Source organism: Microbacterium maritypicum MF109 (assembly GCF_000455825.1).
In the GTDB taxonomy this organism is placed as follows: Bacteria; Actinomycetota; Actinomycetes; order Actinomycetales; family Microbacteriaceae; genus Microbacterium; species Microbacterium maritypicum_A.
Window position 1 is genome coordinate 1 of record NZ_ATAO01000182.1, and the last position, 51,321, is coordinate 51,321.

A 51,321-nucleotide genomic window follows, 5' to 3' on the forward strand; every position below is an offset into this window, starting at 1 on the left:
GGCAACTTCTCTATCTTACCCACTCTCTCTTGCTTGTCAAATCGGCGCGCCGCGCGGATCGAAGATCCGCAGCGCAGCTGATGACAGCCGCAGAAGAGGTGGAGTCCCTATCCTAGACGCAAGCGCCTGATCTCTCAAGTGAGAGTGGATCGGGAGTGGTTCTCCGCTTGAGGGGGGTGGAGCTCTTGGCTCCTCCGCGTCCCTGTGGGGCGAACAAGTAATAAGTTACGTGGATCTCGGGGTTCTGGCAAATCGGGCCACACCACCCGGGCGTGTCGCTGGTGCTCTCTCCCATGTTTCCGCCGGATCAGGAGTAGTTTCCGCCCTCTGTGGGGGTCGGGAGTACGATCGCGCCATGCCTGCATCTGCGGATTTCCGCCCGGTCGTTCCCCCGCACGATGAAGCCTCGGGGAATGGTGACGCGGGCGCCGCGCTGCTCGATGGCGTGCGGCGTGAACTCGGGATCGACCGTGGCTCGACGGTGCTCCCGCCTCCCCCGACTGTCCCGCTTCCCTCCCGACTGGCCACCGGCGCGCTGGCGTGGGCGAGCGTCAGCGCGGCGGTGCTCGCGGCTGGCTGTTCCCCCGTCTCGCTGGATCCGGCCCGCGTCGCCATCGCCTACCGGAGCGACCGCGTGCTCACGATCGATGGCGACGCTCCCCCGGTCTGGTCCCCGTACTCCGGGTTCTGGGAGACCACCGACGGATGGGTCCGTACGCACGGGAACTACCCGCATCACGCTGCCGCGCTGCGTGCGGGACTCCACCTGCGAGAAGACGCCGATCCGGCTGCCGTTCGTGTTGCACTCGCGGAGCGGAGGACAGCGAGTGCCGTCTCCGACATCACATCCGCCGGCGGTCTGGCTGTTCCTGTCGCCGTCGAGAGGCCCGCCGTCGATCGGGCACTGCGCGAACGACCACTCCTCGAGGTCAGCCGGGTGGATGAGGAATCCGCCTCGCACCCCCGTCGATCGGAGCTCACGGCGACGTCACCCGGTTCCCTCCCCCTGAGCGGCATGCGCGTGCTCGATCTGACGCGCGTCATTGCGGGGCCGGTCTGCACGCGGACCCTCGCTCTTCTCGGCGCCGACGTCTTGCGCATCGATCCCCCGCATCTGCCAGAACCGGCGTGGCAGCATCTCGATACCGGCCACGGCAAACGATCCGCCATACTCGACGCACGCAGTGCCCGACTCCAGGTGTTGCTGGCCGAAGCCGATGCCGTGGTCCTCGGCTACCGACCGGCCGCTCTCGACAGACTCGGGCTGCATCCTGAGCTGCTCGCGCGCCGACACCCTGGGCTCATCGTCGCGCAACTCAGCGCCTGGGGTACGGAGAGTCCGGACCTCGCCGGCTTCGACAGCCTCGTGCAGGCCGAATCCGGCATCTCGCGCATCGAGTCCGCGGAAGGCGGGCGTCCAGGAGCACTCCCGGCGCAGGCCCTCGATCACAGCGCCGGGTATCTTCTCGCCGCCGCGGTGACCACGCTGCTCAGGCGGCGGTCACGGGAGGGAGGGTCACGGATCGTGCGCACGTCACTGCGTCGCGTCGCCGCGGAGCTGCTCGGGATGCCGCGCCGAGGAGACCCCGCAGCCGAGGTCGATTTCGACGTTCGGCCGCACCTCGCGCGATTCGATGTCGACGGGAGCGCCCTCGTGACGGCGCGACCCGCCCTGCCGGGTTTCGAGTTCCGGGCCCCGCATCCCTGGGGATCGGATCAGCCCGTCTGGTGACGGCCGCGCACCGACAGCGCGACGCAGAGAACGAACGTGATCGCGCCCCACAGCGCACATGCCGGAGGAAGAACCCGGTACGCGAGGTGCTGGACGGTGAACTCCGCGTCGAGCGGACCGAAGACGACGAGTCCACCGACCCAGGCGGCGGGCAGGATCACGGGAAGCGACACCCACCATGACACACGCAGCCAGGTGGGTACCGACTGCGTGACTGTGCGACGCGGAGCCTGCCGACGCAGCCACAGGAGCACCCAGACACCGATGATCGCGAGGCCGACCAGGCTCGACCCGTGCTGAAGCCACTTGAAACCGGGGAGCGGACCCCACATCTCATCGAGCCCGGGAATCAGACCGACGCCCCATCGTCCATCGTGCGTGAAGAGGTCCCACACGATGTGCGAGAGCACCCCGATCACGAGCGACGCGGCGAGCAGGAACGGATACGCGCGCTTCTGACCGATGCCGACCGCCGCTCCTGCTGCCGTGGCCCCGCGATCGGTCCAGTCCTCGGGCAGCCGCCGCGCCACCCACAGCGGACCGAGTTCGGGAACCGCCGGACGCAAGACGACCCGCCAGATCAGGAACAGTGCGAACGCGAGCAGCGCGGTCCACACGACGTTGCCGAACGTATGCGTGAACGAGTAGTTCAGTCCGACACCCCGCACGAACAGTGGCAGGTCAGGCGCCATCGCGCCGATCGCGATCGCCGCCGGCACCAGCGGCGTGCGGACGAACGGCAGCGCGACCAAAGCGTGACTGGCGGTGAACGGCATCCGACCCTGCTACCCGAAGACCTCTGCTGCCGACAGCCGGGGACTCAGTCGAGGAAGACGCCGGCGAGGGTCTTCTTGCCGCGGCGGAGCACGGAGACTCCTCCGGGAAGGGTGCCCTGGACCGCGGCTGTCTCGTCTTCGACCCGTTCGCCGTCGAGAGTGACGCCACCCTGCGTGATCGCACGCCTGGCCTCGGACAGGCTCGCCACCAGACCGGTCGACACCAAGACCTCGACCACCGGTGCACCGAGAGCGACCGTCGCGTTCGGAAGCTCCTCCAGAGCGGTGCGCAGCGTGCCGGCATCGAGCGCGGTCAGATCACCCTGCCCGAACAGTGCCTCGGACGCGGCGATCACGGCCGCAGTCGCCTCGACACCATGCACCGTCGCGACGACCTCGAGGGCGAGCCGCTTCTGCGCAGCCCGACGGAACGGCTCGGTCGCCACGAGTTCGGCATACTCCTCGATCTCGGCTCTGCCGAGGAAGGTGAACACCTTCAGGCGATCGATCACGTCGGCGTCGGTCGTGCTCAGCCAGAACTGGTACATCCGGTACGGGCTGCACATGTCGGCATCGAGCCAGATGGCATTGCCCTCGCTCTTGCCGAACTTGGTGCCGTCGCTGTTCGTGATGAGCGGCGTGCCGATGGCATGCACCGACGCTCCCTCGGCACGACGGATGAGGTCGGTACCACTGGTGAGATTGCCCCACTGATCCGAGCCGCCGGTCTGCAGCACGCAGTCGTACTGCCGGTACAGCTCGAGGAAGTCCATGCCCTGCAGGATCTGGTAGCTGAACTCGGTGTAGCTGATGCCCTCGTCGGAGTTCAGGCGCGCGGCGACCGCATCCTTCTTGAGCATCGTGCCGACACGGAAGTACTTGCCGATCTCGCGCAGGAAGTCGATCGCGCTCAGCGGGGCCGTCCAGTCGAGGTTGTTCACGATGCGGGCGGCGTTGTCGCCCTCGAAGCTGAGGTAGCGCTCGACCTGCGTGCGCAGGCGACCGACCCAGTCCTCGACCGTCTCCCGAGTGTTCAGCGTGCGCTCGGCCGTGGGGCGCGGATCTCCGATGAGTCCGGTCGAGCCGCCGACGAGGCCGAGGGGCTTGTGGCCGGCGAGCTGGATGCGGCGCAGCGTCAACAGCTGCACGAGGTTGCCCAGGTGCAGGCTGGGAGCCGTCGGATCGAACCCGCAGTAATACGTGATGGGGTCTCCCGCGAGCAGGGCGCGCAGCGCCTCCTGGTCGGTGGACACATGGACCAGACCACGCCACACGAGTTCGTCCCACACGTTCTCGAACGTGGGGTCGATCGCCTGGGGTGCGGTCGTCAGAGCGGGAGTTGACACGCGCTCCAGGCTATCAGCGCAGCGCACCGGCGAAACGACTCACACCGGCCCGTCGAGAAGAGTGATCTCGTCCGCAGACAGAGAGATCGACGCGGCATCCATCGCGACGTCGAGCTGATCGACCCTGCTGCCGCCGAGGATCGGGCGGATGCCGCGGGCCAGCTGCCAGGCCAGCACGATCTGCCCCCGTCCGAGCCCTCGCGCCGCCGCGACCTCACCCAGCACCGCGAGCCGACCTGCGGTTCCGGGATGGTCGTACACCGGGGGCACGGGCTTCGCGGGATTGTCATAGGCACCCGAGAGCAGGGGCGTGTACGCCCAGATCTCGAGCCCGTTCGCCAGGGCGAAGTCGCGCTGCTCATCGCTCAACACACCGAAAGGATGGGCGACCCCGGGGGGAAGCGTTCCCGGTCGCGTGCGCAGGTACGTGCTGTTCAACTGGAACGCGTCGATGGGAACGCTGCCGATGGACCTGGCGTGCGCACGGGCGCGCTCGATGCGCCAGGCCGGGTGGTTCGAGGCACCGACGCGGCTCACGGTGCCATCTGCGGTGAGCGCCGCGAGAGCGTCCACGGTCTCCTCGATCGCGACGGCCCGATCCTCCTGGTGCAGCCACAGCAGGTCGATCCTGTCGACGCCCAGACGCGCGAGGCTCCCGTCGACAGCAGCGCGGATGGCTCGCGGGGAGAGCCCTGTCCGATGTTGGGGCCAGGACCCGGGCCACAGGGGTTCGGCACCGACCTTCGTCGAGATGCGGACCTGTGCTCGCGCCTGCGGCCGCGCCGCGAGCCAGCGTCCGAGAACCTCCTCGGAGGCTCCCCCCTGCCCCGTGTCGCTCACCCAGAAGCTGTAGCAGTCGGCGGTGTCGATCCAGATGCCGCCGCGCTCGACGAAGCGGTCGAGCAGCGCGAATGAGGTCTCCTCGTCGACGAGCGTGCCGAAGGACATCGCTCCGAGGACGAGCGGGGATGCAGAGGCGTTCCGGTTGGTCATGACCTCACTGTGCAACCTGGAGTGCGCTCCAGGTCAAGTCCTATGCTCGGGTCATGACCACGTACACCCCGGCGGAGGCTGCGGCACGCTCCGGATTCAGCATCGACACGCTCCGGTACTACGAGCGCGAGGGCATCCTGCCCGCCGTGTCCCGCACTGCGGGCGGACATCGGGCGTACACCGACACCGAGCTCGGACTTCTGGAGTTCCTCAAGTGCCTTCGCGAGACGGGCATGCCCGTGGAACGCCTGCGTCGCTACGGCCGGCTCTGCCAACGCGAGGACACCGTCCCCGAGCGGATAGCGCTCCTCGAGGAGCACGCCGCGACGGTCGAGAAGCAACTCGCCGACGTTCTCGCGCAGCAGCGGCGTCTGGCGGAGAAGCTGGACTGGTACCGGTCGAGAGGCTGAACTGCCTGCCGTCAGCTGTGCGCGGCCCACCACACGAGGAACGCGGCGCCGAGGGCGATCACCCAGCTCACCAGGCTGCCGACGAGGAAGTACTCCGCGCGGGCCCCGGTCTCGCCGTCGCGCGAGATCTCCGGGAATCGGACGATGCCCTTCGCCGCGAGCATCGCGCCCAGGATCGGATAGGCCGCAGCGAGAGTGAGGATCAGGACGAGGATGCGCTCCAGCGGTCCGATCAGTCGTCCGCCCTTGAATCCGCTGCGCGGATCTCGGGGCGCTGCCACCGGGAGCGTCGCCGACATCGCGACAGCATCCTCCGTGGCGTCGTCGGAGACACCATCGACCGTCTCGGAGGCCACCGGGGTCTCGGCGGCCGCGACAGTCTCCCTCGACGCGCTCGCTGCCGGGTCTGCCGGGTCCGCCGGGAGCCAGGTGTGCTCCCCGTCGAGCGCCGCACGCACCACGAGATTCGAAGACTCGAGGAGGAAGACCCCGGCTCCCAGCGCCAGCAGCGCGAGGTCGAAGGGCACCTCACCGAACGGCGATCGGAGGTGCCAGATCGCGCCGATCAGACCGGCGTCAGCACGGGCACCGAGCCCGACGACGGCGCCGACGCTCACGACCGCGAGCAGCACGGCGGGCCAGAACCCCAGCGGGGCGGGGCGCCCGGTGGGCATGCACCACACCCAGAGGGCACCGACGACGATCGCGAGCACCATGGGAAGGAGCGCGTCGCTGACGCTGCCGAGCAGGAGCAGGATGACAGCGACGGAGAGATACCCGATCCAACGGCGCGGTGCGAACTGACGCACCAGGTCGGCGGCGCCGACCGCCAGCAGGATGAATCCGGCGACGATCATGCGCGCTCGCCTCGGAGCGCGGCGACGCCCTCGATGAGTGCGGCCGTACCCGCTGTGCGCAGCGACTTCGAGACGCTGGGCTGTGTGATCCCCTCGTCGGTCGCGAGCTCCTGCTGCGATCGACCGAGCAGACGACCGTAGGTGAGCCGTCGTTCCCGCTCGCTCATCGCGCCGACCACCTCGTCGCGGACGAGGAGATAGGCGTTCGATGCGGCGATCGTGCTCTCCATGACCTCATCCTGCCCCGGGGCTCCGACAATCCAGGATCTCGTGCTCGGCACGGCGCGACCCTCACGGGCGTGCACGGTCTCGATCGCCGCGCGGGCCGCATACCACCCCGGTCCGTCAGCGAGCTCGCGATGGACCGACTCGACAGGACGCACCTCCCCCACACCGATGCCGAAGCGGAAGGCGATGCCGTCGGGCAATCGCAGCTGGATCATCAGCAGCGACACCATCGCGTCGCTCAGATCGCGGTAGACACCCTGCTGCTCGTCTCCTACGGTGGGCGTGAGCGGCTGCGTCGCCAGCGGGAGGTCGACCTCCACCGCGGCTATGGTGTCGTCGAGGACGCGTTGCGCGGCGGTGCGATCGTCGAGTCGGCGAGACCCCACGATGTCAGCGAGTACCGCGATGACCATGACATAACCATAACACGAATAATGCTCGACTTATGCGCTTATCGGCTATATCTTGAGAACATGCCTGAATCGCACATGATCCCCTGGTCTCAGGGAACCTGGACCAACGCCCCCGCCTCCCCGTCCACCCTCCCCGACGGTTCGGCTCCGCTCGACATCACCGCCGTGGAAGGCAGCGATGCCTGGCGGCACACCGCCTATGGCTTCGTGCACGATAACGAGCACGCTCTCCTCGCCCCGCTCGCGGTGGGCGAGGCCATGGAGGTCGCTTTCCGGGCCCCGTGGGACGGGCAGTTCGACCAGGCGGGCGTGTTCGTGCGCATCGACGACGAGCACTGGGTCAAGACCGGCCTGGAATACGCCGATGATCACCTCGGGCTCGGCGCCGTGGTCACCGCGGGAGGCTCCGACTGGTCGGTCGGCCACGTCGACGAATGGTTCGAGAGCGAGATCACGGTGCGTGTCAGCCGCTGGGCGGACTCCGTGATCGTGCGTGCCCGCGCCGACGACGGACCGTGGCGACTGGTGCGGGTCGCGCCGTTCGACGGGCAGTCCGCAGCCGCAGCCGGCCCCTTCCTCGCTGCACCCACCCGTGCCGGACTCACCGTCCGCTTCACCCGCTGGGAGCGGTCGGCGGCCGACGCCGAGCTGCACTGAACCGCCGCGGACCGGCCGCCGATGCCTTCGGCTAGAGGCCGAGGGCGTGGGCGGCGGCCTGCGCGCGCGAGACCAGCTCGGCACGCTGCTCCGCGACCCGCACAGGGGCGGTCCCCCCGGCGCCGGTGCGCGATGCGACCGAACCCTCGATCGTCAGGACTTCGCGCACCTCGGGCACGAGATGCGGCGACACCGACAGCAGCAGCTCGTCGGAGGCATCCTCCAGCCCGATCCCCTGCTCCTCGCACGCACGCACGAGCGCACCCGAGATCTCATGGGCATCACGGAAGGGCACCCGGCGCTTCACGAGCCATTCCGCGACATCCGTCGCGAGAGAGAAGCCCTGCGGAGCCAGAGCTGCCATCCGTTCGGTGTCGAAACGCAGCGTCGCGATCATGCCCGCGAAGGCGGGGAGCACCACCTCGAGGGTCTGAACCGAGTCGAACACCGGCTCCTTGTCCTCCTGCAGATCGCGGTTGTACGCGAGCGGAAGGCCCTTGAGCGTGGCCAGCAGACCGGAGAGGTTGCCGATGAGGCGACCCGACTTGCCGCGAGCGAGCTCGGCGATGTCGGGATTCTTCTTCTGCGGCATGATGCTCGAACCCGTGGAGTAGCCATCGTCGAGCGTGACGAAACCGAACTCGCGGGTGTTCCAGAGGATGATCTCCTCGGAGAGGCGCGAGATGTCGACCCCGGTCATCGCCGTGATGAACGCGAACTCCGCCACGACGTCGCGGGCCGCGGTGCCGTCGAGGGAGTTCTCGGCCGGGCGGTCCAGACCCAGCTCCGTCGCCACGAGCGTCGGATCGAGACCGAGCGTGGAACCGGCCAGCGCTCCCCCGCCGTACGGTGAGACGCCGGCACGACGCCGCCAGTCCACGAGGCGTTCGAGTTCGCGCACCAGCGGCCAACCGTGGGCCTGCAGGTGATGGGCGAGCAGCACCGGCTGCGCATGCTGCAGGTGCGTGCGTCCGGGCAGGATCGCGGCGGGATGCGCTTCGGCCTGGGCCACCAGCGCGTCGATCACCCGCAGGATGTCACGGGCGATCACCCGCGCATGATCGATCAGGTACATGCGCACGAGGGTGGCGATCTGGTCGTTGCGGCTGCGACCGGCGCGCAGGCGCCCGCCCAGTTCCGGCCCGAGCTCGGCGATCAACGCCTGCTCGAGCGCGCCGTGCACGTCCTCGTCGGTCGGCACCGGTCGCAGCGTGCCGTCGGCGACCTTGCGCGCCACGGCATCCAGCCCCTCGTGCATCCGTCGTGCCTCGTCGGGTTCGAGGTATCCGGCAGCTTCGAGCGCCGTGGCATGTGCATGCGAGCCGGCGATGTCGTACGGCGCGAGGATCCAGTCGAAGTGCGTGGAACGGCTCAGCTCGACCAGTTCCGGCGACGGGCCCGTGGCGAAGCGGGCGCCCCAGAGCGCGCCCTCGTTGGTGCCTTCGCGTGTCGGTTCGCTCATCACGCGTCCTTCTTGCCGAGGAGCCAGACCAGGAGGGCCTTCTGCGCGTGCAGACGGTTCTCCGCCTCATCCCAGACCACGCTCTGCGGCCCGTCGATCACGCTGGAGTCGACCTCATAGCCGCGATCGGCAGGGAGGCAGTGGATGAAGATCGCCTCGGGGTCGGCGAGCGTCATCGTCTCGGGGGTGACCTTGTAGCCGCCGAGATCGCGGATGCGTGCGAGCTTCTCCTCCTCCTTGCCCATCGAGACCCATGTATCGGTCACCACGACGTCGGCACCGGCGGCAGCCTCGACCGGGTCGGTGTAGAGCGTGATCGAGCCACCGGTCTCGGCAGCGCGGCGATCGGCGGCCTCGATGACATCCGCGCGGGGCGCATAGTCCTCCGGCGACGCGATGCGCACGTGCATGCCCGCCGTCACACCGGCGAGCGCGTACGAGTGCGCCATGTTGCTCTGTCCGTCGCCGAGGAACGTGAGCGTGAGCCCCTTCAGATCTCCCTTGTGCTCGCGGATCGTCAGCAGATCGGCGAGCAGCTGGCACGGGTGGAAGTCGTCGGAGAGCGCGTTGATGACGGGCACCCTCGTGCCTTCGGCCATCTCTTCGAGCCCGGACTGCGCATAGGTGCGCCACACGATGGCCGCGACCTGGCGCTCGAGGACGCGCGCGGTGTCGGACGGCGTCTCTTTGCCGCCGAGCTGGCTGCTCGCGGTCGAGATGATCAGCGGCGAGCCGCCGAGGTCGGCGATGCCCACCGCGAACGAGACACGGGTGCGCGTGGAGGACTTGTCGAAGATGACCGCGACCGTCTGAGGACCGGCCAGGCTCTTGTCGGCCCAGCGGTCCTTCTTCAGCTCGATGGCGAGGTCGAGGATCTCCGCCTGCTCGGCGGGGGTCAGGTCATCGTCACGCAGCAGGTGGCGGGTCATGCGGATACCTTTCCGGCTACAGAGGCCTGGACGTCGGCGAGAGCGGCCGTGAACAGCTCACGGAACTCGGCGAGTTCGGCGTCGCCGATGGTGAGAGCGGGCGCGATGCGCACCGTCTCGGGGTTGGCGGCGTTGACGATGAGCCCGCGCTCCTGTGCGGCCGCGACGACGGCACCGGCCACCGGAGCGGTGAGCGCGACGCCCACGAGCAGACCACGTCCGCGCACGCCCTCGACCAGTGGGGAGTCGATCCCGAGGAGGATCTCGCGCAGCTCCGCGCCGCGACGGGCCGCGTTCTCCACCAGGCCGGCGCTCTCGATCTCGGCGAGCACGGCGTCGGCGACAGCAGTCGCCAGGGGGTTGCCCCCGAACGTCGAGCCGTGCGACCCCGGGGTGAACAGTGCGCTCGCGCTGCCGTAGGTGACCAGCGCGCCGATCGGGAAACCGCCGCCGATCCCCTTCGCGAGCGTGATCGCATCGGGAATGATGCCCTCGTGGCTGAACCCGAACCACTCACCGGTGCGGCCGGCTCCGGTCTGGATCTCGTCGACGATCAGGAGCGCGCCGTGCGCGAGGGTCAGCGAGCGGGCGGCGGCGAGGTAGCCCTCCGGCAGCTCGACCACTCCGGCCTCGCCCTGGATCGGCTCGACGATGATCGCGGCGACGCGGTCGTCCATCGCCGCTTCCAACGCCTCGATCGTGGCGGGGATGTGCTCGACGCCCGCGGGCATCGGCTCGAACGGCGCGCGCATCGATGCCTTCGCGGTGAGAGCGAGCGAGCCCATGGTGCGTCCGTGGAAGCCGTTCTCGAGCGCGAGGATGCGCGGCCGCTCGGTGCCCCCGTGCAGCCGGGCGAGCTTGAAAGCGGCCTCGTTGGCCTCGGCGCCCGAGTTCGAGAAGAACACCCGCCCGTCGATACCGGCACCCGCGAGACGCTTGATGCGTGCGGCGAGTGCGAGCTGGGGCGGGGTGGCGAAGTAGTTCGACACGTGCGCGAGTGTGGCCGCCTGCGTCGAGACGGCCTCGACGAAGGCCGGGTGCGCGTGCCCGAGGGAGGTCACCGCGATGCCGGCGAGGAAGTCGAGGTGGCGTCGACCGTCGGCATCCCACAGGTACGAGCCCTCACCGCGGACCAGCAGCGCGAGCCGCTCCCCCGCATTGAGCACGAGATCGCGTGCCGCGTCGTCCTGCCAGACGGTCATCCCGTCACCTCCGACTTTCCCAGGACCACTTCGGTCCCGATTCCCTTGCTGGTGAACAGTTCGACGAGCACCGAATGCGGCACCCGTCCGTCGATGATCGCGGCCGCGTCCACGCCGCCTTCGACCGCGTCGAGGCAGGCGCGCATCTTGGGGATCATCCCCGACTCGAGCTTCGGCAGCATCTCGATGAGGGCCTCCGAGGTCAGGTGCGAGACGAGGGAGTCGCGGTTCGGCCAGTCGGCGTAGAGCCCCGGCACATCCGTGAGGATCACGAGTTTGCGCGCATGCAAGGACACGGCGAGAGCCGCGGCGGCGGCATCGGCGTTGACGTTGAGCGACTGGCCGGGATGATCGAGATCAGGCGCGATGCTCGACACCACCGGGATGCGCCCGGCGGCGAGATGGTCGAGCACGGGAGTCGGATCGACTTCGACGACATCGCCGACGCGACCGAGGTCGACCTCTTCGCCGTCGATCACGACACCGCGACGGCGCCCGCCGAAGAGTCCGGCGTCCTCCCCGCTGAGGCCGGTCGCGATCGGCCCGTGCGAGTTGATCTTGGACACCAGCTGCGGATTGACCTGACCGGTGAGCACCATGCGCACGACGCTGATCGCCTCGGTGTTGGTGACCCGGTAGCCGCCCTTGAACTCGCTGGGGATCTCGAGCCGCTGCAGCATGTTCGAGATCTGCGGGCCGCCGCCGTGCACGACGACCGGCAGTACGCCGACGTAACGGAGGTAGGCGATGTCCTGCGCGAAGGCGTCCTGCAGCTCCTCCGACACCATCGCGTTCCCGCCGTACTTGATGACGACGATCTGGTCGCGGAACTTCTTCAGCCACGGCAGCGACTCGATGAGGGTCGTGGCCTTCTGTGCGGCGACTTCGGCCGGGGTGTCCTGGATGTCGGTCATGAGGCGTAGGCGCTGTTCTCGTGCACGTAGTCGTGGGTGAGGTCGTTCGTGAGCACGGTCGCCGTCGACTCGCCGACCTTGAGGTCGATCACGAGGTGCGTGGCGCGCGGCATGAGGTCGACCTCTTCACGGGGACGGTCGGGGCCGCCCGCCGTGCAGACGCGGACGCCGTTCATCCAGACGTCGACGTCGTAGGGATCGAACTGCGCGTTCGTGGTGCCGATCGCGGCGAGCACACGGCCCCAGTTCGGGTCGTTGCCGAAGATGGCGGCCTTGAAGAGGTTGTTGCGGGCGACCGACCGGCCGACCTCGACGGCGTCCTGCTCGGAGACCGCGTGCTGCACCTCGATCGTGATGTCGTGACTCGCGCCCTCGGCATCGCCCTGCAGCTTGACCGCGAGCTCTCGGCACAGCTCGATCAGCGCGGCGGCGAAGTCGTCGAGATCGGGCACGACCTCGGAGGCGCCGTTGGCGAGGAGGGTGACCTGATCGTTCGTCGACATGCAGCCGTCGGAGTCGAGCCGGTCGAAGGTCCGCCCGGTCGCACGGCGCAGCACGTCATCGGCCTGGAGCGGCTCGAGGACGGCGTCGGTCGTGATCACGACCAGCATCGTGGCGAGGCCCGGCGCGAGCATTCCTGCTCCCTTCGCCATCCCACCGATCGTCCAGCCGTCGCGGCTGACCACGGCGGTCTTCGCGACGGTGTCGGTGGTCATGATGGCGTGCGCCGCGCTCTCTCCGCCATCAGCGCTGAGCTCGGCGATCGCCTGCTCCGTGCCGGCGAGCACACGCGCACGGAACGTCTCGTCTCCTGTGCCGATGAGACCGGTGGAGCAGATCAGCACGTCGCCGGCGCTGACACCGAGGAGCTCGGCCGCCTTCTCAGCCGTCTGATGCGTCGTCTGGAATCCGAAAGCGCCGGTGAAGCAGTTCGCCCCGCCGGAGTTGAGCACGACGGCCTCGACCACCCGGTCGGCGACGGCCTGCTGCGACCAGATGATCGGGTTGGCCTTGGCGCGGTTGCTCGTGAAGACGGCGGCGCCGACCTTGCGCGGTCCGCGGTTGACGACGACGGCGACATCGGGCTTGCCGGTGGACTTGAGTCCTGCGGCCACACCGGCCGCCTCGAAACCTGCGGGGGCGGTGACGCTCACGGCGCGACTCCGTTCACTGAGAGGGCGCGGGCCTCGGGAAGCCCCAGCGCGATGTTCATGGATTGGATGGCAGCGCCGGCGGTGCCCTTGACGAGGTTGTCGACCGCGGTGACCACGGTCACCCGGTTCGCGGCGCGATCGATCGCGAGCCCGATCAGCGCGGTGTTGGCGCCGAGCACGTCGGCCGTGCGCGGGAAGCGTCCCTCCGGCAGCAGCTGCACGAAGGTCTCGTCGCCGTAGGCGCTCTGCCAGGCGTCGCGGATCTGCGCATCGGTCACGCCGTCGGCGATCCGTGCGGTCGACGTGGCGAGGATTCCGCGCGACATGGGCACCAGCACCGGAGTGAAGGAGATACGGATGCCGTCGGCGTCGATACCCGATGCCGCGGCGAGCGCCTGACGGATCTCCGGTATGTGCCGGTGGGATCCCCCGACCGCATACGGGTTCGCGGTGCCGAGGATCTCGCTGCCGAGAAGGTTCGTCTTGAGGCTCTTCCCGGCACCGGACGGACCGACCGCCAGCACCGAGACGATGTCCGCGGGGTCGATCACGCCGGCGGCGACGCCCGGCGCGAGGCTGAGACTCACGGTCGAGGCGTTGCAGCCGGGAGCCGCGATGCGCGTCGCGCCGCGGAGGTGCTCTCTTTGCTTGACCCCGTCGATCAGGAGCTCGGGGACGCCGTATGTCCAGGGCTCGTGGAACGCCCCGCCGTAGAACGCCTCCCACGCGGACGCCGACGTGAGCCGATGGTCGGCTCCGGCATCGATCACGAGCGGAGCCGCACCGAGCGCATCGGTGTACTGCCCCGACTGCCCGTGCGGGAGTGCGAGGAACACGATGTCGTGGCCGGAGAGGATCTCGGGCGTCGTGTCCTGCAGGGTGAGGTGTGCCAGAGAACGCAGATGCGGCTGGTGGTCGACGAGAGGCTGCCCGGCGTTCGAGTGCGCCGTGACGGTGCGGATCTCCATGTCGGGATGATCGGCCAGGAGACGGAGGATCTCGCCGCCTGCGTAGCCGGATGCGCCGGAGACGGCGACGGAATACGTCATGCTTCTACCTTAACGGTCGGGTCCTTCCTCGAAGGGAGGACCGGGGACGGGGCCGGAGGCGGCGACACCGGCTCTCGACCGCTGCGCGTGCGCAGGCAGGAGGGCGGGGTCGCCTACAGTCGGCGGCCGCGGCGTCGGCGCACAGCGATGACGCTCGGAGCGAGCGTCGGAGAAGCGGTGGCGGCCGAAGGCATGTCGCGACAGTAGCGCGGCCCCGGCGGCCACCGCAAATCCACCCCGTCATCTGAGCGGCTGCAGCCCCATCGGCGCGGCGAAGAAGGCGAGCTCGTGTGCGCTCGATACCGCGAACACCCGGCGCATGCGCGCACGGGTCGGGGCATCGGCCTGCGCCGCAGCCCCGGAAGCGTAGGCGATCGCCTTCTCCGTCGCCGCCTCGAATGCCGGATCCGCGTACGTCGTGAGCCAGGACGCGTAGGGATGCTGCGGATCCCGCGCGTACTCCCCGAACTCTCCGGCATGCAGGCGTCGGCCGAGGTCGGTGTAGAGCCAGAAGCAGGGAAGGACGGCCGCGACGATCTCGCCGTAGTCGCCGCCGAACGCGACGGAGCGCAGGTGGTCGAGGTACGCGGTGGTCGCCGGCCCCGGCTCGGCGGCGAACGTCGCCGCGCTCACTCCCTGAGCCGGGGTCAGGTACGACGCGTGCAGCTCGAGTTCACCCACGATCGAGCCGTGCGCGGAATCGGCCCAGAAGGCCTGTTCCTCCGACGTCGGCGCGAGCCGGGCGGCTTCGGCGAGGACACGGGCGTACTCGCGCAGATACAGCGCGTCCTGCGCGAGATAGATCAGGAAGGGGCCGCGCTCCAGCGTCCCGTCGGCGAGCGCTCGGATGAACGGGAGTTCGTCGATCCCCGCGCGGATCTCCGCGATGTCCTGCCACCAGTCCGCGGCGATGTCGTCAGCCGCCGGTCGGGTCTGCGCCGCCGCACGCTCCCGGAGTCCGGCGAAATGGTCGATCGGCCCGTGACCCCGCCCCACGCTCAGCGCGTCCCCCGCGCGCAGGGATTCGCGGAGCCAGGCGCGCGCGGCGCTGACCGCATCGACCGGCCGCTCCCCGCGCGCGAGGAGCGTCGCGAGCGCGGACGACAGCGAACAGCCGGTGCCGTGCGTGTTCCTGGTCGGGATCCGGGTGCCGGCGAACTCCTGGCGCGTCCCGCGATGCGTATCGACCAGCGCATCCGGAGCCGAATCGCCGTCGAGGTGTCCCCCCTTGACCAGGACAGCCGCCCCGACCGCGGCCGACAGCTGCTCCGCCGCGGAGAGCGCGTCCTCCCAGTCGAGGACGTCGCGGCCGGACAGCACTGCGAGCTCGGCGAGGTTCGGTGTCACCAGAGTCGCCCGCGCGAGGAGATCGTGCAGCGCTCGCTCGGCATCCGGATCCAGCAGCCGATCGCCGGAGGTCGCCACCATCACGGGGTCGAGCACGACGACCGGCGGACGAACGCGGTCGAGCCACGCACCCACCACGCGGATGACGTCGGCGTCGGCGAGCATCCCGATCTTCACGGCGTCGATCACGATGTCGTCCGACACCGCATCCAGCTGCGCGCGGAGGAAGTGCGCGGGGGGCACGTGCACGGCACGCACTCCCTGCGTGTTCTGCGCCGTCAGCGCAGTGAGGACCGCCATCCCGTATCCGCCGTTCGCGGCGATGGACTTGAGGTCGGCCTGGATGCCCGCGCCCCCGGACGGATCGCTGCCGGCGATGCTGAGCACCCTCGGCACGGCGCCGGCGAGCCAGCGCCGGCGGAACTCCGCTGCCGTGGCCTCGGGATCGTCGGCGGCGCACAGCACCGAGACGACGGCGAGGCCGGCCGCACCGGCGTCGCGGAGGGGTTCCGTGTCATCGATGCCGACGCCGCCGATCGCCACGCACGGCAGAGAGCTGGCAGCCACGAGATCACGGAAGCCGTCGACGCCGAGAGGAGCGGGGTGATCGGGTTTGGTGGCGGTCGGACGGATCACACCGACACCCAGATAGTCGACGGTGCCGGCGGGCAGAGCATCGACCGCGTCGAGATGCGCACGGGTGTTCGCGGTGAGGCCGACCAGCGCGTCGGGTCCGAGCGCCTCACGCGCACGCAGCACGGAGGCATCGCCCTGTCCCAGATGCACGCCGTCGACCCGAGCGCCCCGTTCCCGGGCAGCGACCACGGCGTCCAGCCGGTCGTTCACGACGAGCAGCGCCCGCCCGTCGATCACCCGCGACAACGCGATCAGCTGATCGACCGTCTCGGCGTCGGTCGCGTCCTTGTCGCGCAATTGGACGATCCGCACCCCACCGTCGACCGCTCGGCGCACCGTCTCGACGACGCCTCTGTCCCCGCAGAGCGCCGCGTCCGTGACGAGGTAGAGCGAGAGATCGGCGTTCACCGGACGCCGCCTTCGACGCGTGCATCGGCTCTGATGTCGTCGGGGCCCACCGCGGCGAGCGCATCCAGCAGGGCGACGGCGAAGCTGCCCGGCCCCGCGGATGTCGCCGCTGCCCGCTCGGCGGCGATCGTGTAGACGAGGCTCGCGGAAGCCACAGCGGTCAGCGCATCGTGATCCGTCGCCTCGGCCGCACCGAGGAAGGCCGCCATCACCGCACCGAGCGCGCATCCTCCTCCGGTCACACGGGTCAGCAGCTCGTGGCCGTTGGCGAGGCGGAGCATCCGCACCCCGTCGGTGATGAGATCGATCGGCCCCGACACTGCGACCACCGCGCCCGTGGTCCGCGCGAGCGTTGCGGCGGCATCGGCTGCGGAGTCCGTGGTGTCGGTGGCATCCACCCCACGTCCGCCCGTGCTGAGCCCGGCGAGGGCGAGGATCTCGGAGGCGTTGCCGCGGATAGCGGTCGGTCGGTGCTGCGCGAGCTGGTGGGCGAGGGCGGTGCGCACCGGAAGCGCACCGATAGCTACCGGGTCGAGAACCCAAGGCGTACCGTTCGCCGCGGCTCCGGCGACCGCCTCCAGACTCGCCGCCCGCTGCTCGGGCGTGGGAGTCCCCAGGTTGATCAGCACCCCGGAGGCGACCCCGGCGAACATCCCCGCCTCGTCGACGATGTCGACCATCGCGGGTGCGGCCCCCAGTGCCAGCAGCACGTTGGCGGTGAATCCCGTCACGACCGCATTGGTGATGCAGTGCGTCAACGGCGGAGCCTCGCGCAGCACCTCCAGGAGGGTCGCGGCGGAACCGGCGAGGTCGTGGGTGGATTCAGGACGCAGAAGATCGCTCATCGCGACATCCCTTCGCTAGTACGAACTAGATCAGGTTCGACGGGTCTGTTCTCAGCCGCGGATCGCGGCACCCCGTGTCACTGCTCGCAGTCTAGCGATCGCTCAGCAGAGCCCTCTCCTCTGCCCGTGTGAGGCCGGCATGGCGCTCCCGGTCGACGCCTCGTGACCGTTCGTCGGCGACGACGCGCTCGATCGTGTCCGTGAGCGGACGAAGCCGGCCGCCGCTCGCGTGGAATGCGCGATTCGAGCGGGTCATGAAGCCACTCATTTCGGTCGGCAGCCACAGCGGCAGGGACCGCGGCCCCGCCCAGTACTCGACGTCGTGCGCACGGAGCCATCCCTCGTCCGCGACGAACACGGAGCCGGTGTGACCGGCCGCGAGGCGCACCGCACCCAGCACATCGGCGAGGGGGTGCTCATCGCCCACGCCGTTGACCACGCCGCTGCGTGTGGCCGTGACGATGTACGCCGCGAGATCGTCGACATCGATGACCTGCGCGCTGCTTCCCTCGAGCGGCGGCAGCAGCACGGGTTCCGAGCTCGCGCGCGCGAACGCCGCGGCCCAGTACCCGAACCGGTCGCTGGGGTCGCCGTCGCCCACGATGAGCCCGGGGCGCACGATGAAGCCGCGCTCCCCCAGGCGCATGACAGCATCTTCGGCTGCTGCCTTCTGCGCACCGTAGTCGTACGCATCAGCCGGGCTCGCAGCCGGATGTCGCGGCGTCGACTCATCTGCTCCGACCGTCTCGTCATCGGAGTACACCGACACGGACGATACGTAGGTCCAGCGCCCCGCCCGATCGCCGAGCGCATCGACCGCCCTCTCGACCCGCACCGCGTGGGACGAGACGTCCACGACGTGATCCCAGTCCCGCCGCGAGAGATCGGCATAGACGTCGGCATCCTCACGATCGCCGCGCACGAGCACGGCACCCTCGGGGGCCGGACGAGAACCGCGGCCGAGACACGTGACCGCGGCGCCTTCGTCGACCCACCTCCGGGCGATGCGCCCGGAGAGCCAGCCCGTACCGCCGAGGATCAGAACATCCGTCATGATTCCATGTCATCAGGTGGCGGATCTCTGCGGAACCTCTTCCGCCCACAGCAGATCCGTTCAGAGCAGATCGGTGGGCGTGCTCAGACGATCCAGGCCCGCGAGCACCGGGATGCTCCACGCGGGATCGGGCTGCCAACGTGTCCACGCGGCGTCGAACGGCCAGCCACCGGATTCGAACGAGGCGATGGCCGCGTCCGCGTGCCGCTCGATCTGCGCCGCCTGCTCGGGGCTGAGACGCCCCTGCTGGATCGCGGCGACGAGCTCGTCCTCGTCTTTGAGGTGGATGCCGCCCTCCGGATCGATCTCGACGTCGAGGATGTGGTCGGACGAGTAGGTGTCGTGATCGGTCCGCAGATGTGCGTTCTCGAGGTTCACGTACCAGCCGGCGAAGGACCAGTCCGGGCCTGTGGTGTCGCTCCAGAACAACCAGACCGACCATGGCAGCCCGGCGGGGGCGATGCACAGCACGCCGTTCCCGCGCCAGGGCTCGACGATGCGCGTCCGCGGCTCGAGCCAGCGACGCGAGAGCGGTACTTCACGCACTCGCTGTCCGCCGAGAGCTCCCGGAGCCTCCTGCAGCGTTCCGGGCGCGAGCCATGCGACGAGCCCCCGTTCGTCGTCGCGCACCACCCGCATCGGAGCGATCCTGGAGGGCTCCCCCGGCTGCCATCCCGGCTTCCGATAGTGCCAGTCGATCTGCATGCCCGACTCGAGGAACGGTCCTTCTCCGAGCGGCCGCGCGTCATCCGGGACGGCGGCCGGAGTGCCCTGGGGGAGGATTCTCATCCCGCCACGGTACTCCGGCGCCGACCGGAATCGTCTGACCGACGACACGGTACGTCCCACGGCGCGGTGCGTCGCGCTCCCGTGCTCAGTCGCGCAGTGCGGCTCCGAAGCGCTGTGCGGCGACCTCGACACCGGCGAGCTTGGCCTCGGTGGCCTCGGCCGCCGTGAGCGTGCGATCGTCGGCACGGAAGCGCAGGGCGAACGTCAGGCTCTTCGAGCCGTCCGGCACGCCCTCCCCGCGATAGTCGTCGACGAGACGCACCGATTCCAGCAGCGTACCGGCACCCTCGGCGAGAGCCGCCTGCACATCCGCGGCCGGAACGTCTGCCGGCAGCGTGAGCGAGACGTCCTGCGTGGCAGCGGGGAACGTCGATAGCGAGGCCGCGACGACCCGACCACCGGCGAGCGACAGGATGCGGTCGAGGTCGACCTCGAACACGGTCGCGCGCCCCGGAAGGTCGGCGCCCTCCGCCACAGCGGGATGCAGCTCACCGACGTAGCCGACCTCTTCCCCGGCGACCCGGAGCGATCCGGTGCGTCCGGGGTGCAGGGCCGCACGCTCGGCCTGGACCACGTCGATGTCGACGCCGGCCGCCGCCGCGATGACGCGGACCGCGTCCAGTGCCTCGACGAGACCTGCGGCTTCGGCGGGACGACCGGGCTGACGCGGGGAGACAAGGCCGGTGAGCAGCGCGGAGATGAACCGGTGCTGCGGCGGGATCGACGCGTTCAGGGCGGCGAGCGTCTCATCGGACGGGCGCTCGCCCAGCGGCGGCACCTCGTCCGTGCCGTACTCCACGCCCGGCTCGGGCAGGAAGACCACGCCGGTCTCGAAGATCGCCAGGTCGGTGAGTCCGCGCGAGATGTTGCGGTGCGCGGTCTGCAGCAGACCGGGAATGAGCGAACGACGCAGATACGGCGCCTGCCCGTCGAGTGGATTCGCCAGGCGGATGCTCGGGAGGTGTTCACCCGATGCGGAGCCGTGGAGGTCGTTCTGCGCCTCGGTGGTGAACGGGAACGACGGCGTCTCGACGAGACCGGCAGCAGCCAGGGCATCGGCTACGCGTCGACGACCCTGCTGGTCGGCGGTGAGGCCGCGACCGGACGGAGGCGTCGGCAGCACCGAGGGGATGCGGTCGAGCCCGTGGATGCGGGCGACCTCCTCCGCGAGCGTCCACTTGTCGGTGAGGTCGGGCCGCCAGGTCGGCGGGATCACGGTCCAGCCGGAACCCGCATCCGACGCCGTGACATCGGCACCGATGGTGGTCAGCGCACCGGTGATCTCGTCGTCGGAGTAGTCGACGCCGATGAGCCCCTGCACGAATCCGGCGGGGAGCTCGATCTCGCCGACGAAGACCTCGGCGAACAGCGCGCCACCCTCCTCCGTGAGCGTGCCGCCGGCGAGCTCGACCATGAGGTCGGCAGCGCGGCGGGCGGCCACGAACGGGATCAGCGGGTCGACACCGCGTTCGAAGCGCTTGGACGCCTCACTGGGCAGCTTGTGTCGACGTGCCGAGCGGGCGATGGTCGTGGGGTCGAAGTTCGCCGCCTCGATCAGCACGTTCCGCGTGGTGTCGCTCATCTCGGTCGTGCCACCGCCCATGACGCCGGCAAGGCCGATCGGGCCGGACTCGTCGGTGATGAGGAGGTCTTCCGCGTGCAGAGCGCGCTCGACGCCGTCGAGCGTGGTCATCTTCTCGCCGGGAGTGGCGCGGCGCACCGTGATGCCGCCCGTGAGCTTGTCGAGGTCGTAGCCGTGCAGCGGCTGGCCGAGCTCGAGCATCACGTAGTTGGTGATGTCGATCAGCACGCCGAGCGAGCGCATGCCCGCAAGACTCAGCCGGGCGACCATCCACGGCGGCGTCGGACGTGAGGGGTCGACACCGCGGACGACGCGGGTCACGAACTCGCTCGCACCCACGTTCCCGCGCACGGGTGCGACGTCATCGACCACGGTCGTGTGCCCGGACCCGGGCTGGAGCTCGGCGAAGTCGCGCTCGGCCGGGTCGCGGAAGGTCGCACCGGTGGCATGCGCGTACTCACGGGCCACGCCGCGGAGCGAGAAGGCATATCCACGGTCGGGAGTGACGTTGATCTCCACCGCGACGTCATCGAGGCCGAGCAGAGCGATCGCGTCGGTGCCGACGGGCGCGTCGATGCTGAGATCGGACAGCACCACGATGCCGTTGTGCTCATCGCCCAGGCCGAGCTCGCGCGCCGACGCGATCATGCCGTCCGACACGTGACCGTAGGTCTTGCGGGCGGCGATCGGGAACGGACCGGGAAGCACGGCACCGGGCAGCGTCACGACGACCTTGTCACCGGCGACGAAGTTGTGCGCACCGCAGACGATCCCACGGATGCCGCCGTTCGCCTCGCCGACGTCGACCTGGCACCAGTTGATGGTCTTGCCGTTCGACTGCGGCTCGGCCTCGAGCGAAACGACCTGTCCGACGACCACGGGACCGGTGATGTCGAAGCGGTGCACATCCTCTTCTTCGAATCCGACGGTCACCAGTGCCGCGAGGACGTCCTCGGGCGTGGCATCCGCTGCCAGATCGACGTACTCACGCAACCACGAAAGCGGGACGCGCATCACACCACCATCCCGTACTGCTCGCTGAATCGGACATCGCCCTCGGCCATGTCGCGCATGTCCTGGACGTCGCTGCGGAACATCAGTCCCCGCTCGATGCCCATGCCGAACGCGAAGCCGCTGTACACCTCGGGGTCGATCCCGGCGGCGCGCAGCACGTTCGGGTTGACCATGCCGCAGCCGCCCCATTCGATCCAGCGCGCGCCGCCCTTGAAGGTCGGGTGCCACAGGTCGAGTTCGGCGGAGGGCTCGGTGAAGGGGAAGTAGTTGGTGCGGAAGCGCGTCTTGGCCTCGGGCCCGAAGAGCTGCTTCGCGAAGTGATCGAGTGTGCCCTTGAGGTGCGCCATCGTGATGCCCTTGTCGATCACGAGTCCCTCGAACTGGGTGAACACCGGCAGGTGCGTGGCGTCGAACTCGTCGGTGCGGTACACGCGGCCGGGGCACAGCACGTAGATCGGCACCTCGCGGTCGAGCATCGAGCGCACCTGCACCGGGCTCGTGTGCGTGCGCATCACGAGGTGGCGGGAGGTGGGGTCGACGTAGAACGTATCCTGCTCCTGACGGGCGGGGTGGTCGACATCGAAGTTCAGGGCGTCGAAGTTGAACCACTCGTGCTCGAGCTCCGGCCCCTCCGCGATCTCCCATCCCATGCCGACGAAGATGTCGCAGACCTGGTCCTGGAGCAGGGTGAGCGGGTGCCGGGCACCGACGCGGGTGCGCGACGGCACGGCGGTGATGTCGACCCGCTCGGCCTCGAGCCGCGCAGCGACCTCGGCCTCCGCCAGTTCGGCTTCCTTCGCCGCCAGCGCCTGCGTCACCCGCCCGCGTCCCTGACCCACGAGCTTGCCGAAAGCGGCCTTGTTCTCGGGGGCGACCTGTCGCATCGAGGCATTCAGGACCGCGAGCGGCGATCCGTCGGCGACGTGTGCGGCACGAGCCGCTTTCAGCTCGGCGGTGTCGGTGGCTGCGGCGATCGCCGCGAGGGCGTCGGCGACAGCGGCTTCGACCGCTTCCGGGGTGATTTCAGGAGACTCTGACACGAGAATCGAGTCTACCGGGGGCGCGTGGGTCGCTTTCGCGGATCAGCGCGACGCCTCGGACCCGTCGCCCTGAAGGACGATGAGCGAGGTGTTCGTCTCGCCCCCGTGCTGACGGGGATCCGGTACCGCTGGCCCGGCCTTCGGCGAGCGCTTGGCACGGCGCTGCAGGCGGTAGGCGATGTAGGAGAGCAGGAGGCACACGGCCACGTACATCGATCCGCCGACGATCGCCGCGGGGATCAGCGGGGACCCGTAAGGCGCCTGGTTGCCGATCTGGTTGATGACGTAGAGGAGCTCCTGGTACGTGATGATGAACCCGAGCGCGGTGTCCTTGAGCGCCACGACGAGCTGCGCGATGATCACCGGCATCATGGCCCGCACGGCTTGCGGGATCAGGATGAAGTACATCACCCCGGTCTTCCGGAGTCCGATCGCGTAGCCGGCTTCTTTCTGCCCGCGCGGCAGCGATTCGATGCCGGCACGCAGCACCTCGGCGAGCACGGAGCCGTTGTACACGATCAGAGCGATCACGACGGCCCAATACGGCGGCATCTTCACGCCGATCACGGGAAGGCCGTAGTACAGCAGCATCATCAGGATGAGCACGGGCACCGCTCGCAGCACCTCGATGATCCACCGGACGGGCTCACGCACCCAGGCGTGCTCCGACAGGCGGCCGATGCCGAGCAGGAAGCCGAGGGCGATGGACCCGACGCCGGCGACCGCGAAGGCGGCCAGCGTGGCCAGCAGCCCTTCGCCGAAGCGGACCCAGACGGCGGAGAACGTGAAGATGTTCCACTTCTCGGCGGAGAACTGTCCGGTGGCGAACAGCCTCCACACGACCCAGCCGAGCACGGCGAGGACGACGAGGACCGTGGCGGCTCCGATGAGCCGGTTGCGGGCGATGGCACGGGGGCCGGGGACGTCGAAAAGAACGGAACTCATCGCGCGATCCTCCACTTGTTCTCGAGAACGCGCTGCACCCAGGCGAGCAGCAGCACCAGGACCACGAAGACGACCATGACCCAGAGCAGCACGGCCAGAGCGTTCTCCCCCTGTTCGCTCAATGCCGCACGGATGGTCCCCAGGTTGGCGACGGAGAAGCCCGCAGCCACCGTGGTGTTCTTCATGAGGGCGATGAGGACGCTCATCATGGGCGGGACGACGGAGCGCGTCGCCTGCGGCAGCACGACATAGCGCATGACCTGTCCGAAGTTCAGGCCGATCGCTCGCGCCGCCTCGGCCTGACCGACCGGCACGGTGTTGATGCCGGCTCGCAGCGCCTCGGCGACGTACGTCGCGGTGTAGATGCCGAGAGCGGCCACTGCCAGAGGCAGGGGGTTCACCCGCTCCCCCAGCAGGATCGGGAGGCAGAACGCGAAGAAGAACATGACGAGCGTCAGCGGGGTGTTGCGGATCCAGTTGACGTACACGCCGCCGACGGCGCGGGCGATCGGAACCGGAGACACACGCGCGGCTCCGACGATCAGCCCGAGGACCAGCGCGATGATGCCGCCACCCAGGAACAGCACGATGGTTCCCCACAGTGCCTCTCCCCAGAGGTCGAGGTGGTCGGTGATGACTCCCACTGCTGCTCCTGTCGATTCGGGTTCTCGGGTGGTTCGTGCCGATGAGCGGGGCGGTCGACCGGGTCGACCGCCCCGCCGGGATCAACCGATCGGGTCGACCTCGGGCTGGGTCGCCTTGACGCCGGACGCGCCGAGGTTGTTGTCGAAGATCTGCTGCCAGATCTTGCCGCCGTCGGTCAGCTGCGTGTTGAAGTACTCGGCCAGAGCGTCGTCGCCCTTGGCGAGTCCGATGCCGTAGCGCTCCTCGCTGAAGGGCTCTCCGACGACCTTCAGCTTGTCCGGGTCCTGGGCCGCGTAGCCGATGAGGATCGCCTCGTCGGTCGTGACGGCGTCGACCTGACCGTTCTTGAGGTCCTCGACGCACTTCGAGTACGTGTCGTACTCCTTGGTGGGCACGTCGGGGTAGTTCGTCTTGATGTTCTGGATCGGCGTCGAGCCGGTCGCCGAGCAGACGGTCGTCTCCGCGCTCAGGTCATCGACGCTCTTGATGTCGCTGTCGGCACCGACGAGGAGGCCCTGACCCGTGACGAAGTAGGGACCGGCGAAGGAGATCTGCTCCTTGCGCTTGTCGGTGATCGAGTACGTGCCGACGTAGTAGTCGATGTCGCCGTTCACGATGGCCTGCTCGCGGTTCGCGGAGGCGATCGCCTGGAACTCGATCTTCTCCGGGTCGACGCCGAGCGATGCCGCCATCCAGCGGGCGATGTCGACGTCGAATCCGGTGCGGTCGCCGGTCACCGGGTCGAGGTACCCCAGACCCGGCTGGTCCTCCTTGACGCCGACCTTGACCGTGCCTGCCGACTCGATCCGGTCGAACGTCGGGCTTCCCTCGATGCTGACGTCGGTCAGCACGGTCCACGGCGTGCTGCTGGACGTGTCGCCCTCGTCGCCGCCCTCCGGGGCTCCTGTGCTGGACGGCGTGCCGCTGTTGCAGGCCGTGAGCGCCAGCAGCGCGGCCGCTGCGATTCCGATACCTGCCAGTGTCCGTGTGCGTCGCATGTGCGTCTCCTTCGTGTGCTGTGTGTGCAGGGTCTGTGTGGTCGGTGCGGGGGCGTCAGTGCGTGAGGAGCTTCGAGAGGAAGTCCTTGGCGCGGTCGCTCTTCGGGTGCGTGAAGAACTCCTCGGGAGTCGCCTCCTCCACGATCCGTCCGTCGGCCATGAAGACGACGCGGTCGGCGGCCTTGCGGGCGAAGCCCATCTCATGGGTGACGACGATCATCGTCATGCCGTCCTGGGCCAACTCGACCATGACGTCGAGGACCTCGTTGATCATCTCGGGGTCGAGGGCGCTGGTCGGCTCGTCGAACAGCATCACCTTGGGCTGCATCGCGAGGGCGCGGGCGATCGCCACGCGCTGCTGCTGCCCGCCGGACAGCTGGGCCGGGAGCTTCGATGCCTGCTGCGCCACGCCCACGCGTTCGAGCAGCACCATCGCCTCCTTCTCGGCATCCGCCTTCTTGAGGCCGCGGACCTTGATCGGGCCGAGGGTCACGTTCTCGAGGATCGTGAGGTGGGCGAAGAGGTTGAAGGACTGGAAGACCATGCCGACGTCCGCACGCAGGTGGGCGAGTCCCTTCCCCTCCGCCGGCAGCTCCTTGCCGTCGATGCGGATGGTGCCGCTCGTGATCGTCTCGAGGCGGTTGATCGTGCGGCACAGGGTCGACTTGCCGGAGCCGGACGGGCCGATCACGACGACGACCTCTCCCGAGTTGACGGTCAGGTCGATGTCGGTGAGCGCCTGGAAGTCGCCGTAGTGCTTCTGGACGTTCTCGACCACGACAAGCGGGGTATCAGAGGTCATCATTTCTCCAAACTAGCCACGTCGGACGCGGGTCTCCAGGCACCTCGGTGAGATTTACACGTTCGTAATCACCTGATCGCGGCACCAATGCTGCTGTGCATGGGTACCCCGCGGCCCGCCCCCACGGGCCGCGGAATCGTCCTGCTGCAGCTCCCCAACGACAGTTGAGCAACAGGCGACGATCGTGCGCGATCGACCTCACAATGGCAGAGCGCCACCCACGGTGTCAGACTTCTTGAGGATTTCTTGAGCAGTCAGCCGCGCTGATCCCGGTAGTAGTCGGCTGCCCCGGGGTGCAGCGGGACGGGGCCGGTGAAGATCGCCGAACGCCGGTCCAGCAGGGCGGCGGTCGGCACCTCCCCCGCGATGCGAAGACGTGCATCGAACAATCCGGCGAGCACGTCACGAGCGACGGCGTCCGGGGTGGAGGCTGCGGTGACGAGATAGTTGGGAACGGCCATCGTGGGCGCGGAATCCTGCAGGCCGTAGGTGCCGGCCGGGACGTCGGCCGGTCGGTACGCGTGCGAGTACCGTTCGTTCACCTCGTTGACCCACTCCTGCTCGATCGGGAGCAGGCGGACCGATGACCTCTCCGAGAGCTCGGCCACCCCCGGGGTGGGCAGCCCGCCGACCCAGAAGAAGCCGTCGATGTCGCCACGCTCCATCGCCTCGATCGACTCGCTGAGGTCGAGCTGGGGATTGCGCACGGAGCCGAGATCGACACCTGCCGCATCCAGCACCCGAGCGGCGATCACGTTCACCCCGGAGTTCTCCGCACCGAGGGAGATGGTGCGGCCGGCCAGATCCCCGATACCCGAGATCTCCGACTCTCCGCGTACGACGACCTGCACGTACTCGTCGTACAGGCGGGCGAGGGCCTGCACCTCCAGCGGATGGTCGAAGGCGCCGGAGCCCGCCACCGCGTCTGCCGCGGCGTCTCCCTGCGCGAACCCGATCAGCGCCTCCCCCGAACTCACCCGGAGCAGGTTGTCGACGGAACCCGCCGTCTCCTGCGCGACCATCCTGATATCCAACGAGTCCGACAGGTCTTCGGCCAGGTGGCTGCCGTAGTCGTAGTAGACGCCGGTGGACCCGCCGCTGGCGATGGCGTACTCCTCGTCCGTCCACTCGCTCGCACGCGGACTGCACGCGGTCACGCCGACCGCCAGCAGGAGAGCGCTCGCGCCGGCGAGCAACCGTCGCACGCCGGCCGTCACGGGGTCGTCCCATCGTGGAGCACGAGTGTGACAGCGAGACCGCCGCCCTCCGCCGCAGCGACGGCCAATTCGCCGCCGACCGTGGCGAGCAGGTCACTCGCGATGGCGAGGCCGAGTCCGGACCCCGGGGTATCCCCGCTGTCGGCACTGCGCCAGAACCGGTCGGTCGCCGCCGCGGCCTGCTCCTCCGTCAGCCCCGGACCGTGATCGCGGACGGTGATCCGGCAGACCTGGCCCTCGCGTTCCGCACCGATCTCGATCGGCGCGCCCTCGGGAGAGAACTTCACGGCATTGTCGATCACCGCATCCAGCGCGCTCTCCACGATCGTCCGGTCGGTCACGCTCATCACCGGCGAAACCCCCGTGGCACGCAAGACGACCCCGCGCTGGGCGGCGACGTCGCGCCACGCGTCCCGTCGGCGAGCGGCGAGCGTCGCGAGGTCGACCGCCGAGATGGTCGAGTCGCCTCGTCCCCCACGAGCCAGCCCGAGGAGCGTTTCGAGGATGCGGGTCATCCGTCGCCCCTCTTCCCGCGTCTCCTCGACATCACCCTGCCACTCCTTCCCCAGTCCCGTCGCCAGATGCTCGACGCGCAGGAGCAGGGCGTTGAGGGGGTTGCGCAGCTCGTGGGAGGCATTCAGCGCGAACTCCTGCTGCCGCGTCATCACACGCTCGATCTCGTCGGCCATGCCGTTGAAGACCTGCGCCATGCGGCGCAGCTCCGGCGGACCGTCGTCGGCGGCGACACGCGCGTCCATCTCGCCCCGCTCGATCGCCACCATCGCCTCGTCGAGCCGTCGCACCGGCGACAGCACCCACCGGGCGAGCCGGAACACGAGCAGCACCCCGAGGGCGACCAGCACCAGCGCGATCGCCGAGATGAGCAGGATCTGCTGAAGGATCGCCGCGCGCGGCGCCTCCACATCTCCGGCCACCAGCACGGCACCGATCACGTCCCCGTCGTCGAACACCGGCTCGGCCAGGGCGGCGTCCGCGACGGTCCACGGGAACAGGACCGTCGGCTGCTCGGCACGCCGCCCGGAAAGCGCGAGTCTGACCCGCTCGGCGTCCTCGTCCGGGAGCGCGGCCGGGTCCTGCTCCCCCGCCGCCCAGACATTGCCGCCGAGATCGAAGACCGTGACCTCGATTCCGTACACCTCGCGGAAGCGCGCCACCTCGGCGTCGATCACGGCGGCGCTGCCGGACCGCAGGGCCTGACGCGCACTCGTGACGAAATACCCGAGGTCGCCGAGCTGCTGCGTGTAGAACGCCTGCTGGACGCTGTGCGCCGCACTCCATCCGGCTGCGCCGCCGAGCGCGGCCAGGATCGCGACGAGCGGCACGAGGAAGACGATGATCAGACGGCGCCGCATGGCTCAGGACCCCGCAAGACGATAGCCGACTCCGCGCACGGTCTCGATGACCCCACGGACTCCGGTCTTCTTCCTGATCGCTCCGACGTGCACCTCGAGCGAGTGCCCGAACCCGCGCCAGTCGGTGTTCCATACCTCACGGATCAGGCGCTCCTTCGGCACCGCCACCCCTGGGTATCGGGCGAGGACGGCGACGATGTCGAACTCCTTGCGTGTGAGGTCGATCGCCGTGCCGTCGACGAGCACCTGACGGGCGACGAGGTCGATGTCGACATGGCCGTCGTGCAGCAGCACCCGGGCGTCGGCCTCCGGTCTCATCGGCCTCGACCTCCGGGTGACCGCCTCGATCCTGGCGAGGAGCTCGTGCACGTCATAGGGCTTCACGACGAAGTCGTCCGCGCCCGCGCGCAGTCCCTTGATGCGTTCGGCGACCTGGTTGCGGGCGGTCACGATCACGATCGGAACCTCCGAGCGCCCCCGGATGCGACGGCACAGGTCGACGCCGTCGATGTCGGGGAGACCGAGGTCGAGGAGGACCACCTCGGTGTCGGCTCCCAGCATGCCCAGCGCGGCAGCGCCGTCCGCCGCGCGCACAGTCGCGTATCCCGACCGTCCGAGGAAGGCCTCGAGCGCCCCGGCGACCCGGTCGTCGTCCTCGACGATCAGAATCCTCATCGACTCCGCTTCCTGCTTCCCTCGGCGCCCGAGAACTCAGTCGCCAGCGGACGCACGCTGTGCAAATGCACTCTCGTAGAGGCACACGCTGGCGGCCGTCGCCAGGTTGAGGGATTCGGCACGACCGAAGATGGGCAGCTTGAGCACCTGGTCGGCGAGGGCCAGCGCATCGTCTTCGAGCCCCCGCGCCTCGTTCCCGAAGAGCCATCCGGTGGGCTCGGCGAGCACGCCCTCGGCGCGCGCCGCCAAGAGATCGTCACCCTTCACATCGGCTGCGAGGATGCGGAGACCTGCATCGTGTGCGCGCTTGACGACATCGGCGAGGTCTCCCCCGACCGACACCGGGAGGTGGAACAGCGAACCCGTCGTGGCACGCACCACCTTCGGGTTGTAGGGATCGACGGTTCGTCCCGTGAGCACGACGGCATCGGCGCCCGCCGCATCCGCCGCCCGGATGATCGTGCCGAGATTGCCGGGATCGCGCACCTCTTCGCAGATCGCCACCAGTCGCGGCGCGGCGTCGAAGATGTCGCGCACGGAGGTCGGTGTCTGCTGCACCACCGCCACGAGTCCCTGCGGGGTGACGGTGTCGGCCATCGCGTTGAGGACGTACTCGGTAACGTACTCGACGTCGATGTCGGCATCGGCGGCCTTCGCGCGGATGTCGGGGTGCCGCTCCCACCCGTTGGGCGTCGCGAACAGCTCGACGATCGCCTCGGGACGATAGGTGAGCGCTTCGCGCACGGACTGCGGGCCTTCCAGAAGGAACAGGCCCGTCTCGGTCCTCGCGCTTCGTTTGGTCAGCTTCGCGACGGCTCGGACTCGGGGCGAACGGGGGTTCTCCAGCACGATCACAGTCTAGGGAACGCCGGGCTGGTTCCCGCACCATCGGGATAAGGTGCCGGGATGACCCACAGCGCTGCTGCGAACACCTCTCGTCGGCGGGTCGCCCTCGCCGTTCTCGCCGTCGCGACGGTCGGGATCGGTCTGGTCGTCCATCGCGGCATGAGCGGTGCGGTCGGCGACATCGCGGCCGACGCGCTGTACGCCGTGCTCATCTACCTGCTCGTGGCCCTCGTCGCTCCGCGATGGCCTCGTCCCGCTGTGGCGTTCCTGTCCTTCGTGGTCTGCGCCGGCGTCGAGCTGCTCCAGCTCACCGGCCTTCCGCGCGAATGGGGAGCGATGTTCCCGCCGATCCGACTCGTCCTCGGCTCGGGCTTCGACCTGCGGGACCTCGCCGTGTACGCGATCGCGGTCGCCGCGACCTCCCTGATCGACATGGGAGTCACGCGCGTCGTGGGCGGCAGTGCATCCAGAAACGCCACAGGGCGCCCTCCCGAAGGAGAGCGCCCTGTGTGAAGAGGTGCTTACGCAGCCGACTTCGGTGCGTTGACGTCAGAGGGCAGAGCCTTCTTCGCCGTCTCGACCAGCGTCGTGAACGTCGCCGCGTCGTTGACCGCGAGGTCGGCGAGCATGCGACGGTCCACCGTGACACCGGCGATGCCGAGGCCCTGGATGAAGCGGTTGTAGGTCATGCCGTTCTGGCGAGCCGCAGCGTTGATGCGCTGGATCCACAGGCGACGGAAGTCACCCTTGCGCTTGCGACGGTCACGGTACGAGTAGACCAGCGAGTGGATGACCTGCTCTTTGGCCTTCCGGTACAGGCGCGAACGCTGTCCGCGGTAACCGGAGGCGCGCTCGAGGATGACCCGGCGCTTCTTGTGGGCGTTTACTGCCCGCTTGACTCTTGCCATTTTCGTGTGTTCCTATTCGTGCGTTCGGCGCGCGTCAGCGACCGAGAAGCTTCTTCGCGACCTTGGTGTCAGCCTTCGACAGCACCTGGTCCTGGTTCAGACGACGGGTGCGACGGCTCGACTTGTGCTCGAGGTTGTGGCGCATCCCGGCCTGCTGCTTCTTCAGCTTTCCGCTTCCGGTGATCTTGAAGCGCTTCTTAGCACCCGAGTGGGTCTTCTGCTTCGGCATCTTCTCTTCCTTCGTATGGCGCCTTCTCAGGCGACGGTGTCAACCCGCGGTGCGGGAGTTCTGGGGGCGGGAGTCACTCCGCCGGAGCTGCGGCCGGTGCGTCCGACTCGTTCTTCGCGTCGCGCGAAGCCTGCTTGTTCGCCGCGCGCTGCGCGTCGCGAACCGCATTCTGTTCCTGCTTGGCCTCGGACTTGCTCTTGAGCGGCGCCACGATCATGACCATGTTGCGACCGTCGATGGTCGGGTTCGACTCGACCGTGCCGAGCTCGGCAACGTCTTCGGCGAACTTGCGCAGCAGACGAACACCCTGCTCGGGACGCGACTGCTCACGACCACGGAAAAGGATCATGGCCTTGACCTTGTCGCCGGCCTTGAGGAACCCCTCGGCGCGCTTGAGCTTGGTCGTGTAGTCGTGGGCCTCGATCTTCAGACGGAAACGGACTTCCTTGAGGATCGTGTTCGCCTGGTTGCGGCGAGCTTCCTTTTCCTTCTGGGCGGCCTCGTACTTGAACTTGCCGTAGTCCATGATCTTGACGACGGGCGGCTTCGAGTTGGGGGCGACCTCGACGAGGTCGAGATCGGCTTCCTGCGCGAGGCGCAGCGCTGCCTCGATGCGGACGACGCCGATCTGCTCACCCGCGGGGCCGACGAGGCGGACCTCGGGGACGCGGATGCGCTCATTGGTACGGGGATCGCTGATGCGGAACTCCTTAGACGATGTGATTCGGCCACCGCGATGCTGTCTGCATCACGGGCGAAATCGGAATCGTCCCCGCCCACCGGCATTCAGACGCCGGCTCCGCACCCTACCTGCCGGGTCCGTCTTGCGAACGGAGCCGGTGGAGTGCAAGACCCGGTAGCCTTGAACGGCAAGCGCGGGTGGGAAGTGAATCCTCTTTCGATCCGGAGCATGACGCTCCGGAGCCCGCCAAAGTCTAACAGAAAGCAAGGCGAAGTGACGAACCAGGCACCGGACGAGGCTGCACGCGAGCGCGAAGAGCGCTGGGCACGTCAGGAGGAGGCCGCATCGTCGGCCACACGAGACATCGCCGATGTACCCGCCGTCGAGGTGATCACCACCGCCGCCGTGCACCTCATGAGCGCGGCAGCCGTCAAGCTCGGGCTCGCCGACGATCCGGACGCCGCGGCGCAGATCGACCTCGACGAAGCGCGCAAGCTCATCAACGCCCTCGCCGGACTCATCACCGCCGGCGCTCCGGAGATCAGCGACATGCACGCGCGCTCCCTGCGCGACGGCCTTCGTTCACTGCAGCTCGCCTTCCGCGAGGCCTCCACGATCCCCGACCCGATCGGCAAGGGCCCGGGCGAGAAGTGGACCGGACCGGTCAACTAGCTTCGGCGCAGGTGTGAGACCTGCGTAACCAACGGGCTCGAAGCCGCGCATTCTCCGCCGCCGACAGAGCCGAGATGGCGGGCGAAGAAGCGCGCGGCATCCTCGCCGGCGAACTGCGGGACGCCCGTGTGGCCGCCCATGTTGGCGTAGAGCGTCTTCTCGGTCGATCCGAAGGCGTCGAACAGGTCGAGCGCCATCCGGCGGTCGTTGCCCTCGTCATCCCATTGCAGGAGGACATGCAGCGGGATCGTGACCCGACGCGCCTCCTCCATCGTCGTACGGGGCACATAGCTTCCGGCGAAGAGGCCTGCCGCGACGATGCGTGAGTCGATCGCGGCGAGACGTACTCCGATTGCGATCACCCCACCGGAGAATGCCGTCCGCTCGCCGATCTCGGGAAGGGCAAGAGCCTCGTCGAGCGTGGTCTGCCATTCCGGCACCGCCTGATCGACGAGAGGAAGTATCAGCCGGTCGATGACCTCCTCGCCCGGCTCTTCGCCGACAGAGATCGCACGAACGAGGTCGGCCCGCGCCGCCGCCGCGCCAGGCAGCGGCGTTCGGCCGCCCGCTCCGGGCGCCTCGATCGAGATCGCAGCGAAGCCTTGCGCCGCCGCGCTGCGCGCTCGCGCCGCCAGGCGGGAGTACATTCGTCGCATGCCGATTCCGCCGGGTTGGCCCATCAGGATGAGGGGAACCGGCGCGGAGGAGGAAGCGGCTGGCGGCGTCCACATGATGCCGGAGATGTCACCGATGGTGAATTCGCGCTCGGTGAGGCCGCCGTCGAGGTTCTGTTCAGACGTGAAGTGCATGGTCATGCCTTTCGGGAGTGCTGCTGATATGCGGCGCTCCCGGACGACCTATCGCCCGACCGTGACTCCCCGGAGGAGCACCGACGTCACTTCGTTCACGGATACCACCTCCTCACTTCCTGCACGGATCTCCGACGCTATCAGCACCGGCAGCAGCGATCGGACCGCGCACCTCCCTGCGGAGACGCGTTCCCGTTCCCGCCCGCGGTCCGACGTAGAGAGCGTCATCTCCGGCGATGAAGGATCAGGGCTCCAGGATCAGGGGGTCCGCGGTGGAGGGGCCGCCGCACGGGCCATCAGCGTGGGTCCAGGCGATCGGTTCCTCGGATTCGTGGATGACGGTGCCCTGCGCGTCGAACAGGCGGATGTCGACGTCCTCGGGTGTCGACATGTCGAACATGAGCCGCCAGGTCCCGTCGTCCTCACGGGACGCCGCGAACAGGTTGGTCGAGACGGTCTCGTCCTCCCCCGGCGCCGGTGAGCACTCCGCGTCCACGCAGAACTGGACGGCCGCTGTCTCCGGGAATACGCTCACGTCGACGACCACCCCGTTGACATAGCCGATCGCCGGGCACGCGGTGTAGCAACCCGTGATGCCGGTCGCGGCACCACCCAGGAGCGCGACCACGGCGAGGACTCGCATCAGACCTCGGGACATGCCCCGATCGTAGCGAACGCGATCAGACGCCGCGGCGGAGCTTCACGGTCAGCGAGTCGGCGAGCACAGCGATGCGATCATCGGACGCCCAGCGCTGAGCGAGACGCGAGAGCACGGCATCGAGCACCTCACGCTCCAGACCGTCGACGAGCTCGAGGACCACGATCAGCTCGGGGCCCCGGAGCCGCGCGTCGGGATCGCCCGCGGCCACCGCCACATCGATCACCGCCAGTTCGTGAGCCACGCTCTCCTGGAGAGCCGTGAACACTTCTGTCGACAGGAAGCTGGGCTCCCAGCGCTGCTCCTGAGCGATCGCCCAGACCGCGGGACGCCGGATCACGAACTCCGTCTCTGACGTCGGGTCGAGAACGATGAGATCGGTGTCCTCCGCCGACGCCGCCAACGCGGCTCGAACGGCCTCGACGGGGATCGGTCGCGCGGTCGGATCCCATGCCTGCATCGCCTGCACGGACGAGAAGACCGGCTGCACGCGCCGGCCGTCAGGCGCCGCGACCGTCACGATGGACAGTTCCTGCGTCTTGTCGACGGTGAGACCGCTCGGCGCCACACCCTCCTCACCCTTCTCGGCGATAAGCGGAATCAGCACGCGCGCGGTACGGAAGGCGTCGACCACGTCGACCTGACTGCCTTCACCCGCACGGAACCGCAGCAGCGCGGCCAGCAGAGCGGGATCGGCGGAACCGTCGTCCGCCGCGTGCGGATTCGACTCGAAGCTGCGCCCCTCCCAGGGGACGCCCGCCGAATCGCCGTGGTTGTGCGATTCCGGCCCGCAGGCGTGCGCGTCAGTCTCCTGCGACATCCAGAGCCTCAGCCAGCGTGAACGCGCCGGCGTAGAGTGCTTTGCCGACGATCGCACCTTCGACGCCCAGCGGCACGAGCTCGCGGAGCGCGGCGATATCGTCGAGGCTCGAGATCCCGCCGGATGCGACGACCGGTTTCGGGGTACGTGAGGTGACCTCGCGGAGAAGTTCGATGTTGGGGCCGCGAAGAGTGCCGTCCTTCGTGACGTCGGTGACGACATAACGGCTGCAGCCGGCGTCCTCGAGGCGGTCGAGCACCTCCCAGAGGTCACCGCCCTCCTTGGTCCATCCGCGGGCGGCGAGCGTCGTCCCCCGCACGTCGAGGCCGACCGCGATCGCCTCGCCGTAACGGCCGATCACATCGGCCGCCCACTCCGGGTTCTCCAGCGCGGCCGTGCCCAGGTTGATCCGGGTGGCGCCGCTCTCCAGAGCCGCCTCCAACGTCGCATCGTCGCGGATGCCTCCGGAGAGCTCGATGCTCACACCCTTGAATTGCTTGATGACCTTGCGCAGGATCGGTGCGTTGCTGCCACGGCCGAATGCGGCGTCGAGGTCGACGAGGTGGATCCACTTCGCTCCCTGCGCCACCCACTCCCCTGCGGCATCCAACGGGTCGCCGTAGCTGGTCTCGGTTCCGGCCTCACCCTGGGTCAGACGGACGGCCTTGCCCCCGGCGACATCGACCGCGGGAAGGAGCGTGAGCGAGGGGGACTGCGCGAAGTCGTTCATGGGGTCCTTGTATCGGGAAGCTCTACGGCCCGGTGCGGGCACGAGAACCGAGGGTAGTCCGCCGGACGGCGGGGAACAAAACGGGTGACGCCTGCCGAAGACGTCAGAGGCTTCCGACCCAGTTGCGCAGCAGCTGGATGCCGGCTTCCCCGGACTTCTCCGGGTGGAACTGCGTCGCCGAGAGCGGCCCGTTCTCGACGGCGGCGAGGAACGGGTCGCCGTACGTCGTCCAGGTCAAAACGGGCTCGGGGAACGGCGGGATGACGTCGAGTTCCCAGGACTGCGCGGCGTAGGAGTGCACGAAGTAGAAGCGCTCCTGTTCGATGCCTCGGAAGAGCACGCTGTCAGCACCGGGCTCGACCGTGTTCCAGCCCATGTGCGGCAGCACCGGGGCATTGAGCTCGGTGACCGCGCCGGGCCACTCGCCGAGCCCTTCGGTGTCGTGCCCGCGCTCGACGCCGTGCTCGAAGAGGACCTGCATCCCGACGCAGATCCCGAGGACCGGACGGCCGCCGGCGAGACGGCGATCGATGATCTCGTCCCCTCCGTGGGCGCGCAGGGCATCGCGGACGGCCTGGAATGCACCGACACCGGGGACGACGAGTCCATCCGCCTCGAGAGCGGTGGCGCGGTCGCGCGTCAGCACGGCATCCGCGCCGGCGGCGACGAGCGCCTTCACCGCCGAGTGGACGTTGCCCGACTCGTAGTCGAACACCGCGACCCGGGGCGCTGCGCTCACAGCGCGCCCTTCGTGGACGGGATGCCGTCGACGAGCGGGTCCAGAGCCTTGGCTTCGCGGAATGCGCGAGCGAAAGCCTTGTACTCCGCCTCGGCGATGTGGTGCGGATCACGCCCGCCGAGCACACGCACGTGCACGGTCAGACCGGCATTGAAACTGATGGCCTCGAATGAGTGACGCACCAGCGAACCGGTGAAGTGCCCGCCGATGAGGTGGTGTTCGAAGCCTTCAGGCTCTCCCGTGTGCACGAGATACGGACGACCGGAGATGTCGACGACCGCCTGCGCCAGTGCCTCGTCGAGGGGAACGAGCGCGTCGCCGTAACGGGAGATCCCGGACTTGTCCCCGAGAGCTTCGAGAATGGCTTGGCCGAGCACGATCGAGACGTCTTCCACCGTGTGGTGCGCGTCGATGTGCGTGTCGCCGGAAGCCCGCACCGTGAGGTCGGTCAGCGAATGCTTCGCGAAGGCGGTGAGCATGTGGTCGAAGAACGGCACGGACGTGTCGATACGGCTCGCCCCGGTGCCGTCGAGGTTCAGCTCGAGCTCGACGGTGGACTCCGACGTGCTGCGCACACGGTTCGCGGTGCGCGGGGTCAGTGCGGGGGTGCTCATGAAGCCGATCCTATCGAGGCCAGCGCCTCGAGGAACGCGGTGGTCTCGGCCTCCGTGCCCGCGCTGACCCTGAGGTGTCCGGGGATGCCGACATCGCGCACGAGCACGCCGCGGTCGTACAGCTGCTGCCAGGTGGCCCGCGGGTCGGCGACGCCGCCGAACAGGACGAAGTTCGACCACGATTCGTGCGGCTGGTATCCGAGCGCTTCGAGAGTCGCCGTGATCCGATCGCGCTGCTCGACGATCTCCTCCACCATCGCGAGCATCACGTCGGCGTTGCGCAGGGCCGCTATCGCCGCCGCCTGGGTGAGAGCGCTCAGGTGATAGGGCAGACGCACCAGACGCAACGCGTCGATGAAGGCGGGGTCAGCAGCGAGGTACCCGACCCGGGCCCCGGCGAAGGCGAAGGCCTTGCTCATGGTGCGCGAGACGGCGAGACGCGGGCGTCCGTCGAGCAGGGTCAGGGCAGAGATCGCATCGCGCGGCGCGAACTCCTGGTACGCCTCATCCACGATCACGATGCCACGGGCCGCGTCGTACACGGCTTCGATCACGTCCAGCCCGAGCGGCGTGCCGGTGGGGTTGTTGGGAGAACAGAGGATGACCACATCGGGATCGGCGGCCCGCACCTGCTCGGCAGCCTCGTCCGGGGTGATCGTGTAGTCGGGCTGACGCGTGCCGGCGATCCAGCGTGCTCCCGTCCCCTGAGCGATGAGCGGGTACATCGAATACGTCGGCGCGAAGCCGAACGCCGTGCGCCCGGGACCTCCGAATGCCTGGAGGATGTGCTGGAGAACCTCGTTCGAGCCATTGCCGGCCCAGATCTGCTCCGGTGTGAGCCCATGCCCCAGGTACTCCGCGAACGACTCGCGGAGCGTCGTGAACTCCCGGTCCGGATAGCGGTTGACGTCGCGGATCGCGACGGCGATGTCGTCGAGGATGTCGCTCGCCACCGCGTCGGGGATCGGATGCGTGTTCTCGTTCACGTTGAGCGCGATCGGGAGCGGCGCTTGCGGAGCGCCGTATGGCGTCAATCCGCGAAGATCGTCACGTAGCGGGAGATCGTTGAGGGAGAGGGTCACCCTTCCCATGTTAAGCGGCGCCTCGCCTCGATGACGCAAAGTTGCTGCTGTGCTGCCGCCGCCGGATCAGTTCACGTACTGGGCCGGGATGGCGAGCGTCTGGCCGATCTGGAGTTCTCCACCGCGCAGCAGGTTCATCCGGCTGATCTCACCGATGACGTCGCGCGGGTCGGCATCGGGAGCGACGCTGGTGGCGATCGACCAGAGGGTGTCTCCCGGCATGACGGTCACCGTCTCGACGCTGACGGCGGCCGAATCTGCTCCCGAAGCGATCGCGCTGCCACCGCTGAGCGCCGCGAAGGCGATACCGATCGCGAGCGGAACCGAGGCGAAGGCCAGCAGCACGGCGCGGCCACGCGTCGTCAGTCGGAGTCGCGTCGTGGGACGGGTCGACGCCGGAATGACTGCTGCGGTGCTGAAGCTGATGCTGCTCATGTGTTGCTCCTTAGCCTGTCCCGGAGCGGTGAGGCCGCCGGGGAAGTTGGCGTAGCGTTCGCATTCCCGTCTCGGCCGGGAGCCGTGAATGCGAAGCTACGTACCGAAGATATCTTCGAGTTCGAACATCTGTCAAGTATTCTTCGAAACCGAATCCGGAAATGAGCCGACACGCTCGAACAGATCTTCCAGATCGGCCCGTTTCTCGGATACGGTTTCGATAAGGACACCCCACCACGGGCCTCCGACATTCGAAGAGGGACGTCGGATCACGCACTGAAGGAGCACCATGAGCGAGAACTCTGCCCCCGAGTCGGAGGCACCGCGCACGCGCCGCCGGAAGAGCCTCAGCCCGAAGCAGATGGCGATCCTCGAGGTCATCCAGAACTCGATCGCGCACCACGGTTACCCGCCGAGCATGCGCGAGATCGGCGACGCCGTCGGTCTCAAGTCCCTCTCCAGCGTCACCCACCAGCTCGGGCAGTTGGAGCTCAGCGGCTATCTGCGTCGCGACCCCGGGAAGACCCGCGCCATGGAAGTGCTCATCGACCTGCCGGGGGCCAGCACCGAGAACCCCGCCGACGTGGCGACCCCGGTCGGCGATGCGGCACTCGTCCCCCTGGTCGGACGCATCGCCGCGGGTGTGCCGATCACCGCCGACCAACAGGTCGAGGAGATCTTCCCGCTCCCCCGCCAACTGGTGGGCAAGGGCGACCTGTTCATGCTCAAGGTCTCCGGCGAGTCGATGATCGACGCCGCCATCTGCGACGGCGACTGGGTCGTCGTCCGTTCGCAGAACAGCGCCGAGAACGGCGAGATCGTCGCGGCGATGCTCGACGGCGAGGCCACCGTCAAGGTGCTGCGCCGTCGCGACGGCCACACGTGGCTGCTCCCGCGCAACTCGGCGTTCGAGCCCATCCTGGGCGATGAAGCCGTGATCCTCGGCAAGATCGTGGCGGTGCTCCGCGCGGTCTGAGACGAGAGCACGACGAAGGCCCTCCCGGTTCCCTGGAGGGCCTTCGTGTGCGCCCCGCGTGACGCTCGTGCCAGCGCCCCATAGGCTCGAAGCATGACGTCGTCCCCCTACGGTTCCTGGCCTTCGCCTTTCTCCGCGGCATCAGTCGCGGCGTCCTCTCCTCGCATCGACGGCGCCCGCTTCGTCGGCACGGAGATCTGGTGGGGTGAGTCGGTGCCGTCCGAGAAGGGACGGGTGACGGTACGGAGTTCCACGGGCGCCGAGGTCCTCCCCGCGCCCTGGAACGCCCGCTCCCGCGTGCACGAATACGGTGGCGGCGCCTGGACGGCGGACGATCGGGGGACGCTCTACTTCGTCGACGCCTCAGACCAGCGGGTGCGCCGCCTGACCCCCGACGGGGATCTCGTCACGCTCACCGCTGCCGGTCCCGCGCACGGAGGTCTGCGCGTGCAGGACGGACGTCTGCTCGCCGTGCGCGAAGACCTCTCGACCACACCGCACCTCCGCGCGATCGTCGAGATCCCGCTCGACGGCTCCGCCGCAGAAGACGAGTCCGCGGTCAGCGTGATCGTGCAGGGCGAGGGGTTCTTCGCCCACCCCGCATTCTCCCCTGACGGGACCCGCGCCGCGTGGGTCGCCTGGGAAAGGGGGAAGATGCCGTGGGAGAGCGCGCGCGTGCAGGTCGCCGAGGTCGACGGAGGCCTCCCGCGGACGATCCCCTCGCGAGCGGCGCTGCAGCCCGAGTGGCTCAGCGACACGGAACTGGTCTTCGCCGACATCGCCGATGACCGCTGGACACTCCACCGCATCGCCATCGACGGGGTGACGCCTTCCGGATCCCCGCGGCCGCTGGCCCCGTCCGATGCCGACACGGGCTACGGGCTCTGGGTGCTCGGCAACCGCTGGTATCAGCCGTTGGAGGACGGCCGCATCCTCGCCGTCCGCACGAACGGGCGCGACGACGTCGTCGTGATCGACACCGGAGGGGGCGAGAGCATCATCGAGTTCCCCGGCGACGGTCATGTGAGCGTCGATGCGGTCCGCGGCACCCGGGTGCTGCTCTCCGGCAACGGTTCCCGGGTGGCGGCGGGGCTCTGGTGCGTCGATATCGAGTCGGGAGAGGTCGTCGCCGTGCGCGGCGGGGAGCCCGTCGATCCGCGCTGGATGCCGGCGTCGATGTCGATCGAGATCGACGGTCCGCACGGCGCCGTGCACGCATTCGCCTATCCGCCGGCGAACCCCGACGAGGAGGCCCCCGACGACGAGCTCCCGCCCTACGTCGTGCTGGTCCACGGCGGACCGACGGCGCATGTGACCGGGGCAGCCTCGGCAGCGATCGCCTTCTACACGAGCCGCGGGATCGGCGTGCTCGACGTGAACTACGGGGGCTCCACCGGCTATGGTCGTGCCTATCGCGAACGCTTGGACGGCCAGTGGGGTGTCGTCGACGTCGACGACGTGATCGCGGCGGCGCGCGGCCTGGCTGCCACCGGGCTCGCCGACCCCGACCGTCTGGCCATCCGCGGCGGATCGGCAGGCGGCTGGACCGTGCTGTCGGCACTGGTGCGAGGCGGAGCCTTCGCCGCGGGGATCAGCCGCTACGGCGTCGCCGACCTGCGCATGCTGGCCGCGGAGACTCATGACTTCGAGGCATCGTACATCGACGGTCTGGTGGGCCCGCTGCCCGAGTACGAGCATCTGTACGTCGAGCGTTCACCGCTCACGCACACAGATCGCATCACTGTCCCGGTCCTGCTCCTGCAGGGCGGCGAGGACCGCGTCGTCCCTCCATCCCAGTCCGAGGCGATCCGCGATGCTCTGGCAGAGCGCGGCATCGAGCACGAGTACGTCCTCTATCCCACCGAGGGACATGGTTTCCGGAGCGCGGAGACCATCGTCGACTCCCTCGACCGCGAGCTGGCGTTCCTCGGCCGCGTCTTCGGCTTCCACCCGCGCCCGTGACGGGCTGTCGACTCGTCACGGCAGTGCCGGAGAGTCGGGGCCTGAGAGCCCGGGGCTACTCTCCCACGCGATTGCGCAGACGCATGGCACGGTCGGCCTCACGGGTGTCCTGACGCTCGCGCAGGGTCTGCCGCTTGTCGTATTCGCGCTTGCCCTTCGCCAGGGCGATCTCGACCTTGGCACGACCGTCGGAGAAGTACAGCTTCAGCGGGATGAGGGTGTATCCCCCGGCCGAGACGGCGTGCGCGATCTTGGCGATCTCCTCGCGATGGAGGAGCAGCTTGCGGATGCGTTTGGCCGAGTGGTTCGTCCAGTGCCCCTGCGAGTACTCGGGGATGTGCACGGAATCGAGGAAGACCTCGTTCCCCTTCACGAACGCATAGCCGTCACTGAGGTTGGCGCGACCCTGACGCAGCGACTTGACCTCGGTGCCGGTGAGCACCATCCCCGCTTCGTACGACTTCTCGATCGTGTAGTCGTGACGTGCGCGACGATTGGTCGCGACGACCTTCTCTCCGCGTTCCCTGGGCATGATGCTCTCCTGTTGCCGTGATGAGCTCGATCGATCGTTCCGACCGAGCAGCCTTTCAGGCTATCAGGTACGCAGCCAGCGTCGGATCGCGAAGCCGGCGGAGAGCGCGGCGAGGATCACGCCGATCCCGATCAGCACGGGAACCACGAGAGCCGCGTCCTGCATCGTGACCCATGTGGTGATGAACGGCACCCTCCCCCGCAGGTAGCCGTTGACCCCGAAGTGCATACCGGCGACGACGGCGACGCTGGCCAGAGCCGAGCCGAGGAAGGCGGCGAACACGCCCTCGAGGACGAACGGCGTCTGGATGAAGCGGTTCGAGGCTCCGACCAAGCGCATGATGCCGATCTCCTTGCGCCTCGCATACGCGGACAATCGGATGGTCGTGCCGATCAACAGGGTCGCCGCGATGAGCATGAGCACGGCGATTCCCACCGCGATGTAGGTCGCGACCGTCAACGCGGAGAACAACGGCTCGAGATACTGCAGCTGGTCCTTGACCTGCTCGACCCCGGCCTGTCCACTGAACGCCTCGGCGAGCACCTGCGACTGACCAGGGTCCTTCATCGTGACGAAGAACACCTCGAACGCCTGGTCGGGCGAGAGCACGCTCGCCTGGTCCGCGCCGAGCTGGTCGACGAGCTTGGCGTACGTCTCTTCCTTCGTATCGAAGGTCATGGAGCTGATGAGCGGCTTGAGCGCGTCACCCTCGAGCTGAGCCCGGACGGAGGCGACCTGCTCCTCGCTCGCCGCGCCGTCGAGGCACGTCTCGGATTCCGAGACCGCCGAACACATGTACACCGCCACCTGGGCACGTTCGGCCCAGTACCCGCGCATGACCCCGATCTGCCCCTGCATGAGGATCGCGGCGCCCACGAACGTCAAGGAGACGAAGGTGACGAGCACGACGGAGATCACCATCGAGATGTTCCGCCGCAGGCCGCCCAGGGCTTCGGTCAGGATGAGTCCGATTCTCATGAGGTCGGGCCCACTTCCTCGTCGTCTTCATCGGAGAGTCCGAGGCGATCGGCGACGCCGAGCTCGGCGACGTCCACCGTCGGCAGAGCGATCGGATGGGTACGCGGCCGGATCACCGTCGGAGGTTCCACGACAGCACGAGGCTCCGCGACAGCAGGGGTCTCCGCGACAGCAGGAGGCTCCACGACTCCGGCCGCGGCGCCGGTCTCCGGGGAATGCACCGGCTCCGGAGGTTCGACCGTGCGCGGGGCCGGGGGAACCACGGTCTCTCCCTCGCGGTCGACGGAGGACGCGGCCGCCTTGCGCTGAGTGCTGAGCTCCTCGGCCAGCGCGGCACGCACCACCGAGAGATCGGCTGTCTGACGCTGCACCTCCTGGACCGCGGTGAGAGCAGCCGCCGCCGCCGCTCCGCGCACCTCCTCCGGGACGAGGCGCGGGATGTTGGAGGTGTCGCCGTATCCGCCGTGCACCTCGTCGCGCACCATCTCCCCATCACGCAGCTCGATCACTCGGCGCTGCATCTGGTCGACGAATCCGGCTTCGTGCGTGGCCATCAGCACAGTGGTGCCGCCGGCGTTGATGCGAGCGAGCAGCTGCATGATGTCGACCGACGTCGCGGGGTCGAGGTTTCCGGTCGGCTCGTCGGCGAGCAGAACCTGGGGACGGTTGACGAGGGCTCGCGCGATGGCGACCCGCTGCTGCTCTCCACCCGAGAGCTCGTGGGGCATCCGCTTCTGTTTGCCGTCGAGCCCCACGAGGGCGAGAGCCTCCGGAACCGCCTGCTGGATGAAGCCGCGCGACGAACCGGTCACCTGAAGCGTGAACGCGACGTTCTGGTAGACGGTCTTCGAAGGCAGCAACCGGAAGTCCTGGAAGACCGACCCGATGTGGCGGCGGAAGTACGGCACCTTCCGGTTCGCGAGCGCGCGCAGGTCTCTGCCGAGCACCGCGACCCGCCCCGACGTCGGGACGTCTTCGCGCAGAATAAGGCGCAGACAGGAGGACTTGCCGGAACCCGAGGCTCCGACGAGGAAGACGAACTCCCCGCGTTGCACCTCGAAGTCGACTCCGGAAAGGGCGGGCTTCGACGTCCCGCGGTAGCGTTTCGTGACGTTCTCGAACCGAATCATGGCGCTACGAGCCTACGTGCGGGCTGTCGCCTGGCCGCGAGCGACACCCCGCACGGCGCTTCCGCCCTCAGGGCCGGATGGGGAGAGCTCCCCATCCGCGACCCGGTGGCGCGTCGCCTCCCACTGCTATACATGAAGATGTCGGCTGCAGGAAGCAGCTGCCGAGTTCTTTCAAGGGGGAGCCATGACAACGCCCGCAGGATGGTACGACGACGGATCGGGTCGACAGCGCTGGTGGGACGGCCAGCAGTGGACCGAGCACTTCGCCCCGGAGGCCGCGGACGCCGCGGTCGATCCCGACGCGCACGCCGGGTCCTCGGAACAGGCCGGGTCCTCGGCATCGTCGATCGACGACACCGTGATCCGTGCATCCGACGACACCGCGACCACACCCTCGTCGCCGGACGCGACCGCACCGACGACTCCCCTGAGCGACGACCTCGGCGCCTACTCCGCACCAGCCGCTCCGGCCGCTCCAGCCGCCCCGGCGGAGGTTCCGACGCCGTCGGCCGACGTCTACCCCGGCACCGCCCCGGCGTACTCCGGCAGCACGACGGGGTATCCGGCTGCAGCCCCGTACGGGCAGCCTGCCGTCGAGGAACCGAAGAAGCTCTCGATTCTCGGACTCGTCGGGCTCGGGCTCGGGGTGCTCGGCACCATCCTGGTCTTCATCCCGGTGATCGGATTCTTCGGCTTCATCCTGCTCGGCGCGGGATTCATCGTGTCGCTCATCTCGCTGTTCCTCAAGGGGAAGAAGTGGCCGGGCATCGCCGGACTCATCCTGGCGGTCGTCGGGACGATCATCGGCATCGTGATGTCGTTCGTCTACCTCTTCGCCTTCGCGCAGGGAGTGAGCGAGGAGATCGACAAGCTGCCCACCTCTTCTCCGTCGATCGAGGCCACCGCGCCGAGCGATACCGACGGCTCCGAAGGAACGGATGTCGGAGTTCGTCCGACCGCTCCTGAGGTCGCGCAAGGTCTGACGGCGATTCTCGCCTCGTCGGGTGCAGAGGGGTACACCGAGGCTCAGATCACCTGCCTCGCCGACCTCTTCGTCGCCTCCGACCTCGACAATGCGACGCTGCGCACGATCGCCGACAGCGACGGCACCCTCACCGACACCGATGCCCTGTACGGTGTCGCCGAGGTGCTCGGCGACACCGATGCGATCACCGGGTGCTTGGTGCCCTGACCCGTCCCCAATGGGCCAAGAAGGCCTCGGGAGCACCGTGCTCCCGAGGCCTTCTTCACGTGATCGTCTTCTCATTCGACACAGACCCCGCAGCGCCGCTACCGTCGTCACTGACGGCCGAGCCCCTGTGGAGAGGCCTGCGTAGCGAGACGACCTCACCACGCATCCGCCGACCGAGAAAGACGCACGGAACGCCTGATGACAACACCTGCCGGTTGGTACGACGACGGCTCCGGAAACCGACGGTGGTGGGACGGACTGCAGTGGACGGAGCACGTCGTCACCGGGCAACACGCACCCGCCACCGAGACGACCGCAGCCGAGACGACCGCAGCCGAGACGACCGCAGCCGCGTCGACCCCCGCCGGGTCGACTCCGGAACCGGCCGCACCTGTCGTTCCCTCCGCCGACGCCGAGCAGACGCCCTTCGTCCCGCCATACACGCTCGCCGGCCAGACGTTCTCTCCATCGGCTGCCGCAGCACCCCAGACCAGCACGACCTCCGCGCCCTATGGCGGGTATCCGGCGGCCACGTGGCCGGTGACTCCTTCTCCGCAGCCTGCGGCCGGAGTGCCGGTGGTGGGCATCTTCGGCCTGGTCGCCGTCATCGTCGGCGTCGTCAGTGCCTGCATTCCCGCGATCGCGATCGCCGGATGGGCCCTTCTCGCGGTCGGGTTCGTGATGTCGCTCATCTCCCTGTTCCTCCGCGGAAGGAAGTGGCCGGGGATCACCGGTCTCGTCATCGCCGTGGTCGGTGCGATCCTCGCTGCCGCTGTGTCCTTCCTGGTGGTCGCGACGACCTCGTCGCCGGATACCGACGGCACGTCGTTCGGCACTCCCAGCGAACGGCCGACGGATGGCGGCACCGCCACCGAGAGCCAGGACCCCTCGTCGATCGAGGGTGCCGAGATGGTGCCCTTCGCCGACCTCGAAGTGGGCGACTGCCTGCCATTGGTCGAGTACGGCGAAGACGAACTGGTGTTCGAGCTGCCCGTGGTTCCCTGTGAGCAACCGCATACCGACGAGGTCTTCTTCATCTACGACGTCGAGGACGGCGAATTCCCCGGCGACGACGTGCTGAACGAAAGTGCGTGGAACGGCTGTTATGAGGCGTTCGAGGCGTATGTCGGCAGATCCTACGAGGCTTCCGAACTCGACTTCTACAACTACCAGCCGACGAAGGCGACCTGGATCCGGGAGAACGACCGCACCGTGCAGTGCATCCTCTTCAGCTACGAGGATGTGACCGGGACCCTCCGCGACTCCGGGCGCTGAACGCGCGCGCGCAGCAAGAAGGCCCCGGATCGCTCCGGGGCCTTCTTCGTGGACTCAGTCCTCGATCTTGCGCTTACGCCAACGGATGCCCGCGGAGATGAAGTCGTCGAGATCGCCGTCGAAGACGGCCGCAGGGTTGCCGGACTCCTGACCCGTGCGGAGATCTTTCACCAGCTGCTGGCCGTAGAGGAAGTAGGAGCGCATCTGGTCGCCCCAGCTCGCGGTGATGTTGCCCGCGAGCTCCTTCTTCTTCGCCGCCTCCTGCTCCTTCTGCAACAGCAGCAATCGGGTCTGCAGCACGCGCATCGCTGCGGCGCGGTTCTGGATCTGCGACTTCTCGTTCTGCATGGAGACGACGATGCCGGTCGGGAGGTGGGTGAGGCGCACGGCCGAGTCGGTCGTGTTGACCGACTGCCCACCGGGACCGGAGGAGCGGAAGACGTCGACGCGGATATCGCTCTCCGGGATGTCGACCTCGGTGGCCTCCTCCATCAGCGGGATGACCTCGACGGCGGCGAACGACGTCTGGCGCTTGTCGGCCGAGCCGAACGGGCTGATGCGCGCGAGGCGATGCGTTCCGGCCTCGACCGATATGGTGCCGAAGGCGTAGGGCGCGTCGATCTCGAAGGTCGCCGACTTGATGCCCGCGCCCTCTGCGTAGGACGTGTCCATGACCTTGACCGGGTACTTGTGCCGTTCCGCCCAGCGCAGGTACATGCGCATCAGCATCTCGGCGAAATCGGTGGCGTCGTCGCCGCCCGCGCCGGAGCGGATCGTGATGATCGCGGATCGCTCGTCGTATTCGCCGTCGAGCAGCGTCTGCACCTCGAGCTGGTTGATCAGTTCGGTGAGGGCGGCGAGTTCGGCACGAGCCTCCTGTGCGGAGTCCTCATCGCCCATCTCGTTCGCGAGCCCGACGAGCACCTCGAGGTCGTCGAGACGCTGAGCGATGCCGGTGATGCGGGCGAGCTCGGACTGACGGTGGCTGAGTGCGCTGGTCACCTTCTGCGCGTTCTCGGTGTCGTCCCAGAGGTCGGGGGCGCCGGCCTCCTCGCTGAGACGCGCGATGTCGTCGCGGAGACGGGAGACATCGACGACCTCGCTGATGTCGCCGAAGGTGTGCCTGAGCGCCTGGATTTCGGCGGAGAGATCTAGTTCGAGCATGACACCTCAGCCTAACGTGCCGCCTGCCCGCGCGGGGACCCCGTCGTCCGAGATCCCTGGTCGAGCGGAGTAGCGTGAAGCTGTGAGCAGTGCATCGACGGTCCTTCGGCAGTTCGGACCCATGGTGTACCTGCCGACGATCCTCTTCGCACTCGGCGAGGGAGCCGTGATCCCGCTGATCCCGGTGCTCGCCGCATCCATGGGCGCAGACGTGGCGTTCGCGGCACTCGTGGCCTCCGCGCTCGTCATCGGGCAGCTGTGCGGGAATCTCCCCGCCGGATGGGCAGTGGGCAAGATCGGCGAGAGATACACGATGGTGATCGCCGGCGTGATCGCGATCGTCGCCGGGATCGGGATGGTGTTCGCGCCGTCGCTGGGCGTGCTGGCGGCATCCGTGTTCCTCCTCGGGATCTGCGCGGCGGCCTTCGGTCTCGCCCGGCACGCCTTCATGACCACTCGGGTGCCGGTCGCCTTCCGCGCGCGCTCCCTCTCCCTTCTCGGCGGCAGCTTCCGCCTCGGCATCTTCATCGGACCGTTCGTGGCCGCAGGACTCCTGCAGCTGTTCGGGAGTGAGAGCGCAGCGATCTGGTTCTTCCTCGCCTGTCTCGTGGTCATGGTGGTGCTGGTGCTCTTCGGGCCCGACCCGGAGAAGATGATCCCTCCTGTTCCGGCGAGCGCCCACGAGCGCTATCTGGAAGACTCCGGCGAGGCGGTGAGCGGGTCGATCCCGACAGTCGAACGCCTGGGCATCTTCCAGACGATGTGGCGCCAGCGGGCGGTGCTCGGACGCCTCGGACTCGCCGCCGCGTCGCTCTCCGCCGTGCGCTCGGCTCGTCAGGTCGTGCTGCCGCTCTGGGGACTGTCGCTGGGATTGGACGCCTCGACCATCGCCCTCGTCGTCGGTGTCTCCGGGGCCATCGACTTCGCCCTGTTCTACGCGAGCGGGCAGGTGATGGATCGCTTCGGTCGACTGTGGGCGGCGATGCCCGCGATGGTGCTGATGGGAGCCGGCTTCCTCGCGCTGTCCTTCACGCACGACGTCGATGCGGCGGTGCTGTGGTTCGGCATGTTCGCCGCGGTCCTCGGTGTCGGCAACGGCCTGTCGAGCGGGATCCTGCTGACCCTGGGCGCCGACGTCGCGCCGAAGCGCGAACCCGCGGCCTTCCTCGGTTCCTGGCGCACGCTCACCGACGCGGGCGGGGCGATCGCTCCGCTACTGGTCTCGGCCATCACCGCTGTCGCCGCCCTGCCGTTCGCGGCGGCCGCGATGGGTGTGGTCGGTCTGGTCGGCGCCCTCGGCTTCCTGCGCTGGATCCCGCAGTTCGTCCCTCGCGAGCGACCGGAAGCCGACGACGACTCCTCCGAAGGAGAGCAGGAATGATCTCGATTCTGGAAGCGGACGCCCACCGCCTGATCTCGGCCTTCGCTCCCCGATCGGAGCGCGACCGCGCCGCGCAGGCCGACTTCGCCTCGTTCTTCGGGGCCGACGGAGGCCCGGTGCATCGTGAGTCGGGCCCGGACCACCTCACCGCGTCATGTGTCGTGTTCGATGTGTCGCTCGAGCACACGCTGCTCGTCTTCCATCGCAAGGGGCAGTTCTGGGTGCAGCCGGGAGGTCACGTCGAGGACGGAGACGATTCGGTCCTGAGCGGTGCATTGCGCGAACTGCGCGAGGAGACGGGTATCGCGGTGGACCCGGCGGCCGCACCTCTCGCCTACGATCTCGACCATCACGGACTTTCCTCCCGCTTCGGCTCCTGCGCCTCGCACCTCGACGTCGGGATCGCCGTGGTCGTCGACCGCGACGCTGCCCTCACGGTGAGCGAGGAATCGGAAGCCCTGCGCTGGTGGCCGGTCGACGCGCTGCCGGCCGAGGTGCCGCCGCAGCTCGTTCCTCGACTCGACGGACTGCTCGCGCAGCTGCGCTCCCCACGCTGATCCCCAGGGGCCGGTCACCGCAGGGGCCGGTCACCGCAGGGGCCGGTCACCGCAGGGGCCGGTCACCGCAGGGGCCGGTCACCGCAGGGCGGTGCGACTCGTGGCGGTCGACTCCAGCGGGACGCCGTCGGGCACGAACACGGACACCAAGGGCGGTCGCCACTCCGCCGTGACGGTGACTCGTGCGGTGACGCCGTCAGGCGTGCCTGCGGCGGTGATCGACGCCTCCCCCGGCAAGGCGGACACCATCGCCTCGGCTTGCTGCTCGACGCCGTCATCCGTGAGTTCGGCACGCACGCTGCCGTCGCGCACCGCCAGGGTGAAGCCGTCCGCTCCGGCGAGCGCGGCGGAATCGGCGAGCGCATCCAACCGCTTCTGGGCGATGTAGAGATCGGTCGCGCAGACGCACACGAAGATCACAGCCAGAGCCAGAAGCACGTAGCCGAGGGTGAGGAGCAGCACACTCCCCTCTTCGTGGTCGCCGACGGCGCCCGTCCCTGTCCGGGACAGGTCTCTCATTCTGCGCCCCACAGTCGCGACACCTTCTGCACCGCTTCGGCTTGCACGGGGACAGCGGTCGAGCGATCGAGTCCGAGCATCTCCGGCACCAATGGAAGCCGCACCGACGTCGTGACGGTGACGACGATGGTCGCCCCGGCTGACGGGCACTCGACCGCGCGTGGGGTGCAGGCGATCGTCAGATTCACCGCTTCCTCATCCAGACCGTACTCGTCCACGATCCCCGCCAGCACCGCATCGCTCCTCTCCGCCGCCGTCGTCGCATCGGGTGCGCGCGCGACGACACGGGCGACGTGCCGTGCTGCTGCCTCGGCTCCGAGCGTCTGTTCCTGGATCGCACCGAGCGCGATCACGAGATAGATGAGCGGCACGAGAAGGATCACCCCCACCGCGATGAACTCGAGCGCGGCCGATCCCTCGTCATTCTTCTCCGAAAGTCTCGGCAGGTGCACGAGCCTCCACCTCCATCGCGAGGGGGAGGCCGATCAGTCCGAGCAGCGGAAACGTCGTGCGGACCCGGACGTCGACCGTCTCGTACGGCGGGGCGCCGGAGAAGCCGATTCGGATGTCCTCGGCGTAGTCCGCCCCCACCGCTCGCGAGATCACGTCTCTGGTGCGTGCGATGCCCTCCTCCGGGGTCGTATCGGCGAGAGCCGCGTGGTAGGCGCCTTCGACGGCAGCGTCGTGCACCACGTTGCGCACGTACACCGCGAAGGCGAGCTGCAGCACAGCGAGTGTGAGGGCGGTGAGGAGCGTTCCGACCAGCACGAACTCCACCGGGCTGGAGCCGCGATCATCCACGCAACCACTCCGGTCCCCCATGTCAGAGCCCCGAGACCCTCTGGATCGCCTGCTCGAACAGCGAGGTCAGAGCAGGACCGGCGACGGCCCAGATGAGCACCACCAATCCCGCGGTCATCAATGTGACAGGTGCTAGAT

54 protein-coding genes and 1 riboswitch are annotated in these 51,321 nt (G+C 68.6%); of the genes, 11 read left to right on the top strand and 43 right to left on the bottom strand.

Going from position 1 to position 51,321, the window contains the following annotated elements:
- Nucleotides 1–355: 355 nt before the first annotated feature.
- Nucleotides 356–1,732, top strand: coding sequence for a CoA transferase (locus L687_RS31255; RefSeq protein ID WP_021199743.1), 1,377 nt, complete (start codon nt 356–358; stop codon nt 1,730–1,732).
- Here the strand turns inward: L687_RS31255 and L687_RS31260 are convergent.
- From L687_RS31260 to L687_RS31270, 3 genes are read right to left on the bottom strand one after another with little or no spacing between them, the layout of a single operon-like run.
- Entirely contained in the window at nt 1,717–2,508 is a 792-nt protein-coding gene (locus L687_RS31260; RefSeq protein ID WP_021199744.1) for a DUF4184 family protein, read from the bottom strand. The genes L687_RS31255 and L687_RS31260 overlap by 16 nt on opposite strands.
- Nucleotides 2,509–2,552: 44 nt before the next feature.
- Complete coding sequence (gene tyrS, locus L687_RS31265) at nt 2,553–3,854, bottom strand: tyrosine--tRNA ligase (RefSeq protein ID WP_021199745.1); 1,302 nt, start codon at nt 3,852–3,854, stop codon at nt 2,553–2,555.
- A gap of 39 nt (nt 3,855–3,893) precedes the next feature.
- Complete coding sequence (locus L687_RS31270; protein ID WP_021199746.1) at nt 3,894–4,847, bottom strand: aldo/keto reductase; 954 nt, start codon at nt 4,845–4,847, stop codon at nt 3,894–3,896.
- Between the two features lie 53 nt (nt 4,848–4,900).
- On the opposite strand from L687_RS31270, the gene L687_RS31275 reads away from it, so the two are divergent.
- Nucleotides 4,901–5,257 carry a MerR family transcriptional regulator gene (locus L687_RS31275; protein ID WP_021199747.1) on the top strand — a complete coding sequence of 119 codons (357 nt, stop codon included), beginning with the start codon at nt 4,901–4,903 and terminating at the stop codon, nt 5,255–5,257.
- Nucleotides 5,258–5,268: 11 nt separating this feature from the next.
- Here the strand turns inward: L687_RS31275 and L687_RS31280 are convergent, their stop codons facing one another.
- Both L687_RS31280 and L687_RS31285 read right to left on the bottom strand, forming a co-directional pair.
- Nucleotides 5,269–6,114, bottom strand: a complete 846-nt coding sequence (locus tag L687_RS31280) for a hypothetical protein (protein ID WP_021199748.1) — start codon at nt 6,112–6,114, stop codon at nt 5,269–5,271.
- On the bottom strand, nt 6,111–6,755 hold the full coding sequence (locus tag L687_RS31285) for a SatD family protein (protein ID WP_021199749.1): 645 nt from the start codon (nt 6,753–6,755) through the stop codon (nt 6,111–6,113). Before L687_RS31285 ends, L687_RS31280 begins: the two co-directional genes overlap by 4 nt.
- 60 nt (nt 6,756–6,815) lie before the next feature.
- Between L687_RS31285 and L687_RS31290 the strand changes: the two genes are divergently transcribed.
- Nucleotides 6,816–7,412: a DUF1349 domain-containing protein gene (locus tag L687_RS31290; RefSeq protein WP_029260622.1), complete on the top strand. Its 597-nt coding sequence runs from the start codon at nt 6,816–6,818 to the stop codon at nt 7,410–7,412.
- 31 nt (nt 7,413–7,443) lie between these two features.
- Here the strand turns inward: L687_RS31290 and argH are convergent, their stop codons facing one another.
- The 20 genes from argH to L687_RS31390 form a co-directional block, all read right to left on the bottom strand.
- Nucleotides 7,444–8,874: an argininosuccinate lyase gene (argH, locus tag L687_RS31295; RefSeq protein ID WP_021199751.1), complete on the bottom strand. Its 1,431-nt coding sequence runs from the start codon at nt 8,872–8,874 to the stop codon at nt 7,444–7,446.
- On the bottom strand, nt 8,874–9,803 hold the full coding sequence (argF, locus tag L687_RS31300) for an ornithine carbamoyltransferase (protein ID WP_021199752.1): 930 nt from the start codon (nt 9,801–9,803) through the stop codon (nt 8,874–8,876). Before argF ends, argH begins: the two co-directional genes overlap by 1 nt.
- Nucleotides 9,800–11,005 (bottom strand): acetylornithine transaminase, encoded by a 1,206-nt coding sequence (locus L687_RS31305; protein ID WP_021199753.1) that lies wholly within the window; start codon nt 11,003–11,005, stop codon nt 9,800–9,802. The genes argF and L687_RS31305 overlap by 4 nt, the downstream gene beginning before the upstream one ends.
- Nucleotides 11,002–11,919 (bottom strand): acetylglutamate kinase, encoded by a 918-nt coding sequence (argB, locus tag L687_RS31310; RefSeq protein WP_021199754.1) that lies wholly within the window; start codon nt 11,917–11,919, stop codon nt 11,002–11,004. Before argB ends, L687_RS31305 begins: the two co-directional genes overlap by 4 nt.
- On the bottom strand, nt 11,916–13,073 hold the full coding sequence (gene argJ / locus L687_RS31315; protein ID WP_021199755.1) for a bifunctional glutamate N-acetyltransferase/amino-acid acetyltransferase ArgJ: 1,158 nt from the start codon (nt 13,071–13,073) through the stop codon (nt 11,916–11,918). The genes argB and argJ overlap by 4 nt, the downstream gene beginning before the upstream one ends.
- On the bottom strand, nt 13,070–14,122 hold the full coding sequence (gene argC, locus L687_RS31320) for an N-acetyl-gamma-glutamyl-phosphate reductase (RefSeq protein WP_021199756.1): 1,053 nt from the start codon (nt 14,120–14,122) through the stop codon (nt 13,070–13,072). The genes argJ and argC overlap by 4 nt, the downstream gene beginning before the upstream one ends.
- 240 nt (nt 14,123–14,362) lie before the next feature.
- Entirely contained in the window at nt 14,363–16,513 is a 2,151-nt protein-coding gene (locus tag L687_RS31325; protein WP_021199757.1) for a bifunctional hydroxymethylpyrimidine kinase/phosphomethylpyrimidine kinase, read from the bottom strand.
- Entirely contained in the window at nt 16,510–17,358 is an 849-nt protein-coding gene (gene thiM / locus L687_RS31330) for a hydroxyethylthiazole kinase (RefSeq protein ID WP_021199758.1), read from the bottom strand. Before thiM ends, L687_RS31325 begins: the two co-directional genes overlap by 4 nt.
- Nucleotides 17,349–17,443, bottom strand: a riboswitch (TPP riboswitch). It overlaps the preceding gene by 10 nt.
- A gap of 6 nt (nt 17,444–17,449) precedes the next feature.
- Nucleotides 17,450–18,412 (bottom strand): NAD-dependent epimerase/dehydratase family protein, encoded by a 963-nt coding sequence (locus tag L687_RS31335; RefSeq protein WP_021199759.1) that lies wholly within the window; start codon nt 18,410–18,412, stop codon nt 17,450–17,452.
- 60 nt (nt 18,413–18,472) lie between these two features.
- The gene (locus L687_RS31340) at nt 18,473–19,201 is read right to left on the bottom strand and encodes a DUF402 domain-containing protein (protein ID WP_021199760.1); all 729 of its coding nucleotides are present in this window, start codon (nt 19,199–19,201) and stop codon (nt 18,473–18,475) included.
- An 85-nt stretch (nt 19,202–19,286) separates the two neighbouring features.
- The gene (pheT, locus tag L687_RS31345; RefSeq protein WP_021199761.1) at nt 19,287–21,797 is read right to left on the bottom strand and encodes a phenylalanine--tRNA ligase subunit beta; all 2,511 of its coding nucleotides are present in this window, start codon (nt 21,795–21,797) and stop codon (nt 19,287–19,289) included.
- A complete protein-coding gene (gene pheS, locus L687_RS31350) occupies nt 21,797–22,837 on the bottom strand; it encodes a phenylalanine--tRNA ligase subunit alpha (RefSeq protein ID WP_021199762.1) in 1,041 nt (346 codons plus the stop codon). Before pheS ends, pheT begins: the two co-directional genes overlap by 1 nt.
- Before the next feature lie 42 nt (nt 22,838–22,879).
- The gene (locus L687_RS31355; RefSeq protein WP_021199763.1) at nt 22,880–23,782 is read right to left on the bottom strand and encodes an amino acid ABC transporter permease; all 903 of its coding nucleotides are present in this window, start codon (nt 23,780–23,782) and stop codon (nt 22,880–22,882) included.
- A complete protein-coding gene (locus L687_RS31360) occupies nt 23,779–24,426 on the bottom strand; it encodes an amino acid ABC transporter permease (RefSeq protein ID WP_021199764.1) in 648 nt (215 codons plus the stop codon). The genes L687_RS31355 and L687_RS31360 overlap by 4 nt, the downstream gene beginning before the upstream one ends.
- Before the next feature lie 81 nt (nt 24,427–24,507).
- Nucleotides 24,508–25,425, bottom strand: coding sequence for a glutamate ABC transporter substrate-binding protein (locus L687_RS31365; protein ID WP_021199765.1), 918 nt, complete (start codon nt 25,423–25,425; stop codon nt 24,508–24,510).
- Nucleotides 25,426–25,480: 55 nt separating this feature from the next.
- Nucleotides 25,481–26,227 (bottom strand): amino acid ABC transporter ATP-binding protein, encoded by a 747-nt coding sequence (locus tag L687_RS31370; RefSeq protein ID WP_029260612.1) that lies wholly within the window; start codon nt 26,225–26,227, stop codon nt 25,481–25,483.
- A gap of 254 nt (nt 26,228–26,481) precedes the next feature.
- Nucleotides 26,482–27,444 (bottom strand): TAXI family TRAP transporter solute-binding subunit, encoded by a 963-nt coding sequence (locus L687_RS31375; protein ID WP_021199767.1) that lies wholly within the window; start codon nt 27,442–27,444, stop codon nt 26,482–26,484.
- Nucleotides 27,441–28,817 carry a sensor histidine kinase gene (locus L687_RS31380; RefSeq protein ID WP_021199768.1) on the bottom strand — a complete coding sequence of 459 codons (1,377 nt, stop codon included), beginning with the start codon at nt 28,815–28,817 and terminating at the stop codon, nt 27,441–27,443. Before L687_RS31380 ends, L687_RS31375 begins: the two co-directional genes overlap by 4 nt.
- 3 nt (nt 28,818–28,820) lie before the next feature.
- A complete protein-coding gene (locus L687_RS31385; protein ID WP_021199769.1) occupies nt 28,821–29,492 on the bottom strand; it encodes a response regulator transcription factor in 672 nt (223 codons plus the stop codon).
- 36 nt (nt 29,493–29,528) lie between these two features.
- On the bottom strand, nt 29,529–30,341 hold the full coding sequence (locus L687_RS31390) for a TrmH family RNA methyltransferase (RefSeq protein WP_031207314.1): 813 nt from the start codon (nt 30,339–30,341) through the stop codon (nt 29,529–29,531).
- Between the two features lie 57 nt (nt 30,342–30,398).
- Here L687_RS31390 and L687_RS41560 point away from each other — a divergent pair, with 57 nt between their 5' ends.
- Nucleotides 30,399–30,851: a ribosomal maturation YjgA family protein gene (locus L687_RS41560; RefSeq protein WP_021199771.1), complete on the top strand. Its 453-nt coding sequence runs from the start codon at nt 30,399–30,401 to the stop codon at nt 30,849–30,851.
- 8 nt (nt 30,852–30,859) lie between these two features.
- Here the strand turns inward: L687_RS41560 and rplT are convergent, their stop codons facing one another.
- From rplT to infC, 3 genes are all read right to left on the bottom strand, one after another.
- Nucleotides 30,860–31,246, bottom strand: coding sequence for a 50S ribosomal protein L20 (gene rplT, locus L687_RS31395; RefSeq protein ID WP_021199772.1), 387 nt, complete (start codon nt 31,244–31,246; stop codon nt 30,860–30,862).
- Nucleotides 31,247–31,280: 34 nt separating this feature from the next.
- Complete coding sequence (rpmI, locus tag L687_RS31400) at nt 31,281–31,475, bottom strand: 50S ribosomal protein L35 (protein ID WP_017828564.1); 195 nt, start codon at nt 31,473–31,475, stop codon at nt 31,281–31,283.
- Nucleotides 31,476–31,548: 73 nt separating this feature from the next.
- A complete protein-coding gene (gene infC, locus L687_RS31405; RefSeq protein ID WP_096359486.1) occupies nt 31,549–32,175 on the bottom strand; it encodes a translation initiation factor IF-3 in 627 nt (208 codons plus the stop codon).
- 255 nt (nt 32,176–32,430) lie between these two features.
- Here infC and L687_RS31410 point away from each other — a divergent pair, with 255 nt between their 5' ends.
- On the top strand, nt 32,431–32,829 hold the full coding sequence (locus L687_RS31410; protein ID WP_017828562.1) for a DUF1844 domain-containing protein: 399 nt from the start codon (nt 32,431–32,433) through the stop codon (nt 32,827–32,829).
- On the opposite strand, the gene L687_RS31415 is transcribed toward L687_RS31410, so the two are convergent.
- The 8 genes from L687_RS31415 to L687_RS31450 form a co-directional block, all read right to left on the bottom strand.
- Complete coding sequence (locus L687_RS31415) at nt 32,826–33,638, bottom strand: hypothetical protein (protein ID WP_046398941.1); 813 nt, start codon at nt 33,636–33,638, stop codon at nt 32,826–32,828. The genes L687_RS31410 and L687_RS31415 overlap by 4 nt on opposite strands.
- Nucleotides 33,639–33,882: 244 nt before the next feature.
- Entirely contained in the window at nt 33,883–34,296 is a 414-nt protein-coding gene (locus L687_RS42790; protein ID WP_021199775.1) for a hypothetical protein, read from the bottom strand.
- Nucleotides 34,297–34,318: 22 nt separating this feature from the next.
- On the bottom strand, nt 34,319–35,116 hold the full coding sequence (locus L687_RS31425) for an SseB family protein (protein ID WP_021199776.1): 798 nt from the start codon (nt 35,114–35,116) through the stop codon (nt 34,319–34,321).
- Nucleotides 35,100–35,846 (bottom strand): bifunctional 1-(5-phosphoribosyl)-5-((5-phosphoribosylamino)methylideneamino)imidazole-4-carboxamide isomerase/phosphoribosylanthranilate isomerase PriA, encoded by a 747-nt coding sequence (gene priA, locus L687_RS31430; protein WP_021199777.1) that lies wholly within the window; start codon nt 35,844–35,846, stop codon nt 35,100–35,102. Before priA ends, L687_RS31425 begins: the two co-directional genes overlap by 17 nt.
- A gap of 103 nt (nt 35,847–35,949) precedes the next feature.
- On the bottom strand, nt 35,950–36,585 hold the full coding sequence (hisH, locus tag L687_RS31435) for an imidazole glycerol phosphate synthase subunit HisH (protein WP_021199778.1): 636 nt from the start codon (nt 36,583–36,585) through the stop codon (nt 35,950–35,952).
- Nucleotides 36,582–37,199, bottom strand: coding sequence for an imidazoleglycerol-phosphate dehydratase HisB (hisB, locus tag L687_RS31440; RefSeq protein WP_021199779.1), 618 nt, complete (start codon nt 37,197–37,199; stop codon nt 36,582–36,584). Before hisB ends, hisH begins: the two co-directional genes overlap by 4 nt.
- On the bottom strand, nt 37,196–38,290 hold the full coding sequence (locus L687_RS31445; RefSeq protein ID WP_029260603.1) for a histidinol-phosphate transaminase: 1,095 nt from the start codon (nt 38,288–38,290) through the stop codon (nt 37,196–37,198). The genes hisB and L687_RS31445 overlap by 4 nt, the downstream gene beginning before the upstream one ends.
- Nucleotides 38,291–38,347: 57 nt before the next feature.
- On the bottom strand, nt 38,348–38,716 hold the full coding sequence (locus L687_RS31450) for a LysM peptidoglycan-binding domain-containing protein (RefSeq protein WP_021199781.1): 369 nt from the start codon (nt 38,714–38,716) through the stop codon (nt 38,348–38,350).
- Between the two features lie 289 nt (nt 38,717–39,005).
- On the opposite strand from L687_RS31450, the gene lexA reads away from it, so the two are divergent.
- Together lexA and L687_RS31460 are read left to right on the top strand one after the other, a co-directional pair.
- Nucleotides 39,006–39,692: a transcriptional repressor LexA gene (gene lexA / locus L687_RS31455; RefSeq protein WP_021199782.1), complete on the top strand. Its 687-nt coding sequence runs from the start codon at nt 39,006–39,008 to the stop codon at nt 39,690–39,692.
- Between the two features lie 93 nt (nt 39,693–39,785).
- Nucleotides 39,786–41,654, top strand: a complete 1,869-nt coding sequence (locus L687_RS31460; protein WP_021199783.1) for a dipeptidyl-peptidase 5 — start codon at nt 39,786–39,788, stop codon at nt 41,652–41,654.
- Between the two features lie 55 nt (nt 41,655–41,709).
- Here the strand turns inward: L687_RS31460 and smpB are convergent, their stop codons facing one another.
- From smpB to ftsE, 3 genes are all read right to left on the bottom strand, one after another.
- Nucleotides 41,710–42,186, bottom strand: a complete 477-nt coding sequence (gene smpB, locus L687_RS31465) for an SsrA-binding protein SmpB (RefSeq protein WP_021199784.1) — start codon at nt 42,184–42,186, stop codon at nt 41,710–41,712.
- A gap of 63 nt (nt 42,187–42,249) precedes the next feature.
- Nucleotides 42,250–43,164, bottom strand: a complete 915-nt coding sequence (gene ftsX, locus L687_RS31470; RefSeq protein WP_021199785.1) for a permease-like cell division protein FtsX — start codon at nt 43,162–43,164, stop codon at nt 42,250–42,252.
- Complete coding sequence (gene ftsE, locus L687_RS31475) at nt 43,161–44,294, bottom strand: cell division ATP-binding protein FtsE (RefSeq protein ID WP_021199786.1); 1,134 nt, start codon at nt 44,292–44,294, stop codon at nt 43,161–43,163. The genes ftsX and ftsE overlap by 4 nt, the downstream gene beginning before the upstream one ends.
- A 184-nt stretch (nt 44,295–44,478) precedes the next feature.
- Here ftsE and L687_RS31480 point away from each other — a divergent pair, with 184 nt between their 5' ends.
- Both L687_RS31480 and L687_RS41870 read left to right on the top strand, forming a co-directional pair.
- Nucleotides 44,479–45,486: a DUF2510 domain-containing protein gene (locus tag L687_RS31480; protein WP_021199787.1), complete on the top strand. Its 1,008-nt coding sequence runs from the start codon at nt 44,479–44,481 to the stop codon at nt 45,484–45,486.
- 198 nt (nt 45,487–45,684) lie between these two features.
- Complete coding sequence (locus L687_RS41870; protein WP_021199788.1) at nt 45,685–46,761, top strand: DUF2510 domain-containing protein; 1,077 nt, start codon at nt 45,685–45,687, stop codon at nt 46,759–46,761.
- A 54-nt stretch (nt 46,762–46,815) separates the two neighbouring features.
- Here the strand turns inward: L687_RS41870 and prfB are convergent, their stop codons facing one another.
- The gene (gene prfB, locus L687_RS31485; protein WP_021199789.1) at nt 46,816–47,925 is read right to left on the bottom strand and encodes a peptide chain release factor 2; all 1,110 of its coding nucleotides are present in this window, start codon (nt 47,923–47,925) and stop codon (nt 46,816–46,818) included.
- A 121-nt stretch (nt 47,926–48,046) separates the two neighbouring features.
- On the opposite strand from prfB, the gene L687_RS31490 reads away from it, so the two are divergent.
- The gene (locus tag L687_RS31490; RefSeq protein WP_021199790.1) at nt 48,047–49,306 is read left to right on the top strand and encodes an MFS transporter; all 1,260 of its coding nucleotides are present in this window, start codon (nt 48,047–48,049) and stop codon (nt 49,304–49,306) included.
- Nucleotides 49,303–49,863, top strand: coding sequence for an NUDIX hydrolase (locus tag L687_RS31495; RefSeq protein WP_021199791.1), 561 nt, complete (start codon nt 49,303–49,305; stop codon nt 49,861–49,863). The genes L687_RS31490 and L687_RS31495 overlap by 4 nt, the downstream gene beginning before the upstream one ends.
- A gap of 78 nt (nt 49,864–49,941) precedes the next feature.
- Here the strand turns inward: L687_RS31495 and L687_RS31500 are convergent, their stop codons facing one another.
- Genes L687_RS31500 through L687_RS31510 form a run of 3 tightly spaced genes read right to left on the bottom strand, consistent with a single transcriptional unit; the run spans nt 49,942 to nt 51,183 of the window.
- The gene (locus L687_RS31500) at nt 49,942–50,382 is read right to left on the bottom strand and encodes a pilus assembly protein TadG-related protein (RefSeq protein ID WP_046398939.1); all 441 of its coding nucleotides are present in this window, start codon (nt 50,380–50,382) and stop codon (nt 49,942–49,944) included.
- Entirely contained in the window at nt 50,379–50,834 is a 456-nt protein-coding gene (locus tag L687_RS31505) for a hypothetical protein (RefSeq protein WP_021199793.1), read from the bottom strand. The genes L687_RS31500 and L687_RS31505 overlap by 4 nt, the downstream gene beginning before the upstream one ends.
- Nucleotides 50,803–51,183: a TadE/TadG family type IV pilus assembly protein gene (locus L687_RS31510; RefSeq protein WP_021199794.1), complete on the bottom strand. Its 381-nt coding sequence runs from the start codon at nt 51,181–51,183 to the stop codon at nt 50,803–50,805. The genes L687_RS31505 and L687_RS31510 overlap by 32 nt, the downstream gene beginning before the upstream one ends.
- Between the last annotated feature and the right edge of the window lie 138 nt (nt 51,184–51,321).

What these genes read in the sequence shown, in the direction of transcription:
- L687_RS31255 (WP_021199743.1), top strand. Translation starts at nt 356, where the DNA reads ATGCCTGCATCTGCGGATTTCCGCCCGGTCGTTCCCCCGCACGATGAA.
- L687_RS31260 (WP_021199744.1), bottom strand. Translation starts at nt 2,508, where the DNA reads ATGCCGTTCACCGCCAGTCACGCTTTGGTCGCGCTGCCGTTCGTCCGC.
- L687_RS31270 (WP_021199746.1), bottom strand. Translation starts at nt 4,847, where the DNA reads ATGACCAACCGGAACGCCTCTGCATCCCCGCTCGTCCTCGGAGCGATG.
- L687_RS31275 (WP_021199747.1), top strand. Translation starts at nt 4,901, where the DNA reads ATGACCACGTACACCCCGGCGGAGGCTGCGGCACGCTCCGGATTCAGC.
- L687_RS31280 (WP_021199748.1), bottom strand. Translation starts at nt 6,114, where the DNA reads ATGATCGTCGCCGGATTCATCCTGCTGGCGGTCGGCGCCGCCGACCTG.
- L687_RS31285 (WP_021199749.1), bottom strand. Translation starts at nt 6,755, where the DNA reads ATGGTCATCGCGGTACTCGCTGACATCGTGGGGTCTCGCCGACTCGAC.
- L687_RS31290 (WP_029260622.1), top strand. Translation starts at nt 6,816, where the DNA reads ATGCCTGAATCGCACATGATCCCCTGGTCTCAGGGAACCTGGACCAAC.
- argH (WP_021199751.1), bottom strand. Translation starts at nt 8,874, where the DNA reads ATGAGCGAACCGACACGCGAAGGCACCAACGAGGGCGCGCTCTGGGGC.
- argF (WP_021199752.1), bottom strand. Translation starts at nt 9,803, where the DNA reads ATGACCCGCCACCTGCTGCGTGACGATGACCTGACCCCCGCCGAGCAG.
- L687_RS31305 (WP_021199753.1), bottom strand. Translation starts at nt 11,005, where the DNA reads ATGACCGTCTGGCAGGACGACGCGGCACGCGATCTCGTGCTCAATGCG.
- argB (WP_021199754.1), bottom strand. Translation starts at nt 11,919, where the DNA reads ATGACCGACATCCAGGACACCCCGGCCGAAGTCGCCGCACAGAAGGCC.
- argC (WP_021199756.1), bottom strand. Translation starts at nt 14,122, where the DNA reads ATGACGTATTCCGTCGCCGTCTCCGGCGCATCCGGCTACGCAGGCGGC.
- thiM (WP_021199758.1), bottom strand. Translation starts at nt 17,358, where the DNA reads ATGAGCGATCTTCTGCGTCCTGAATCCACCCACGACCTCGCCGGTTCC.
- L687_RS31335 (WP_021199759.1), bottom strand. Translation starts at nt 18,412, where the DNA reads ATGACGGATGTTCTGATCCTCGGCGGTACGGGCTGGCTCTCCGGGCGC.
- L687_RS31340 (WP_021199760.1), bottom strand. Translation starts at nt 19,201, where the DNA reads ATGAGAATCCTCCCCCAGGGCACTCCGGCCGCCGTCCCGGATGACGCG.
- pheT (WP_021199761.1), bottom strand. Translation starts at nt 21,797, where the DNA reads ATGCGCGTCCCGCTTTCGTGGTTGCGTGAGTACGTCGATCTGGCAGCG.
- L687_RS31355 (WP_021199763.1), bottom strand. Translation starts at nt 23,782, where the DNA reads ATGAGTTCCGTTCTTTTCGACGTCCCCGGCCCCCGTGCCATCGCCCGC.
- L687_RS31365 (WP_021199765.1), bottom strand. Translation starts at nt 25,425, where the DNA reads ATGCGACGCACACGGACACTGGCAGGTATCGGAATCGCAGCGGCCGCG.
- L687_RS31370 (WP_029260612.1), bottom strand. Translation starts at nt 26,227, where the DNA reads ATGACCTCTGATACCCCGCTTGTCGTGGTCGAGAACGTCCAGAAGCAC.
- L687_RS31380 (WP_021199768.1), bottom strand. Translation starts at nt 28,817, where the DNA reads ATGCGGCGCCGTCTGATCATCGTCTTCCTCGTGCCGCTCGTCGCGATC.
- L687_RS31385 (WP_021199769.1), bottom strand. Translation starts at nt 29,492, where the DNA reads ATGAGGATTCTGATCGTCGAGGACGACGACCGGGTCGCCGGGGCGCTC.
- L687_RS41560 (WP_021199771.1), top strand. Translation starts at nt 30,399, where the DNA reads ATGACCCACAGCGCTGCTGCGAACACCTCTCGTCGGCGGGTCGCCCTC.
- rplT (WP_021199772.1), bottom strand. Translation starts at nt 31,246, where the DNA reads ATGGCAAGAGTCAAGCGGGCAGTAAACGCCCACAAGAAGCGCCGGGTC.
- rpmI (WP_017828564.1), bottom strand. Translation starts at nt 31,475, where the DNA reads ATGCCGAAGCAGAAGACCCACTCGGGTGCTAAGAAGCGCTTCAAGATC.
- L687_RS31415 (WP_046398941.1), bottom strand. Translation starts at nt 33,638, where the DNA reads ATGCACTTCACGTCTGAACAGAACCTCGACGGCGGCCTCACCGAGCGC.
- L687_RS42790 (WP_021199775.1), bottom strand. Translation starts at nt 34,296, where the DNA reads ATGTCCCGAGGTCTGATGCGAGTCCTCGCCGTGGTCGCGCTCCTGGGT.
- L687_RS31425 (WP_021199776.1), bottom strand. Translation starts at nt 35,116, where the DNA reads ATGTCGCAGGAGACTGACGCGCACGCCTGCGGGCCGGAATCGCACAAC.
- priA (WP_021199777.1), bottom strand. Translation starts at nt 35,846, where the DNA reads ATGAACGACTTCGCGCAGTCCCCCTCGCTCACGCTCCTTCCCGCGGTC.
- hisB (WP_021199779.1), bottom strand. Translation starts at nt 37,199, where the DNA reads ATGAGCACCCCCGCACTGACCCCGCGCACCGCGAACCGTGTGCGCAGC.
- L687_RS31445 (WP_029260603.1), bottom strand. Translation starts at nt 38,290, where the DNA reads ATGGGAAGGGTGACCCTCTCCCTCAACGATCTCCCGCTACGTGACGAT.
- L687_RS31450 (WP_021199781.1), bottom strand. Translation starts at nt 38,716, where the DNA reads ATGAGCAGCATCAGCTTCAGCACCGCAGCAGTCATTCCGGCGTCGACC.
- lexA (WP_021199782.1), top strand. Translation starts at nt 39,006, where the DNA reads ATGAGCGAGAACTCTGCCCCCGAGTCGGAGGCACCGCGCACGCGCCGC.
- L687_RS31460 (WP_021199783.1), top strand. Translation starts at nt 39,786, where the DNA reads ATGACGTCGTCCCCCTACGGTTCCTGGCCTTCGCCTTTCTCCGCGGCA.
- smpB (WP_021199784.1), bottom strand. Translation starts at nt 42,186, where the DNA reads ATGCCCAGGGAACGCGGAGAGAAGGTCGTCGCGACCAATCGTCGCGCA.
- ftsX (WP_021199785.1), bottom strand. Translation starts at nt 43,164, where the DNA reads ATGAGAATCGGACTCATCCTGACCGAAGCCCTGGGCGGCCTGCGGCGG.
- ftsE (WP_021199786.1), bottom strand. Translation starts at nt 44,294, where the DNA reads ATGATTCGGTTCGAGAACGTCACGAAACGCTACCGCGGGACGTCGAAG.
- L687_RS31480 (WP_021199787.1), top strand. Translation starts at nt 44,479, where the DNA reads ATGACAACGCCCGCAGGATGGTACGACGACGGATCGGGTCGACAGCGC.
- L687_RS41870 (WP_021199788.1), top strand. Translation starts at nt 45,685, where the DNA reads ATGACAACACCTGCCGGTTGGTACGACGACGGCTCCGGAAACCGACGG.
- prfB (WP_021199789.1), bottom strand. Translation starts at nt 47,925, where the DNA reads ATGCTCGAACTAGATCTCTCCGCCGAAATCCAGGCGCTCAGGCACACC.
- L687_RS31490 (WP_021199790.1), top strand. Translation starts at nt 48,047, where the DNA reads ATGGTGTACCTGCCGACGATCCTCTTCGCACTCGGCGAGGGAGCCGTG.
- L687_RS31495 (WP_021199791.1), top strand. Translation starts at nt 49,303, where the DNA reads ATGATCTCGATTCTGGAAGCGGACGCCCACCGCCTGATCTCGGCCTTC.
- L687_RS31500 (WP_046398939.1), bottom strand. Translation starts at nt 50,382, where the DNA reads ATGAGAGACCTGTCCCGGACAGGGACGGGCGCCGTCGGCGACCACGAA.